Raw genomic sequence first — 57,671 nt, forward strand, 5'->3', positions numbered from 1 at the left:
TATATAACTGGGCAAGATGTAGGTACGACGTTAAGAGATATGGAAACCATCCGGTCGGAAACGCCTTATGTCGTTACACTTCCACGAGAATTTGGCGGTGCAGGAGAAATCTCGCCGTATACAGCACTGGGTGTTTACCAAGCAATAAAGGCTTGCTCTAAGGAGAAACTTGGAACGGATAGTCTTGAAGGTGTACGAATTGCGGTTCAAGGTGTTGGAAATGTTGGTTATCATCTGGTTAAATACCTTGCGCAAGAAGGAGCCGATATCACGATTGCAGATATTGATAATAAGAGGGTTAAGGAAGTAGCCGATGAGTTTGGAACTACTATAGAGTCAGTTGAGAGGATACATGCATTGGATGTAGATATTTATTCGCCTTGTGCACTTGGAAAGGTAATCAATGACCGTTCACTAGGTGAGTTAAAATGTTCGATTGTTGCTGGGTCTGCAAATAACCAGCTAGCGGAAGAAAAACATGGAAATTTCTTAGATGAATTAGGGATCCTTTATGCCCCTGATTATATTGCAAACGCTGGCGGAACGATTTTTGATACAGATCGAATCAAACCCGGTGGATTTAATGAACAAAGAGGGATCAATGCTGTCAAGCGAATCTATGAAACGATGACCGATTTAATTCATATTTCAAAAACAGAAAATATTCCAACCTATAAAGCTGCTGATTTATTTGCAGAAAGAAGGATTGAGAGTGTTGGAAAGGCTAAACAGTTACGGAAACAAGTTTCCATCTTTAATTAAAAAATAAACCTGGAGTGTGATCCAATTGCGTTTAAAAGATAAGGTTTGTATTGTAACAGGTTCAAGTATGGGAATTGGTGAAGCAATTGCCGAACGATTTGCGCAAGAAGGCGCCAAAGTTGTCGTGAATTCAAGAAGTCAAGAACGAGCAGACAAGACGGCTGCGGTACTTAAAGAAAAAGGATACGACGTATATGCTATCGCTGCAGATATGTCCAACAAGCAATCGGTGGTTGCACTGATGGATAAAACAGTTGAAAAGTACGGTGGGATTGATGTAGTCGTAAATAATGCAGGAGTCAATCGGATTGGTCCGTCTATTGAATTAAGTGAGGAAGATTGGCGGACTGTAATAGATACAAATCTGACGGGTACATTTTTCGGCTGTCAAGAAGCGGCTAAGTATATGCAAGGGAATGGTGGATCCATCATTAATATTACATCTGTTTATGGTCAAGTCTGCGTTTCTATGAGAGCGGCGTATAGTTCAACAAAGTTTGCTATGAATGGGTTAACGAAAGTCTTGGCTGTGGAATGGGCAGAAAAAAATATTCGTGTCAACGGTGTAGCTCCTGCCTATATTAAAACGCCTTTGGATGAAACCGATCAGGATGCTGGTGGGTATGGGGATGAAGATGTAATCAGACGAACACCATTAAATCGCTTTGGTACGACAAAAGAAGTGGCAGACGTTGTATTATTTCTAGCATCAGATGAATCAAGTTATGTCACAGGTTCCATTTACAATGTCGATGGCGGCTGGGTTGCGTACGGCGGCTGGTAGAAAAGGAGGAATTTGATGGGTGTCAAATTACTAGAAGAAAAGGGTTATTTTTTTGAAACATTAGCTGGAACGATCGGATCTGGTGAGGCGAAAATCGCTCGTTTTGTAACAGATGAACTTTCTCCTACTCTTGGTGGCGGAATGGTAAAGATGGAGAAGTGTAGCTTTCCCTGGACTGTCCGTTACGATGAGATATTGTATGTAACTGAAGGTGAATAATAATCGAATCAAATGGAGAAAACATGGTTGGAAAAGAAGGCGATTCATTTTTCATAGAAAAGGGGACACCAATTGTTTATGAGGCTGTATCCCAAGGCACCTTTCTATTTTCTTTATACCCAGCCAATTGGAACAAACTATAGTCAATTAAGATGAAACATCTGTTTTAAAATAAGATAGATGTTTCATCTAATACAAATGCCCCATTGTTAAAAACCTCAATGTTAGATGTTATAAAGCAAAAAGTGAATAATTCCAAAATTAATAATCTGATTATTATGAATATTAGAAGTGAAGAAGTACCTTCTTTTTAATCAAGAATCTTTTGAACGATGAAGAAAAATTGGAAAAGGGGCTGGCATAGTATGGATAAGATTGTTCTGGTTGAACTAATTATTTACTTTGTGGCAATGATAGGAATTGGAGTCTATTTTAGCCGCAAAGAGTTGGGATATAAAGATTACCACCTTGGGGGGGATAAAATTCCCGGTTGGGCCTTGGCTTTTTCGGAAAGATCCACAGAAGCGTCTGCCTGGTTACTGCTTGGAGCTACGGGGTTTGCTTTTTCGACTGGACTTTCTAGTGTATGGCTGTTTATCGGGATGTTAGTTGGAATTATAATTTCATGGTTATTTTTAGCAAAAAAATTTATGCAGGAGAGAATAAAATATAATGCGATGACTCTTCCAGACTATTTATCAGCTAGATTTCCAAAACACGCCAATATTATAAGAGGGATAGGGGCAATAATCATCATTCCTTTCTTTACTCTATATGTAGGGACCCAATTTGGCGGTACAGGTCAGACTTTGGAACAAACGATGGGGATTAAACCAATAGTGGGCATCCTTATTGTCGCAGTTGTTGTCGTCGTATATTCATGTCTAGGAGGGTTCTTATCGGTTGTATGGACGGATGCCATTCAAGCTATTTTAATGGTTGCCACTCTCGTTGTTTTGCCGATTGTTGCCTTGATTAAAATTGGTTCGTTAGATTTATCCATTACCGATGCACTTGTTCAAGCTGGAAATGGTGCGTCCTCTTGGACAGGTGGATTAACAGGGTTAGGAATAGGGCTTCTTATTTATACAAACTTATCATGGGCTCTCGGTTATTTGGGAGGGCAGCCACATATTAGTGCAAGATTTATGGCGTTAAGAAATGAAAAGGATGCGAAAATCGGTAGAAATGCTGCGATTATCTGGGGAGTTTTAGCTTATGGCGGAGCATTTTTAATTGGTATTACAGGGTTGACCTTGTACGGATCAGGTGGAGTTGAAAACGTTGAAATGATATTACCATTTATGCTGACTGAATTACTTCCTGGGTGGTTAGTTGGAATACTACTTGCAGGTATTCTTGCTGCCATCATGTCAACAGCCTCTTCTCAATTATTAGTCGTCTCCACCTCCATAAGTGAGGATATTTTACACAAGGTTATGGGGCTGAAATTAAATGAGAAACAATTAGTATTGATTTCGCGTATTTCAGTATCGGTTGTTGGTTTAATTGGTTTGGTCATCGGTCTCATGTCTAAATCGTTAATATATGTGGTAATTGGCTGGGCATGGGCAGGTGTAGGAAACAGTTTTGCCGCTGCCATTCTTTTAACATTCTTCTGGAAACGTATGTCCGGCGCAGGTGTTATTGCTGCACTTCTCACAGGCTTTATTGGTACCATTATTTGGATCAATACACCTCTTGAAGGAATAGTGACATCCCGTGGAGCGACATTAATCCTTGCATTAATAGGAGGAGTAATAGTTAGTTTGGCAATTCCCGAGAAAAAAGAAATTTCATCTGTAAAAAGTGAAGGAATTAATTTGACCTAATATTCATTGAGGTGTTTAAAGTGGCAGATGACAGTTCTGGTTTAGTAAAATACTATGCTTCAAGGAGCTTCTGGCTTGATAGCAGCGATGATGATTTAAGCCCTAGACCAAGTTTGAACGAGGAAATAACTGCTGATATTGCAATATTGGGAGCAGGATTCACAGGTTTATGGACTGCCTATTATTTATTACTTCAAGATCCGTCCTTAAATATAGTGATTATTGAGAAGCATATTACCGGTTTTGGTGCTTCTGGCAGAAATGCAGGCTGGTGTTCACCAAAATTTTCATTAACTCCTGAAGTAGCTATTGAACGGTATGGTGAGGCGGCTGCGAGAGAATTACTTTTAACAATGTATGCTTCTGTGAATGAAATGGAACGTGTTATTCAGGAAGAAAAGATGAAAGTAGATTGGAAAAAATCCGGATTTATGAAGGTGTCAATGGGAGAACATTTACTCTTTCAATTTGAAAATGAAATGAAAACGTTTCAGAAACTAGGTTTAGAGAAGTACTATCAACTTCTAAACAGAGGCGAAACAAAGGACCGAATAAATGCTAATGGACTTAAAGGCAGTATTCTCACTAAGGTATCAGCCGTTCTACATCCAGCAAAATTAGCTAGGCAATTGGCCAGAATACTAGAGGAAAGAGAGTAAAAATATATGAACAAACGGAGGTAGTAGACTTTAAAGAAGGTCACTCGTCAAATCCTCCGAAATTAATGACTAGGAGTGGGACTGTAACCGCTAATTTAGCAGTCGTTATTGCGGGAGAGGCATATCTTAGTCCAATGGCTCAATTTCGCCGCCATATTATTCCGATGTACTCCTCAATGGTAGTAACTGAACCATTATCCGAGGCACAATGGGCGTCCATTGGTTGGGAAAATCGGGAGGCTGTTGGGTCAAACACACTAGCTCAAGATTATCTTCAGCGAACTGCTGATGGCCGAATTTTATTTGGACTCGGTAATGCGGGCCGCTACCGTTATGCTTCAAAAATAAAAGATTCATTTGACACTCATGACTCCATCATTGGCTGGTTAAAGCAAAGGGTCATAAAATGGTTTCCTATGGTTTCTGTCAATCAGTTCACCCATGCATGGGGAGGACCGATTGGGGTAACAAGTGACTGGACTCCTAACTTTCAGTTTAATCAGCAAACCCGAGTGGCCAAAATTTTTGGATACTTTGGTCAAGGTGTTTCTACCGCTAATTTGGCTGGCCGGATTCTGACGGATCTTATTTTTGAGAAAAAATCTTCCCTTACTAACTTGCCAATGGTTCAACATTCTTCAGCAAAATGGGTCCCGGAGCCGTTGCGATGGGCGGGAGCCAGGTATGTTCAATCAGAAATTGGTCGACTTGATAAAAGATCGGAATTATATGGGATAGCACCGAAAGGAAATACCTTGGCAGAACGAATGATTCGTCATTAACGAAAAAAAATAATAGTAATAACACCAGTATAATGTCCTAAATAATGGTATGGCAAAAAGCAAGGAGTGGCATAAGGATGGAATTCTTTTTAAGTTGTTATGATAACGCGTTTCCTTGTGAAGTGACCCTAGATGAAGAAAATGGGAGGTATATGCTAAGGAAATCAGATTCAAGTGGAGAATATTTTAATAGTCCAACAGAGCTAGTGGATTGGATTAAGAATAATTGGACTGAGAGAGAATTCACCAATCCCAAGGAATTTATAGAAATGATAGCCTTGTTGGAAAAGTATGTATGTAAATCTCCTAATTATTATTAATATCTTACTGTTTTTGTAGGACAATGGTAAGGGCCTGACCCCGGTGATGTTTTTTAAAAGGGCAGGCTCTTTTCTGTGGAGAAATTTATAGGAGTGACACTACCCTATCCCAAAGAGAAATAGAGTCACTTTGGAGGGCATAATTCCTAGCAGAAAGGGGATGGTGCTGAAGGACAGTTTTTGAAACATTCATGATTACGATTGCATTTGCAAATCTGAACGTAGCCATTTTGTCATTTAACCAAAGAAAATATTCCACCCTTAAGTTTAGCAGCCCTGGGTGGATTATCCTTCCGCTTTATGCTGATTCCCTTGAAGGAGATCTGAATTGCATTGACAGTATCATGTTACTTCCACCAAATTTTGGATCAGTCCTCCGGTAAACTAAAGTTCAACGCCCGGGGACTGAAAGGTATTCGGAATTTGGTATATCTTTTTGCTGATTGCGAATTTAGTTGCTAGAAAAGAACGAACTATTTTCGTTTTTTTATTTCTTAGTTTTCTAATTCTTTCAAAAAAACAAAAAATAAAAGGAAGTTTTACATATTTAAAGAATTATATAGTGTAATCGATTCGATTAAGAATCATATATAAAATTTGATTTAAAAAGTAATCAACTCTTTTTATCTAAAAAAACACATTACTTCAATTCAATCAAACTAAGGGGGAGCATCAAATGACAATTGAATTACAAATGAGGATATTTCCATGATTGAGAACACGAAGCTTGATAGTGTGAACAAATCCGATATTGAAACCATCTTAGTTTCCATTTTTCAATCAAGTTACGATGGTATTTACGTTGCAGACAATGATGGTGTGGGAATTATGGTTAATTCCGCTTACTCAAGAATTACTGGTGTAAATAGCCAAGAGTTACTTGGAAAGAACATGATGACTGTGGTAAAGGAAGGGCTAGTTTCAGAATCTGTTACTATAAAGGTTTTAGAGGAAAAAACTGCTCAAACGATTATTCAAACGGTTAGAGGGAAGGAATTATTAGTAACGGGCAATCCTGTGTTTGACCATAACGGGAAAATTACCTATGTTGTAACAAACGTAAGGGATATATCTGATTTAAATTATATGAAAACTGAGCTGCTGCACTCAAAGAGATTGACGGAACAGTATATACATGAAATTGAAGAATTAAAAAAGCGAGAATTAATCCATTTGCAACTTGATGGAATTATCGGTCAAAGCCAAGAAATTATGAAGGTTTTTCATCTTGCAAGGAAGGTAGCTAAGGTTGATTCTACTGTCCTTATTTTAGGAGAGTCTGGAGTAGGGAAAGAAGTGATTGTTAATTATCTCCACCAAGAAAGTGATCGGGCGAGTGCACCTTTGATTAAAGTGAATTGCGGCGCAATACCAAAACACTTGCTGGAATCTGAATTATTTGGCTATGAAAAGGGCGCATTTACAGGGGCTGACAGTCAGGGAAAGCCCGGATTGTTTGAACAGGCGGACGGGGGGACGATATTTCTAGATGAAATTGGCGACATGCCAATGGATCTGCAAGTAAAATTATTAAGGGTTCTCCAAGAATTTGAAATCATGCGCGTTGGCGGAAGAAAAAGCTTTAAAATTGATGTAAGGGTCATTTCGGCGACAAATATGAATTTAGAGGAAATGGTAGAGAAAAATGATTTTAGAAGGGATCTTTATTACCGGCTGAATATAGTTCCTATAAAGGTCCCTCCCTTAAGAGAAAGGATAGCAGATATTGTTCCACTTGCCTTCTATTTTTTAAATAAAAACAATAAAAAGAATAAGTTAAATAAAAGGTTTCATCATGAAATCATTCTTTTTTTCGAAGAATATCGCTGGCCAGGAAATATTAGAGAGTTAGAAAATTTAATTGAAAGATTAGTAGTAACAACAGACAATGAGGAAATAAAGTTGCAGGATTTACCAGCTAATATGTTACTAGGAAAGGCTCGTAAAAAGACAGAAACGGGGAAATTAAAGGAAATTATTGCGAATGTTGAGCGAAAACTTATTAAAGAGCAAATGGAAAAATCAAAGACAACACGCCAAGCTGCAAAAGAATTAGGGATTAGCCAATCAGCCCTAGTAAAAAAAATGCAGAAATTAGGTTTTTGATGAAAAAAGGAATCAAAAGTCAACGTTCATTCGTTGGCTTTTTTCATTACACTATGGGAAAACGAATAATTATCAATATATTAATGGTGATAAAGGAAGAAATGTCTGTATTTTTGTAATAATATGTCGAATTATTATTTATTTTCATAAAATATGAAAAATTGGCACAACTATTGCATTATTTATAATAAATAATACGACAACAAATAAAAGAGGATGAAGGTGAATGAGAGGATGGATCTTCCAACATTTGATTTAAAAGGCAAGGTTGCCCTCGTTACAGGAGGAAGTAAAGGGATTGGATTTAGCATGGCTCAGGCATTAGGGCATTATGGAGCAACGCTTGTTATTTCCAGCCGAGGGGCTGAAGAAGGGGAAAAGGCTGTTTCACAGTTAAAGAAAGAGGATATCGAAGCAACCTATATTCCTTGTGATGTTACGAAAAAGGATCAGGTGGAACTGCTAGTCAGGCGAATTGTGGATCAATTCGGCTCGCTTGATATCTTAGTGAACAACGCAGGAATGAATATCCGTAAGCTGTTAGTTGAAGTAGAAGAAAGCGATTGGGATCAAGTTTTAACGGTCAATTTAAAAGGACTTTTTCTAGTGGGACAGGCTTGTGCCAAACAAATGATCAAACAAAATTATGGAAAAATCATCAACATCTCATCCATTTTAGGATCAATTGGAATGCCGTTCCAGACCTCATATGCGGCTAGTAAAGGAGGAATTAACCAAGTAACAAAAGTCTGGGCGGAAGAGTTAGCCCCCTATAATATCACCGTTAATGCCATTGGGCCAGGATACATAAAAACACCAATGACCAATGATTGGTTATCTGATCCTGAACGGGCTGAGAAAATAATCAATGCCAGCATGATTAAAAGAATCGGAGAAACTTCGGATCTTGTGGGACCTGTGGTTTTCTTTGCCTCTGATACATCAGCCTATGTTACCGGCCAGATATTAAATGTTGATGGCGGATGTACTGCTCGTTAAAGGAATGATTAGGAGGTTAGTAAATGAATATCACCAAGGAAGTCCACTTTAATCGTAAAGTAAAAGTCTTCGAGAATCGGCCTAAAAACCTGCACGCGATGTTGAAAGAGACTGCACAAAAATATTCATCACATGAGGTCCTTGTGATGAATGGAAATCGCTTAACGTATAAAGAAATGCACGAAAAAGTGGAGCAGATTGCCGGTAATTTACAGAATTCGCTATGTGTAAAAAAGGGAGATCGTGTTGCACTTATATTAGGAAATAGTATTGAATTTTGTTTACTCGTTTTTGCTTGTGCGAAATTAGGGGCTATTGTGGTGCCATTAAATACTAGACTAAGAGAAGATGAACTTTCTTTTATGATTCAACAATCTAACAGCCAGATCTTGTTTGTGGATGATGAATTTTTAGAGAAGGTCGAAAGCATGAGAGATCTTGATTCCATCATAAATGTTCAAACCTTTTTCTTAGTGGGGAATAGAACATCAAACCGAAAAGATTATTTGCCTTTTGAAATCTTAGAACAACCATCTTCAGTTGCGGATGTCCATGTAACGGAAGAGGATCCATTATTTATTATGTATACATCTGGAACAACTGGACTTCCAAAAGGTGCGATCGGCAGTCATTTTGGTGCGATACACAGTGCAATCAATTATGAATACGTGTTAAAGACAAATGACAAAGCAAGAACCCTAATCGCTGTTCCTCTCTTTCATGTTACAGGCTTAATTGGCCAGCTTTTTCACATGGTTAAGGTGGGGGGGACACTCGTTATTATGAGGAGGTTTAAGACAGAAGAATACATCCGATTAACAGTGGAAGAAAATGTATCCTTTTTGTTTAATGTTCCAACCATCTACAATATGATGATGGCACATTCAGATTTCTCATTATATAGCTATTCAAAAGTAAATTGTATCGCCTACGGTGGTGCTCCAATGTCGTCGGAAACGATTTATAAATTGAAAAAGTATTTTCCGAATTCGTACTTGCATAATGCATATGGAGCCACTGAGACCTCCTCTCCTGCAACCATTATGCCGCAAAACTTTAATGAGTCAAAGGTAGCTTCCGTTGGACTGCCTGTTCCTGTTGGCGAAATGAGAGTTGTAAATGATTTGGATGAACCATGTAAACCTGGCGAAGTGGGTGAATTATTAATTAAAGGGCCCATGATCGTTGAAGGCTATTGGAATAATGAGGCTGCGAACCAAACATCATTCCATAATGAATTTTGGCGCTCCGGCGACTTAGCCAAAATAGATGAAGATGGTTTTGTTTATATTGTCGATCGAAAAAAAGACTTAATTAATCGGGGCGGTGAAAAGATATTTTCCATTGAGGTCGAGAATGTTCTTTATAATCATCCAAAAGTTTATGAAGTGGCTGTCGTAGGAGTTCCAGATCCTCTCTTTGGGGAAATTGTCAAAGCGGTGATTGTCCCAAAGGCTGATGAAACCATTGAGAGCCAAGAAATAAAAGATTTTGTTGCGGAAAGATTAGCAAATTTTAAAGTTCCGAAAATAGTAGAATTTGTATCCGAACTGCCTCGTAATGCGGCGGGGAAAATAATAAAGAATGTGCTGAAGAATTTACAGCACAACTAATTTTTTTTACAAAAGAGAGGAAGGGATGAAATGTCTACAATTGTGAAAAAGGCTTGGGGCTATCGATATGCGGTTTTAATCATTCTTTGGTTAGTCTATATTATTAATTATTTTGACCGGATGGCGGTCTTAACCTTCCTGCCATTCATACAGAAGGATTTAAACTTAACCCCTGTGGAAGTAGGGCAGCTAGCATCTGTGTTTTTCTTTGCCTATGCTGCCGCGCAAATTAGCGCTGGTTTCCTGGCTGATAAATTTGGAGCCAAACGAGTCATGTATGTAGCCATTACAGTCTTTACCTTTGTTACCGCTATAACTGGAATGGTGAAAACCTTCGGACAGTTTTTGGCACTCCGAATTGGATTAGGGCTTGGAGAAGGACACCATTTTGCCCCGGCCATTCGGGCAATAAATAACTGGTTCCCTCATAAAGAAAGAGGAAGGGCCGTTTCGTTTTTCGCAACTTCATGGGCCGTTGCCCCAGCAATCGTGCCGGTTATCGTTACTAGTATCTCTGTTTATTTTTTCAGTGGTGATTGGAGACCGGTCTTCTATGTTCTTGCTATACCAGGAGTAATCGGAATTTTCTTACTATGGCGTTTTATATCAGATTCTCCAAAAGAAATGATTGCGAAAGGGAAATTGAGTAAAGATCAGGATATTGATGGGGATAATGGTGCTTCTGTTAGAACGATTTCGAAAGAAGAGAAAAGAAAAAGCTACGGGATTTTCCTCAAAGATGTTAATTTTTATGTTTTTACCTTGTGTCTATTTTGTCAATTAGCTGTTTATTGGGGAACAACGACCTGGTTAACTTCCTTTTTGGTTACCCAGCATGGGTTAAATCTTAAGGAAATGGGCTTGTTCGCATCTGCACCATATATCGTTGCTTTCTTCGCCATGATGCTTGGGGGATGGCTGATGGATAACGTTCTTCATCGAATGAAGCCTGTTGCTTTGATTGGGTATATCTGCAGTATTCCTGTGCTGTGGATGCTTGGTTCAGTAGAAAAAGGTAATACGGGTCTATTACTTACACTGCTATTGCTCGTTGGTTTCTTTGTTAACCTAAACTTTGGTTCCATTTATGCTTATCTGCCTAAATTATATCCAAAGGAGGTTGTTGGAAGTGCAACAGGATTAGCGAATGGCATCGGTCAAATGGGTGCATTTGTTTCTCCTCTAGTTGCAGGGTATTTAGTAAAAGTAGGGGCAAATGGAGCACAAGATTTTAGCAGAGTTTTCATCTTCTTTGCCTTAGTTTCCGCATTAGCGGCAGTTTGTTCTTTCATTTTGAAGGAAAAGAAGGTAACGAATGCCAGTTTAACATTGATTAACAATGAGAAGTCGATTAGTTAGGTTTTATTGAGAAATTTTACGATATGTTATGAGATTGATCAATTTAGGACGAAGTTCCTTATTAAAAAGGTGGGATATAGCATGCAGGTTTTGCCATCCATTTTTGAAACGATTAATGAAAAAGAGGCCATTCAATTTTTACAATCACTCATTCAAGTGAACAGTGTGAACCAACCCGGAAATGAAAAAAGAGTAGCTGAGGTGATTCAGGCATATTTAACACCATCCAATCTCCACGTAGCATTAGATGATCTTGGTAACAATCGGGCTAATCTATTTGTTACCTATCCATATGCTGAGACAGATGAAAAATATTTAATTTACAGCGGTCATTTAGATACCGTTCCAACGGGGAAGGTCGAATGGGAACATGATCCTTTTTCCGGGAAGGTAGTAGGAAATAAAGTATATGGGCGAGGAACGACCGACATGAAAAGTGGTGTCGCTGCAATGGTCCTTGCTCTGAAATATTTAGAACGTGCCGGAGTGAAACTAAAAGGAACGGTACAGTTTGTCGGGACCGCAGGTGAAGAGGTCGATGGATACGGTGCAAAAAAAGTCGTGGAAAAGGGGCAAATAGACAAGGCAACCGCATTGGTTGTTTCGGAACCTAGCGAAAACCAACTTTTCACTGCACATAAGGGATGTTTATGGCTAGAAATCACCACCAATGGAAAAACAGCCCATGGTTCAATGCCAGACCAGGGTATTAATGCTATTTTAACGATTAATGAGTTTATAAATACTCTCCAATCCTATCAATTTGTTTACACGCCACACCCCTTATTAGGTCATCCAACGATTAATATTGGGACAATTGAAGGCGGTGTAAAAACAAATGTTGTACCTGATCAATGTAAATTGACGTTAGACATACGAACAATTCCCGGACAGGATAAAGATAGAATTTTAAAAGATATCGAGAATATGATCCAAGAAATCTCAATACGGTCACAATCAACCTACCAAATCAAGGTCATAAATAGTATGGAATCCGTAGGCACCAATGAATCAGATGATTTTGTGATACTTGCTGTTAATACTGCTAAAAACCATTTAAACAAAAAGCTAATTCCTTCTGGTGTTAATTATTACACGGATGCATCTGTTTATTGCCCTCATTTGAAAATACCGACGATTATATTTGGCCCGGGAAATCCAAAACTTGCACACCAGCCAGACGAATATGTAGAAATTGATAAATTCATTGAATCTATACGTTATTTTATGGCCCTCGCGATTGATTATTTGGGTGAAAGCTAGAATTTGTTCGATAGGTAAATAGCTGCAGTGTGTCTGATTGATTAATAAACTTTTAAATTCATTAATGGAATATAAGATGAGATTACACTCATAAAACAATGCGTCTAAAAAATAGAGGAGGAAAATTACTATGATGACACAGGAAGAATATATTGAAAGTCTTCGCAATCAAAAGAAGGAAGTTTATTTTATGGGAGAAAGGGTTGAAAATGTAGTCGATCATCCGGCGATGAGGCCGCATATTAATGCAGCATCTGTCACCTATAAACTGGGTACAGAAGAGCAATATGAAGAACTTGGCAGTGCAACCTCACATTTGACAGGAAATAAAATAAACCGTTGGACACATATCCCGCAAAACCAAGAAGATCTCGTTAAGAAAGCGATGATGCTTCGGGTTGCGGGACAAATAACAGGAACCTGTTTTCAACGATGTGTTGGAATGGATGGCTTGATTACCCTATATTCAACAACATGGGAGATGGACCGGGATCTTGGTACGAATTATCATGAAAGATTTAAACGATTTTTAATTGATACACAAAATAATGACTTTATGACAGATGGAGCCATGACAGATCCAAAAGGAGACCGTTCGAAAAGACCGTCAGAACAACAAGACCCTGATCAGTATGTCAGGGTAGTAGAAGAAAGAGAAGATGGGATTGTTGTTCGCGGTGCAAAAATGCATCAAACCGGTGCCATAAATTCACATCAAATTTTAGTTATGCCGGGTGCTGCGATGACGCCAAACGATGCAGATTACGCCATTTCGTTCGCTGTTCCAGCCGATGAAGCAGGGATTGTCTATGTTTTTGGACGGCAAGTTAATGACAGCCGTAAATGGGAAGGAAAAATAGATCAAGGAAATGCCAAATATGGAGTGGTGGGCGGAGAAGCGCTGATTATTTTTGAAGATGTATTTGTACCATGGGAACGTGTATTTATGTATAAGGAAACTAAGTATACCGGAAAACTTGTTGATCGCTTCGCATCGTACCATCGTCAAAACTATGGTGCTTGTAAGGCCGGAAATCTTGATGTTCTGATTGGGGCAACAGCGTCACTTGCAGACATGCATGGAATCTCAAAGGCCAGTCATGTGAAGGAGAAACTTTCAGAAATGGCTCACTTAGTTGAAACCATGTATAGTGGAGCCCTCGCCTGTTCATTTAATTGTTCTACATCTGGATGTGGTACTGCTTTTGTTGATCCCGTGTTGGCAAATACATCTAAACTAAATACTGCTCGTTATTATCCGGAAGTAACAAAGCTTTCCCAAGATTTAGCAGGAGGGTTTGTTGCCACACTGCCTTCTGAAAAAGAGTTAGATAACCCAAGAATTGCTCCTTATATTTATAAATACTATCGGACAGGTGAAAATGTAGATCCAATTCAAAGAATTAAAATGGGACGCCTTATTGAAAATATGACCGGCTCGACTCCAATTATCGAGTGTATGCATGGTGCGGGATCGCCGCAGGCACAAAAAGTGGTCATCCAAAGATCAATTAATTGGGGAGAAAAGATTAAATATGCTTCGGAAATCGTCAAGGATTCAGAGGAACCAAGTGAAGTAACTAGCTAATCTACAAGTAACCATAAATTCTTTGCTGCCAAAGCAGATGCCCATTTGCGTCTCTGTATTGGGGAAGGCCAAGGAATTGCTATATTAGTTGAAGCATGTTAATATTCGTTAAAATTGAAATCAGGCACTATCCATTTACTGGATGGTGCCTGTGATTGCTTCAAATGATTTCCTCAAACTTTATCTATTAGGCAATAACTCTTAAATTCTAGTTTCTTTGTCGTTTCATGCTGAATCAATTCTCCGTGTTTCAAATCAATCCTTTTTGAAAATAAAGGTCCATCATATACAAAGGTATGATATTCACCTGATTCGCCCATTGGACAAATAGGTTTCTTTTGTACATCTTGCAAAAGTGAATCATCGATGATTCTCCCAAGCCACGTTTCATCTAATACATCTTCTCGCACACGAACAACTACTGCTTCATAGCCAGAATGGACAAAGTGTTCCAGGGCTTGTAAAGCAACTTCCTTTTTCATCCAAAGTGGGTATAAGGCATCGACTCCCGCAGTGGCGGCAACTTTTTCACCCCACTCCCTGTGCCCTTCCAAATAGAGATCTCCAAAAGCAATTCCTGTAATTTTAAGGTGATTTTTCAAGGAGTGTACTGTTTTGATAAATTGATCTGTGTAATTTTCGTATGTACATTCAATAAAATGAACGGGGATGGATAGTGATTCTCCTTGTAATGTAATCATTTCCGTACGTTCTCCATGACCAAATGTTCGACCGATTTCTTTTGGTACAGTGGTAACCAGGCATACGACATCATATCCTTGTTGAATAAGAGTGTCTAATGCAATACAACAATCTTTTCCGCCACTCCAGGATAAAGCAATTCGTTTTTTCAAGATTGATCATCCTTATAAAACATATTTTTACTGATTGGAATATTTTTATTTTATCATATCATTGATGGCAACAATGAATCATGAACAAATGGAGTAATCAGTTTGACTACTCCTTTAAGAAGTGAGTACCTGTGTCACAACCCGAGATTTGTAGAATTTTTGCCGAAACTAAATGAGTACCCGATTACAATGGGTCAGACCCACTGGCCTTGCATGACTTTAAAGTGATACATTTTTTTCGTAACCCACTACTTTACATAACCCTTGCAGGCATAATTTTAGAATGGTTGCTTTCCTCAATATATAATGGAAAGGTAGGGTATGATAGTTTATTGAAGGAGTTGTTTGTAGTGGCACAATCATTAAAAGGAAAAGTTGCGTTTGTAACTGGTGCTGGAAGAGGAATTGGCAAGGCGATTGCGATTGCATTAGCAAAGGAAGGGATAAATGTTGGTTTGCTTGCAAGAACAGAAGCTGCTTTAAAGGAAGTAGCAAGTGAAGTTGAAGGTTTCGGAGTTAAAGTAGCATATGCTGCAGTTGATGTTTCATCCTTAGAAAAGGTAGATCAAGCCATTGAAAAATTGACAAACTCGTTGGGTACGGCTGATATTCTTATAAATAATGCCGGAATTGGAAAATTTGCGACTCTTTTAGAAATGGATCCAGAGGAATGGAAGAAAATCATTGATGTCAATATAATGGGTACATATTATGTAACACGTGCTGTACTTCCACAGTTAATCGAAAAAAATGGCGGTGATATTATTAATATTTCATCGACCAATGGGTTGAACGGAGCTGCTACATCTAGTGCATATAGCGCATCTAAATTTGGAGTAATTGGTCTAACTGAATCATTAGCTCAAGAAGTCCGTAGAAACAATATCCGGGTGACGGCCCTAACTCCTAGCACGGTAGCTACAGAACTGGCTGTCAAAACCAATTTAATCGCAGAAAACGATGATGAAAAATATATGCAACCTGAAGATATTGCCGAATTTATCGTTTCTCAATTAAAATTACATCCACGAGTTTATATCAAAACTGCAAGCCTTTTAGCAACCAACCCATTCTAATTAAATTCGAAGTCAGTCTATGCTGACTTCGAATTTTTTTGTCTACGTTTGATAAATATTTTAGACTTGGATGATTTACTGCTGACTTAGCTCATCCCTTTAACTACCTTACCTACATAAAATTGGAAGTGAGCTTCACCTTTTTTATTTTGAAGTGTGTGCAATCCAACCACCGAAAAGTGTGGTTGAAAAAAATTGTGCAATATGCTCAAATCCAGTTTGCTGTAGAAGTTCTTCGATTTCGATGGCCGATATAAATGATAGTCCACGAACTGATTTTTCCATTTCCTCTACATCTTCTTTGGTTAAATTCGTTAAATCGAGCCATATTGATTTCCATAAATTCATCCGTTCATCGAATTCTGGTTTTGATTGATCACCATACATCGTGACAAGGACAAAAGGTGAACCCGGTTGTAATAGTTCTTTCACTGTTCTTAATAAACTGCGTTTTTCTTCCATCGTCTCAATAAAATGGAGAACAAGTAAGCATGTTGCACCATCGAATTTCTCATTAAATTGCAGTTGTTCAATTTTGCCGGTATGAATGGACACTCGTTCATGTACGCCCTCATTCTTTGCTTTTTGCAAAGCAACTTCTAGCATAGCTTCAGAGGGGTCGACACCTGTAAAGGTCCATGTGGGATTTGTTGTTCCAAATTTCACAAATTCATTTCCTCCTCCCGCACCCACGATTAATACGTTTGCTGAATCTTTAACATGGGCCCGAAGAAAGGACTGCACCATACGGAATAACGCATCATATGTGGGTAAAGCACGTCGAATCCCTTTATCGTATTCTCTAGCCATTTCCATATCAAATTCTAAATCGTCCTTCACTATTTTTCCCCCTTCGTACATTAACTTTCTGTCTATTATTATCTTATAGTTTAAGAAAACTTACAAACGTTCAAATATGTGCCAAGAAAATTGTGACACGGCACTACCCGAATTTCAGCGTGCCGAAAGTCGCTCTGGATGATTTAAATAAAATTACTTCCTTTTGTTTGAAGCTGCTGTTTGAATAACTTTCAAACTTTTCGAACATTCGTTGATTTTAATGCTTTAACCTGATAAAATTCTATTATTATTTTAAAACAGTAGTTACAATCGGAACTATTTAATTTTAGCAGAGTAATACCATCAGGAGGTTACCCGTATGACACATTACAAAGATTTAAATGTTCCCCAAAGGACTATTATGACGCCAGGTCCAGTTGAAGTAGATCCTCGAGTATTGAGAGCTATGGCGACTCCAATCTTAGGCCAATTCGATCCCGCATTTACAAATATCATGAATGAAACAATGGAGATGCTTCGGTCTCTTTTTCAAACAGACAACCATTGGGCATTTCCGATTGATGGAACTTCTAGATCAGGTATTGAGGCGGTGCTGTGCAGTATTATAGAGCCTGGAGATAAGGTATTGGTTCCTATTTTTGGTCGGTTCGGATACTTGTTAACTGAGATATGTCAGCGATATGGTGGAGAAGTTTCTACCATCGAAGTACCATGGGGAGAGGTTTTTGACCCAGAAGTAATCATTAAAAAGATTGACGAGATATCGCCTAAAATAGTCGCCATCGTCCATGCTGAAACATCTACAGGATGTATGCAGCCGCTAAAGGAAATTGGAGAGGCTTGCAGGAATAGAGATGTGCTTTTAGTTGTGGATGCTGTGGCATCTATAGGAGGGGTGGATCTAAAAGTTGACGAACTCAAGCTCGATGCTGTTATTGGCGGAACGCAAAAATGTTTGTCTATCCCCTCCGGATTGGCACCAATTACGTATAACCAACGAATTGAGGAAGTAATTTTAAAAAGAAAAAGTATTGAATTAGGATTACGAAATTTTCAAAGTGAGCCTTCCCATAATAGAATTATCAGCAATTATTTTGATTTAGCGCAGCTCCAAGATTATTGGAGTCCTGTCCGCCTGAACCATCATACAGAGGCAACTAGTATGCAATATGCGTTAAGAGAAGGGCTTCGCATCGTTTTAGAGGAAGGTCTTGATAATAGATTTGCTCGTCATAAGCTAAACGAACGAGCATTAGTTGCGGGTGTTAAAGCAATGGGATTACAGTTATTTGGTGATGAGAGGCATAAGCTTCCGGTCGTTACTTGCATTGTGGTTCCCGCAGGAATTAACGGTGATGAAGTACGGTCAATGCTGCTAGAAGATTTTGAAATCGAAATTGCTAGTTCCTTCGGTCCTCTCCATGGGAAAATCTGGAGGATTGGGACGATGGGATATAGCAGCCGTAAGAAAAATATCCTTCATGTACTTGCAGCATTAGAAGCTACACTTATTAGAAAAGGCTATAAAGTCAATAAAGGTGAAAGTGTTCAGGCAGCATTGAATGTATATGATGTGGATAAACAAAGAAATCAAAATGAAATCGTTGATGCTCAAAAAATATTGAATCAAAACCTTACACATACAAGCCACCCTAATAAGACTAACTCCATTCGATATGTAAGCCCCTTCTTAACAATCGGTGATAAAAAAACACCAAATACCATTGTAGGAACAAGAACATTCGGGGAATGGCCGACCCCTTTAGTGGGAATTGTTTATTGCTGGACCGAACATGCTATCAACCATGGTCGGTCTTTTTTAACGTTATAAACTCGGTGCCACTGTCACCACCCGGTATTGCCTTATTTAGATAGTAAACCTTGCTTCAGGAGGAGATTTGTAGGCCTTTTTTAAGTGACAATTTTGCTGTTACTAGTAACAGGATTCATAACTTATCTTCTAAAGTGACATAAAACAACAACATCTGGAAAAAATGTATATGATACGGTCATTAATAGAATGAGGTGACAGCATGAATCCCTACATCGAGGTCAGAAGTGTCTCTAAGATTTTTGGTAATAATTCGAAAGCAGCGATTGATCTATTGAAACAGGGTAAGACCAAAAAGGAAATTTTAAAAGCAACAGGACAGACAGTTGGGGTAAAAAATGTTTCCTTCGAAATTTATCCCGGTGAAATTTTTGTCATCATGGGTTTATCCGGAAGTGGGAAATCCACCTTAATCCGCATGTTTAACAGGCTGATTGAACCAACAATTGGAGAAATACTGATAGAGAATGAAGATATCGTGAAGATGAGGGAGTCAAGATTGAGGGAAGTCAGACAGAAAAAGATTAGTATGGTGTTTCAAAACTTTGCTTTGTTTCCTCATAAAACGATTGTGGAAAATACGGAATATGGGCTGGAAATTCAAAAAGTACCCGCTGAACAGCGCCGCAAAACAGCGCTTAGTGCGCTAGAGGTTGTCGGTTTAAAAGGTTACGAAAACCAGCTGCCTAAACAATTGAGCGGCGGCATGCAGCAACGGGTGGGACTGGCCAGGGCTCTTGCAAGTAACACGGCTGTCATCTTGATGGACGAGGCCTTCAGTGCACTTGATCCGCTAATTCGTAAAGATATGCAGGATGAATTGCTGGAAATCCAAGAAAAATACAAGAAAACGATTATCTTTATCACCCATGATTTAGATGAAGCACTGCGCATCGGCGACCGGATTGCGTTGATGAAGGATGGCAGTATCATTCAGCTGGGAACACCTGAACAAATTTTGATGAGTCCCGCCAATGAATTTGTCGAAAAGTTTGTGGAAGACGTTAATTTATCCAAAATATTAACAGCCTCCCATGTGATGAAACGAGCAGAAAAAATCGCTTTCGACCGTGGGCCGCGGGTAGCGTTGGAAATTATGCGGAAGCAGGGATACTCCAGCATCTTTGTTGTTGACCGCAATCGGAAACTTCTGGGTGCCATAACCGCTGAGCAGGCACGGCAGGCCATTGAGCAGAATCAAACCATTGCCGATGTCATGACCACCGATATTCCAACTGTCTCAGGTGAAACATTACTGACAGATCTAATGGATGTAATGGCTACATCCATTGTGCCCATCTCCGTTATCGATGAAGAAAACCGCTTACAAGGAATTGTCATTCGCGGCGCCGTTATCGGGGCTTTGGCAGGAAATAAAGATTCCTTGAACGATTTGGAGAGTGAATGAGATGAATATACCGAAAATCCCATTAGGAGATTGGGTAGACGCTCTGGTCAGGTGGGTCACCGTTGCCTTTTCCGGACTTTTTTCCTTGGTAACCACTGCCATCGAGTCCTTATTAGATATCATAGTAAATGTATTAAGTGCGGGTCCGCCCATCATCTTAATCATCGTCTTAACGCTTTTAGTCATCTATACCAGCAGATGGCCATTAGGAATTTTTACCTTCATCAGTTTGCTCTTGATTGATAATCTCGGCTATTGGGATTCCAGTATTCAAACCATTGCGATTGTTTTATTATCAGGATTACTTACCATCATCATTGGGATCCCAGTTGGAATCTGGTGTGCGCAACGAAAAACGGTGCATCGAATCGTAACGCCGATTTTGGACTTTATGCAGACCATGCCGGCATTTGTCTATTTAATTCCTTCTATATTATTTTTTGGAATCGGAGTGGTACCGGGAATTATTGCCTCGTTTATTTTTGCGATTGCGCCAACAATCCGAATGACGAATCTGGGCATTAAGGAAGTTCCGAAGGATTTAATTGAAGCAGCCGATGCCTTTGGTTCCAGCAACAGCCAAAAATTATTTAAGGTCCAATTACCAATCGCCACACCAACGATTATGGCAGGGGTCAACCAAAGTATTATGCTGGCCCTTTCGATGGTGGTGACGGCATCATTAGTCGGTGCACCGGGGCTTGGAGCAGATGTTTACCGGGCTGTCAGTCAAATTGACGTAGGACGAGGTTTCGAAGCGGGATTATCCATTGTGTTTATCGCCGTTATCCTCGACCGGATTTCGCAAAACTTACGGAATCCTGCTTATGGGAATTTTCTCAAGAAAAAAATTGTCTTTTCCATCTTAGCTGTTCTGGTTATCGTGACAGCAATTGTGACAGGAGTTACAAAAGAAACGGCTAAAAATAAGAACGACAACAGCATTGGTGCCCAAACGAATAATAAAATTATCGGGATTGAACCTGGTGCAGGAATTATGGCACAAGCGGATAAAGCTATCAAAGAATATCAGCTGAATAATTGGCAGATTGCCGAAGGTTCATCTGCTGCCATGACAGCTGAATTGAAGAAAGCTTATGACCATAAGAAACCCATCATTATTACTGGGTGGGCACCGCATTGGATGTTCTCGTCTTACGATCTTAAATTTCTAAAAGACCCAAAGAAATCCTTTGGTGAGGTTGAAGATATTCATACGATTGTAAGAAAAGGCCTAGAACAGGATGCGCCAGGTGCATTTACCATCCTTGATCAATTTACCTGGAAACCAGCTGATATTGAAAAAGTGATGGTGGATATTAAAGATAGGATGGACCCAGTTGAAGCAGCTGATAAGTGGATTAAGGCTAACGGGGACAAAGTGGCGCAATGGACAAAGGGTGCCGAGGCAGGCAATGGGAAAAAAATCAACCTTGTCTATGTCGCTTGGGATACTGAAATCGCAAGTACAAATGTCATCGCTAAGGTTCTAGAGCAGAATGGCTATGATGTGAAATTAAGCCAAGTGGAGGTGGGTCCTATGTTTGCCGGTGTGGCCAACGGGAGTGTAGACGGTATGGTGGCCGCCTGGCTGCCTAGTACCCATAACGAATTTTATAAGCAATATAAGAACGATCTTGTTGATTTAGGAACCAACCTCCATGGAACTAAGAATGGCTTGGTTGTACCAAAGTATATGGATATTAATTCCATTGGAGATTTGAAGTAAATTACTGGGATATCCATTCGTTCGGTGCCAGCTAACTTTTTAAATAAATTTAATTAAAGTTCTACCCTCTTGTACGGTAAAGCAAATTACGAACACTTTGGGGAACAACCTGAAATGTAAAAAACTTAGTCTATAGAACAGGGTTTACCATTTTTGGTAAACCTCTTTTTCTTTATCTGGAAAAGGATGAAAAAAAGAACTCAACCTCATTAGTTGGTACGGAGGGATTATCTTTTTATGTAAACAGGAGATTTTGTTCACTTTGAACCAAAATAAGTCCAATAAATTGTCCCTTGAAGAAAGATTTCAGGCTCATTAAAGAGAAATAGATGAGAAAAAATAAAAATCTCCCAATCGTTATGGAATTTCATATATAATAGAGAATTGATTGCATTGACATACAGGGGGTTTTGATTTGGCAATATTTTTTGGTTTGTTGGGATTTATCATTACTACATATTTTCTGGTATCCGGAATCAACGGGCTCAGAAAAAGAAATGGAAAAGCAAAGAAAAATTTTTTATGGATGGTAATTGGGCTGCTAATTTGGCTGTTTGCATTTGGAAACTCGGGTATAATGGTCTTGTTTGTCTTAGGATTTTTGGCTTTTATCTTTTTCCTCATTGCTGGAATTCTGGCTTTATTTAAAAGAAACGGAAAAGCGAAAAAGAGATTTCTTCTCATGCTCGGAGCAATGGTCATCTGGATAGGAAGCGCTGTAATGATTCCGAATGACAAGAAAGAGACTAATGTTCAGGCTTCAGAAGCAAAAGTAAAATCAAAGGAAGAAGCTAATAAAAAAGCAGCCGCGTTAGCACAAGCTAAAAAAGAAGCGGAATTAAAAGCAAAAGAAGATGCAGAACAAAAAGCAAAGCAGGAAGCGGAGGAAAAGACGAAACTAGAGGCAGAAGCTAAAGCCAAGGCCGAAGCGGAGCAAAATGCCAAGGTGGAAGTAGAGCAAAAAGCAAAAGCAGAGGCGGAGCAAAAAGCCAAGGCGGAGGCAGAGCAAAAAGCAAAAGCAGAGGCGGAGCAAAAAGCCAAGGCAGAGGCGGAGGCGAAAGCCCGGGCGGAAGCAGAAGCTAGGGCGAAAGCAGAAGAGGAAGCGCAAGCGAAAGCCCAGCAGCAGAAAGCAACCTCAACCACAACTTCTGAACAGACATCGTTTGCCAACTGCACCGAACTGAGAAAAGTGTATCCGAACGGGGTTCCTTCTACTCATCCTGCTTATACATCCAAAATGGACAGGGATAACGACGGTTATGCTTGTGAAAAAAACTGACAAGGACAGAAGGCGCAGATTTCAGTGCCTAGTCACCACTCAAGGTTTTTAGATTCCGGTCGAAATTAAAAGGAGTGTCGAGCATTTTCCCATTGGAAAATACTCGGCACTCCTTTTTGTAATCCATAATAATCTTTTTAGAGAAAAGGGTACCCCATGGTTAAAGATAAATATGGTAGTATTTAGTAATAGGTATATTTTTAATTAGAAAAAAGAATTAGCTTTATCAGAGAAAAATATCAACATGATCAAGAGGAATATAAACATTATCTAAATTTCAAACGGAGATTGACTTATACAGAAATTATTCTGAGTATTATGGCCTTGTATTTTATCTGCTTCGCAATATCTTAAATATATGATTGAAGGGAAGGGAAACAATGCTGCGAAATGTAATCGTTGTAACAGATGATGAAGAAAGTCTGAAAAATGCGATTAGAGAAATTTTACGGTCTAAACATAAAGGCCATGAAGTGGCCCTTGATTTGACGAGAATAAAAGACAAGCAAAGAAAAACGGAAGTCATGAAAAAATTAACAAGGTATTAAGTTTTTTACAATATAGGCGATAAAAGACGTGAGATGGCCTCTTTAAACTTGATAAACATGGAGCGCTCTTTATATTTTCCTATTGTAAGTTGAGAGCTATCATGACAATCTTGTAGGAACAAATCACTAAGCTGTTTAGCGACTTTTTCATCGTATATTACGGCATTGACCTCAAAATTTAAATGAAAGCTGCGTGTGTCGATGTTGGCAGTCCCAACAGAAGCCACTTCCTGATCTACTACAATCGTTTTTGCGTGGATGAATCCCTTCTCATACAAATAAATTTTTGCACCGTAATCGACCAGTTCACCAGTGTATGCCAAGGTTGCCCAATAAACAATGGGAAAATCCCCTTTACTAGGTATCATAATTCGTACATCAACACCTGAAAGCAAGGCAATTTTGCATGCATCCATAAAACTGGCATCAGGAACAAAATACGGGGATTGGATGTAAACGGTTCTTTTAGCCGTCATGATCAGTTTAATATACATATTTTTGATATGTTCCGTTTCAGAGTTTGGTCCGCTTGCAATGATTTGAACAGGACTATTCCCTTCTGGTTTTTTCATTGGTACAGCATAGGGCTCAAGGTTCAATTTATTCTTGGCAGCATAATTCCAGTCTAAAAGAAACCTTCCTTGTAATTGATTCACCGATTCCCCTTTAATTCTTAGATGGGTGTCGCGCCAGTAGCCGAATTTTTTATCCAAGCCCAAGTACTCATTTCCGATATTAAAGCCGCCGATATAGGCAATCTTTTGGTCGATGATACAAACTTTTCGGTGATTGCGGTTATTAATGCGGAAATTGATCAATTTTAGAAAAGATGGGAAAAAGGCTTCGACTTCACCGCCATAACGAATGAGTTCTTTAAAAAAACCGGAAGAAATCCTTTTAGAACCAATTTCGTCATAGAGAACCCGTACTTTTATACCTTCTTTCGCCTTTTTTGTCAGTTCATCGCGCAGCCTTTTTCCAAGGGAATCGCGCTGAATGATGTAATATTGCAGATGAATCTCTTCTTGCGCATTTTGAATATTTTCAAACAAAGCTTGAAATTTTTCATGACCATCACTGAAAATCTCAATTTCATTGTACATCGATAGTAATGCATTGGAGGAGTTCAAGTTCATCAAGAGCAAATGCGAATGTTTTGTAAGCAGCTTATGGTCGAAAAACCTCCTGTCTTGCAGCTGATGAATTTGTTCTTCTACAGTTGATTGAAGATAGTTTCTTTCTTCAGATGATAAACGGTAAAAATTCCTCTGTTTTAATTGCCTTCCCAGGAACAGATAAACCAAAAATCCCACGATTGGAATAAAGAATAGGACCATCAGCCAGGCCCAAGTAGAACCAATGTCTCTTCGTTCTATAAACACAACCACACCTGCCAGCACAATATTCCCGATGAGAACAATGGTTACAAGCAGTGTCGTTACATTTGTCACATCCATACGAAAAAATCTCCTTTTATTGCTACAAGTTTTCTAGTAAATCTTACCTGAATTGGGTGGACTTTAAAAGGAATATGACGATTACCAAGTTGTCCTGTTGTTGAAAAATTCACCTAAGACCTTTTCTAAAGATGAAGCGACGGGGAATGATATAATGGAGATGAGTCTTTTGATACATGATCTTGTATGAAAAAGTTGAAGTTTTAATGACTCGTAACAAGGAGGAATCTATATGAAACAAATGAAACCGCCGAAAAAACCACTGATATTCTATTATGGAGTAATATTGATTATTATTTTACTGTTAAATTCGTTTATTTTTCCCGCCATCTTTAATCACTCCGTCAAAGAAGTGGATTATGGAAAATTTTTAAACATGGTGGAGGAAGGCAAAGTAAAACAAGTAGAAATTGAAAATAACACAATTATGTTTAAGCCAACTGATACGAGTGAAGCTAAGCTTTACAAGACAGGAAAAATCGATGATCCGAAATTGGTTGATCGCTTGCATAAAGCGAATGTTAAATTTGCTAAGGTGATCCCAAAAGAAACATCCCCGCTGTTAAATTTCATTCTATCTTGGATTCTTCCACTGCTGATTTTCATAGCGATTGGTCAATGGCTGATGAAAAAGATGCAAAATAAGATGATGGGCGGCGGAGGTATGATGTCGTTGGGCAAAAGCAATGCCAAGGTTTATGTGGAAACCCAAACAGGTATTACCTTTAAAGATGTTGCCGGTCAAGATGAAGCAAAAGAAGCACTGCAGGAAATTGTCGACTTCCTTCATAACCCGAAAAAATATAAAGAAATCGGCGCAACTATTCCAAAAGGTGCCTTGTTAGTCGGCCCTCCAGGAACAGGGAAAACTCTTCTCGCAAAGGCAGTTGCGGGGGAATCAAAGGTTCCGTTCTTTTCCATGTCAGGTTCTGAATTTGTTGAGATGTTTGTCGGGATGGGTGCCGCAAGGGTAAGGGATCTATTTAAACAAGCGCAAGAAAAGGCACCTTGTATTGTTTTTATTGATGAGATTGATGCTATTGGTAAAAGCCGTAATTCCGGTATGCCTAGCGGAAATGATGAGCGGGAACAAACGTTAAATCAGCTTTTAACAGAAATGGATGGATTTGATGCCGATAAAGGTGTCGTTATTCTGGCAGCGACGAACCGGCCTGAAACACTTGATAAAGCACTATTAAGACCTGGCCGTTTCGACCGGCGAGTTCCGGTTGAATTACCTGACTTAGCAGGCCGTGAATCGATCTTGCGCGTTCATGCAGAAAAAGTAAAGCTAGCAGCTGATGTGAATTTTAATATGATTGCGCGAGCCACTTCAGGAGCATCAGGGGCTGATTTGGCGAATATTATTAACGAAGCGGCACTTAGGGCGGTTAGGATGGGCCGTAACAAAGTAATACAAAATGATTTGGAAGAGTCAGTTGAGGTCGTCATTGCCGGTTATCAACGAAAAAATGCAGTTATTTCCATGAAGGATAAATTAACAATTTCGTATCATGAAATTGGACACGCACTGGTAGCAGCGAAACAAAGTCACTCGGCGCCGGTTCATAAAATTACGATTATCCCCAGGACGTCTGGGGCTTTAGGTTATACGATGCAGGTCGATGAGCATGAAACGATTCTCATGACTAAAGAACAGGCATTAGATAAAATCACCACCTACATGGGAGGACGTGCCGCCGAAGAGGTTATTTTTAAAACGGTCACTTCAGGTGCCTCTAATGATATTGAACAAGCGACAAAAATTGCCAGAGCAATGGTCACACGGTTTGGGATGAGTGAAGAATTTGATATGATGGCGCTGGAAACGGTGAACAATCCGTATTTAGGCGGCGATACATCGCTGATGGTATCGGCAGAAACAGCCGCTAGAGTAGATGAGGAGATTCTCAAGATTATCAAATCTTGCCACCGGAGGGCGATTCAGATATTGGAGGAAAACAAAGATAAATTACACGAACTAACCAAGTACTTGTTAGAAAAAGAAACCATCAGCGGTGAGGAATTTATGGCGATATTAACCGGAAAACTGGAGTGAGTTCCTGTGGTCAAGCCCCTAATAAATGGACACAGAAATAATTCGACAAAAACTGAAATTTACCTTTGAATTTTGAAAGTTGCTACCGCGCTTCGCTTAGTGGCCTTCTCCTGGAAGAACATAATAAATTCTGTTCTTCCAGGAGAAGGAAAAGGTGGTAACTAAATTTATGAAAAAATCGTCAGGGAGTATGACCAAAAAAGAAAGGCGATTCAAATCTCTAGTAAAATCATTGAGCATGCAAAAGAATCAGAAATTAGTACGACATTAAGTGATGGGATCAATGAATTAATGGCGGTTGATGAGGATCAAATGGATGAGGATAACGGTGACATCACAGCTTCGTTGATTATGATAGCGATTCTTTTTCGACAGGCTTTAGAACTTAATGACGATAAATGGGTCCTGAATAGTTATAATAAAATAATTTTCAGTCTATTTCATTTACAAACCAAAAAGGGTATGCAATAATCTCTAGTAGAAAACAAAAAAATGAATATTAAACAAATAGGTTTCTTACTGTTCCTAGTGAATAGTAGGACTAAGAGGGAAGTTGGTGTAAATTCCAACACGGTCCCGCCACTGTAAGCGAGTAGGAAGGTTATAAAAAATCCACTGTGTGTGTATTGCATGGGAAGGAATAACCAACCGTTGATTCGTAAGTCAGGAAACCTGCCTATTATGTTGTTTAAGCTTCCTCGAGGAAAGGAATGTTTAAAGTGCAGGTAATCTCTTAATTATTGGTATTTTTAATATTTATATTAAAGATTGCATGTTTATACATACTATCTACTAGACAAGTATGATTACAATGCCTTTACTCGACGCTTTCCACAGGAATAGCGTTTTTTTGTGTTCAGAAAAGAGAAGGAGGAAAAGTAATGAAGGCGTTTTTTAAAAAATGGGGTTTATTGAGTGCAGTTTTTCTAGTAAGCATGGTGATAATTGTTGGTTGTGGTACACAGAAGAAGACCGCTCAAAGTGAAACGAATGAAGGGAAAGAGGTTTCTCAACAAGAAACAGGTAAGGAGAGCGGACAGTCATTCCCAATTACCCTCACAGATGATGCAGGCCGAGAGGTGACAATTGAGGAAAAACCGGAAACCATTGTTTCCATTCAGGCGAGTAGTACAGAGATTGCCTTTGCACTTGGATTAGGTGACAAGATTGTTGGTGTTTCAGATTACGATAATTATCCACCGGAAGCGTTGGAAAAAGAAAAGGTAGGGGCACAGGATATCAATATAGAGCGAGTTCTCACACTTCTTCCAGATATAGCCCTTGTAACTGATTTTCATTACAAAACACATCCAGACACACTGAAGCAGTTTGAAGAAGCTGGCATTAAGGTGATTGTGGTCGGAAGTGCTGCATCTTTTGATGACGTTTATCACAATATTGAAATGATTGGGTCAGCTACTGGAAGTGAGACAGAAGCAAACGAAATCATTTCTGATATGAAGAAGCGTTTTAGTGCAATCAAAGAAAAAGCAGCAGCGATTAAGGATAAAAAGAAAGTATGGGTAGAGGTCGCACCAGCACCGGATATTTTTACGACAGGAACAAATACATTTATGCATGAAATGCTCGAATCGATTCAAGCTACTAACGCTGCAGAGGAACATGAGGGCTGGGTAAAACTGACGGAGGAGGAGATTGTCAAATTAAATCCTGATGTCATCATTACCACATATGGATACTACGTAGAAAATCCAAAAGAACAAGTATTAGCTCGTAAAGGATGGGCAGAAGTGCCCGCTCTAAAAAATAAACAGGTGTTTGATGTGGATAACGATACCGTTACTAGACCAGGTCCTCGTTTAATTGAAGGAGTCGAAACACTTGCGGAACTTATCTACCCTGAAGTTTTTAAACAATAAAATAGGTTGGTTGTATCTTCTAAGTGGCGGGTTTGTACTTAGTACAGCCCTCCTTGGCTTATTCATAAGTAGTGTGCAAGTCCCAGTTTCTACTATATTACATATCATCATCGACAAATCCTTGAGCCTTGGCTGGCTTGAAGATATAGCGAAAAATGAAGAAATGATTATTTGGAATATCCGTTTGCCAAGAGTGCTGCTTGCTTTTTGTGTCGGTGCTTCCCTTGCTTTGGCCGGTGCTGCTTTTCAAGGACTTCTACGCAATCCGTTAGCAGACCCATATACCATCGGGGTGTCATCGGGTGCTTCTCTTGGTGCTGTTTTCGTTTTGTTTTTTCAAGTGACGATTGTTGGTCTAGGGAACTTTACCCTTCCTATTGTAGCGATTGTCAGTGGCTTTATTACGCTTCTTATTGTATTCGGCCTCGTACGCTTAAGCAGTAGAAGCTTAGCTATTGAAACCATCATTTTGGCTGGAATTATTGTCAGTGCCTTTATTGGAGCGATAGTGTCGTTGATTATTTCATTAAGTGATCGAGATTCGATGTCACAAATTATCTATTGGCTATATGGCAGTGTTGGGATGAGGGGATGGAGCCATGTTCAGCTGATTGTACCATTTATGCTCCTTGGTTCGATTATTATGTTCTTTCACTATCGGGAATTAAATGCGCTCGCACTGGGGGAGGATGCAGCCGATCATATCGGTGTGGATGTAAAAAAAGGGAAAACCTATATCTTAATTGGTGCCTCTTTATTAACTGGAGCAGCAGTAGCTGTATCAGGCTCGATTGGCTTTGTTGGGCTTGTTATTCCACATCTTGTCCGCCTGGTAACTGGCCCGAATCATCGCTATGTCCTTCCGTTATCGATGTTCGTTGGTGGAGGCTTTCTCATTTTAGCTGATTTAGTTTCGAGAACAATTATTGCTCCAAAGGAATTACCGATTGGCGTTATAACCGCATTAATCGGTGCACCAGTCTTTGCACTATTATTGATTAAAGAAAGAATTGGACGGAGGGGATAGTAGATGATCAAAGTTCAACGTTTGATGGGCGGATACACTTATCCTCCAATTATTAATGGTGTCGATGTTGAGATAGAACAAGGTGAATTTTTTGCCCTTCTTGGACCAAATGGAAGTGGAAAAACAACCCTTTTCAAGCTTATTACCGGGCAGTTACCGATTACTGAGGGGAGGATTTCTATTTCTGGTAAAGACATAGCCTCTCTGTCAAAGCTTGAGAAAGCAAAAAAAATCGCTGTACTTACACAGGAAGCCCACGTTTCATTTGATTACACCGTGGAAGAAATCGTTAGTCTCGGTCGCTATCCCCATCAAAAGGGGTTGCTAAAACAGCTTTCGAAAAAAGATTTAGACGTAATGGAAGAGGTGATGGAACTTACAAATATCCATCACTTTAAGACCACTCCCTTCCGAATGCTTAGCGGCGGCGAAAAGCAACGGGTGTTATTGGCGAAAGCATTAGCGCAAGAGCCTGAAATTTTATTATTAGATGAACCTACCAATCATTTAGATATCAAACATACCTTCCAAATGCTCGATTTACTTAAGGACCGACAGCAGCGAATGGGTTTAACAATCTTTGCTATCTTGCATGACTTAAATGTTGCATCGCTCTATGCCGATCGGATTGCCCTGCTTCATCATGGACGCCTTTTGGACGTAGGAGATGTAGACACGTTACGAAAAGCAGACCAATTAAAAAAGGTCTATGAGGTGGAGGTGACGCCTGGGTCCCATCCAACCCTTCCAAAGCCACAGCTTGTGATGACACCAAGCTATACCGATTCTAGTCGTCCTTTTTATTTTAAAAATTCCTATCGAATTAAACAGACAAAGAACTATTTCCATATTCAATTTGAGCAACCGTTACGAACCATATCTAATGGGGTAATCGGTGACGGAATCCAGTGGGTAAAGCATGTTTGTAATTTCCATGTGGATAGAAATTACAATGGATCAGAGCCAAAAAAGGATTTGCAATCCTGGATGACTGATTACTCCATTCCATATGTGCAAGCAGTTGGTATGATGACGGCTGTCATGCTTGAGGATGTCGTCATTGTTAAAAAGGAAATAGAAGGAATCCACATGCTAGCAATCGTAACAGCAGGGGTAGGAAATGCCGTTGATATAACAAAGAAGTCATTTTTGGGTGCCGTCCGAACAGTTGGCACGATTAACACGATGGTATTCATCGATGCTCATTTTACCGATGGTGCCCTTGTAAACGGGTATATGTCTGCTACTGAAGGAAAAGTAAAAGCCTTGAACGATCTTAAGATAGAAGATCCAGAATCTCATACATTGGCTACCGGAACATCCACAGATTCCCTCGTCCTAGGCCTAACACAGCAAGGAGAAAAAACACCATACGCTGGATCTGGAACCATAGTAGGAAGAGGAATTGGCCAAGTGGTCTATCAAGCAACACATGAAGCTCTCAAAAAATACTTAAAAAGGGTTCATGAAGAAGGGTATCGTACTACTTCTGAAAGGGTAGGTGTTTTGAGGTAAGCTATTATTTTTATAAAAAAGGTGGAGATGAGTGTGACAGAACGACGAATTGTAATCGCCGGTACGGGAAGCGGTGTCGGTAAGACAACCCTAACCATCGGATTAATGTCTGCCTTAAAAAAGTTGGGTCTTACCGTCCAAGGATTTAAATGCGGACCTGACTATATCGATCCTTCCTATCATTCGGCAGTAACCAATCGAGCTTCTCGTAATTTAGATAGCTGGATGCTCACGCATGACAGTGTTTTAGATATTTTCGCTCATGGAAGTCAAGGTGCAGACATTTCAATTATCGAAGGGGTGATGGGCTTTTTCGATGGAAAGAGTCCAGAAACCAATGAGGGAAGTACGGCTGAGATTAGTATAATAACCAAAAGCCCAGTTTTGCTTGTTGTCAATTGTGAAAGTATGGCTCGAAGTGCTGCAGCAATTGTGAAGGGATTTCAATTGTTTGACGAAGGACCCAATATTGTTGGTGTTATCGCAAATAAAGTGGGGAGCGAAGGTCACTTTCAGCTTGTAAAAAAAGCGATTGAACAGGAGTGCCATATTCCTGTTATCGGTTATTTGAAAAGGGAGCTTGATATCGAAATTCCTGAAAGACATCTTGGTCTCATTCCTTCGATTGAAAGAGGAGAACTGGATCCGTTTTTTGATCAATTAGGTGAATTGGTCCGTGGGACAATAAATATAGATAAACTCCTTGGGTTAGCGACAGCTGAACCATTAATGGTGAAAAATGAATCTTCATTTTTTAATACGAAGAAGGAAACTGTCGTGAAAATTGCCGTCGCAAAGGATCAGGCCTTTAATTTCTACTATCCTGAGAATCTAGAGATTCTAGAAGCAAATGGTGCTAAAATCGTTTATTTTTCGCCACTCGAAGATGAAGAAGTACCTGAAGATGCGGATGGACTTTATCTAGGCGGAGGCTTTCCGGAAGAGTTTGCCCAGGTTCTTGAAGGGAATTCACTAGCAAAGCGTTCCGTGAGGAGATTGATTGAAAGGGGAATTCCTACACTTGCAGAATGTGGAGGGTTCATGTACTTAACAGAATCGATTGAAACGACGGAAAAGAAAAAGTACAAAATGGTCGGTGTTATCCCTGGAAGCGTACAAATGCAAGCAAATTTGGCAGCATTAGGGTACAGAGAGATTACTGGTCAAAATGACAATTTTCTTCTCAACAGCCTAATCGCGAGAGGGCATGAATTTCATTACTCCTCTTTTCAATCGGCTGTAAAAGATGTCCCGTATGCCTATGAAACGAAAGGGATGCGAGGAGTAAGTAAAGAAGGCTATATCATTCACCAAGTCGTTGCCGGGTATACTCATTTTCACTTTGGCTCTTGTCCTAAGATGGTGGAGAATTGGATCGAAAAATGCGTAGAGTTTAAATTAATGAAGGGGGTTAACAAGATGAACCAACAGGTCTATTCCGTTCCAAAGGTAAATAAGGAAATCGGGAATCAAGTCTCTGACTATATCAATACATTAACAAAACCAGTAGGAAGTTTAGGAAGATTAGAAGAAATAGCAATTGAATTGGCTAAAATGAAAAATGAAGCATTCCCAAGCGTAACGCCTCCAGGTGTCCTTGTTTTTGCGGCAGATCATGGCATCACAGAAGAGGGTGTCTCTTCCTATCCGCAAGCCGTTACTGCGCAAATGGTTCTTAACTTTTTAAGTGGCGGGGCAGCGATAAATGTTTTTAGTAGACAGATAGGTGCCAGCCTTAACATCATCGACATTGGGGTTGCCCAAGATATTGAACATTCTAGTTTAATCAATCAAAAGGTTCGTTATGGTACGGCCAATTTTTATCGGGAGGATGCGATGACCCGTGAAGAGGCTGAAAACGCTATCGCAGTAGGCTATGAACAAGGCCAAGACATGATAAACAAAGGTGCTCAATGCTTGATCCTTGGAGAGATGGGGATCGGAAACACGTCAGCAAGTAGTGCGATCTTGGCTGTTCTAAGTAATAGCGACGTTGCTTCATTGGTTGGTACTGGAACGGGTATTTCACAAGAAACCTTGTTACATAAAGTTGCGATGATTCATGAGTCACTTCAAAAAAGAAACCCCAATCCAGAGGATCCAATCGATATTATTAGCAAGGTTGGGGGACTGGAGATTGCCGGGATGACAGGGGCCATGCTTGCTGCGACAAGCAATCAAGTACCGGTCCTTTTGGATGGATTTATTTGTACAATCGCAGGATTGCTTGCTAAAGAGATTTCTCCAAATAGCGCTGATTATATGATTGTGACGCACCAATCCGTTGAACCAGGACATCAATTGGCGATTTCATTATTAGGCAAGAAACCAATTCTTGATTTAGGACTCAGACTAGGTGAAGGTACGGGTGCCGCCATTGCCTATCCGCTTATTCAATCGGCTACATTGATGCTAAAAGAAATGGCCACATTTGATTCTGCCGGGGTATCAACGAAAAGGTAAACTACTTTTACAAAGGTTCTGTTATAGGACATTGTTGATTTAATAACTATGTTGATTGGAGCGGATATCAACTGACAGGTCTAACAGAGCCTTTACAAAACAGAGGAGGTCAATAATATGGAACAAGAAAATGTGAAGAAAAAAGGCTTAACACTAGTGTATACAGGTCATGGAAAAGGGAAAACAACATCTGCTTTAGGGTTAGCGCTAAGAGGTGTAGGCAGAGGGTTTAACGTAAGGATTTTTCAGTTTATTAAATCACCGCAGCGTTCCTATGGAGAACAAATTGCCTTGAAAAAGCTGGGTGTTGAGATGGTCCAGCTTGGCATTGGCTTTACATGGACGAAAACGCCTGAGGAGCATCGAGAAGCCTTGAGAATTGGCTGGCCAAAGGCAAAGGAAGCTGTCATGAGCGGAGAATACGATTTAGTCATTTTAGATGAACTTAACAATGCCTTATCGATAGACACCTTTCCCATTGACGATGTATTACCTTTAAATGAAGTCATAGAATTAATTAAAAATAAACCTGCGCATGTCCATCTCTGCATTACAGGAAGGGATGCGAAGCAGGAAATAAAAGAAATCGCTGATCTCGTTTCTGTGATTGAAGCGGAAAAGCATTACTACGATGAGGGGATACCTGCTGTAAAAGGAATCGAATTTTAAGGATGGCAGCAGTTTTGGTCTGCTGGTATCTAAGAGAAAAGTGAGGAGTTACTGTGTATGAAAAAGGCTTTTCCGCTAATGATTCAAGGTACCCATTCAGATGCTGGAAAGAGTGCCATTGTGACCGCATTATGCCGGATATTTGTTCAGGATGGTTTTAAAACTGCACCATTTAAATCACAAAATATGGCTTTAAATTCCTATATTACGGTAGATGGGAAGGAAATCGGTCGGGCACAAGGAGTTCAGGCGGAAGCTGCAGGTATTATTGCGACAACCGATATGAATCCCATATTAATAAAGCCAAGTGGAAACTACAACTCACAAATCATTGTTCACGGGAAGCCCTTTAAAAACATGAAGGCTGGGGAATATCGAGAGGATTTTTTTCAACAAGGCTTAAGGTTAATTAGTGAATCCTACGATAATTTATCTACAAGCTATGAGCGGATTGTTATTGAAGGAGCAGGCAGTCCTGCTGAGGTTAATTTAAATGATCGCGAGCTTGTTAATATGCGGGTAGCAAAAATTGCGAATGCACCGGTGATTCTCGTTGGGGATATTGAAAAGGGAGGCGTTTTTGCTAGTTTAGTAGGAACCTTACAACTTCTAGAACCGAAGGATCGACAAAGAGTCATCGGTGTCATCATCAATAAATTCAGAGGGGATGTATCCTTATTACAGCCAGGATTAACTTGGTTTGAGGAATATACCGGGGTTCCGATTCTAGGAGTTGTCCCTTATATCGATGATTTATTTATTGAAGCAGAGGATTCGGTTGTTTTAGACAGCTATACGTCAAAAATGGATCCTTCAAAGGACATAGATATAGCTGTCATCCGTCATCCAAGGATTTCTAATTTTACCGATATCGATCCTTTGTTTGAGGAAAAGGATTGTCATGTTCGTTTTGTTCGAAAAGTTGAAGAGGTAGGAAATCCTGATTTACTTATTTTACCTGGGAGTAAAAATACAATTGAGGATATGATGTTTTTACATAGTTCAGGTTTATCCAATCGGATCATGGATTTAGTTCAGAAGGATACGATGATTGTTGGTATTTGTGGTGGATACCAAATGTTAGGGACGAGCATTGAGGATCAGAAAGAAATTGAATCCTCCTGCTTGATGGCGGAGGGATTAGGACTGATTCCGATGAAAACCACGATGACTCCAACTAAGACAACGATTCACTCAGAAGGGTTGGCACGATTTGGAGAGGAACAGATTCCCGTAACGGGGTATGAGATTCATATGGGTGAGTCATTTTTCCAAGAGGAGTTCAGCCCTTTTATTCAGCTCTCGGATCGAAGCGAAGGAACGATTACAGTGGACAAGCAACTGATCGGCACTTATTTTCATGGTATCTTTCATAATGATCAATTCCGAGAGGTTGTTCTTAATGAGATTAGGTTAAAAAAAGGGTTAGAACCAATTTATCATCGCGCTTCGTTTGCCAAGAAAAGGGAAGACGGCTTTGATTTATTAGCACAAGTGGTACGAGAAAATATCAAGTTGGCTCGAATTTATCAATTAATGACAGATTTCCAGCAAGGACAGAACTAATGAGTTTTTTACAGGATCCAGTATTTATCTTAGTTGCTGCTATTCTAGTAGACTTGTGGATTGGAGATCCCCGACTGTTTCCACACCCTGTCATCCTAATGGGGAAACTAATCACATATTTAGAGAAAAGCTGGAATAACGGTGAAAATAGAAAAAGAAAAGGAATCGCTCTTACGATTACCGTCGTATTGATAGTATTTGTTATCACCCACGGTCTTCTCTTTCTCGCCTATCACTTGCATTGGGTTGTTGGTCTTTTGATTGAGATTTATCTAATTTCAACAACAATAGCGGCAAAAGGTCTTTCGTCTGCTGCTAAAAGTGTCCTGCATCCTTTGGAAAAAGGGAATTTAGTCGAAGCCAGGAGCAAGCTTAGTATGATTGTCGGGCGTGATACGGAGAGCTTATCAGAGAGTGAAATGATTAGAGGAACAGTGGAGACAGTGGCCGAAAATACAGTCGACGGCATAACCGCACCATTATTCTGGGCAATCATCGGTGGAGCACCGCTTGCGATGGCCTACAAAGCTATTAATACATTGGATTCCATGGTGGGATATAAAAATGACAGATATATGGAATTTGGGTGGGCCTCAGCAAAACTTGACGATCTAGTTAATTGGCTGCCTGCTAGAATCACTTCCTTTTCGATGTGGCTTGCGGCCTTTGTTATAAAAGGATCAAAAACGAGAAATGGCTGGAAAATCACACAGAGGGATGCTAGGAAACACCCAAGTCCAAATAGTGGCTGGTCAGAGGCGATGGTCGCCGGCTTAATCGGAATCCAGTTAGGTGGAATAAATTATTATCGCGGGAAAAAATCGGTAAGGGCAACAATGGGCGATCCATTAAGGGGGTTTTTGCTTTCTGATATCAGAAAAGCCATCGTATATATGCATGGGGGATGGATGGTATTTCTTGTTATCGGTGTATGTTTCCTCCTATTGGTTAGATAGTTAAAAATGAGGTGAAGTGATGAAGTGGCCCAACCATGGTGGCAAGTCAGAATCTATAAAGCAACTTTTAGATATTAATATAAATGAGGAATTACTCGATTTTAGTGCGAATTTAAACCCATTAGGTCCACCTTCCTGGTTAAAGGAGACCTTAACAAATCATTATGAGACCGTTACCTGTTATCCAGACCCATCATATTCCAAAAGCAGTGCAGCCGTTGCAAATCATGAAGAAATCGAACAAGACAGCATCCTTTTAACAAATGGAGGAGCAGAGGCTATTTTCTTGGTTGCAAAATTTTTCGAAAAAGGAAAATCCTTGATAGTGCAGCCCACCTTCGTGGAATATGAACGCGCCTGCAAGCACTACCATATCGAGGTGGAAGATGTTTTTTATGAGCAAACAAACGGATTTGCCTTACCGATGCCTTTTATTCGTGAAAAGCTAAAGGAAAAGGATGTTATTTTCCTTTGTCGCCCCAATAACCCGACAGGAACGGTTATCGCTGAAAAGGATTTGCAGCTTTTGCTAACGGAAGGTAAAAAAACAGGTACATATGTAGTGGTGGATGAAGCCTTTGTCGATTTTCTGCCAGCCTCCACTCCTAGTCTATCGAAATGGCTAGCTTCTTACCCAAATTTAATATTATTACGTTCGTTAACAAAAATGTATACAATCCCTGGGCTAAGAATAGGCTATCTGATGGCACATCCAAGCATCATTCGCGTTTTGAAAAATGAACAACTTCCATGGAGTATTAACTCGTTAGTGGACGCTGCTGTTCCAAAACTACTAGAAGATAAAAGCTTTGTCGAGGATACAAAAGCGTGGCTTCGTGAACAATCCAAGTACTTATCTGAGGCGTTACCACCAATGGATTTTTATCTTTCCCCAACCCAGGTAAACTTTTACCTTTTACAAGATAAGAAGCAGCCAAACCGAACAGAGGAGCTTTTTTATTTTTTGGTAAAACACGGAATCTTACCAAGACATACGGAAAATTTTAAAGGTCTAAAGGGGGAGTTCCTACGGTTTGCAATCAGGTCAAAGGAAGAGAATCAACGATTGGTAGCTATTCTCAAAAATTGGAGAGAGGAATCGTGATTATCTTTATATCTGGTGGTGCGAGGTCGGGTAAAAGTCATTTTTCAGAGCAAACGGCTCTTTCATTATATAACCAAGGCAACGAGGAAAATCAAAGAGGCTCTCTTTATTACATTGCTACTGCAAAAACAAGTGATGAAGAGATGGTCGAACGCATTCAAATACATCAGCAAGACAGAGGAAAGGAATGGAAAACAGTTGAAGAGTCCTTTGATCTTGAACGGATTCTTTCAACCTGCAAAAAAGAGGATGTTATTCTCATAGATTGTTTAACCATATGGTTAAGTAATGTCATGTTTGAGCGGGAATACAGTTTGGAAAAGGCAGAAATGACCGTCAACGGCTGGTTAAGCCTGGCACGTGAAAAGCAATTTCACTTGCTGATTGTTTCCAATGATGTGAATGAAGGGATTCCCTTTTCGGATAAAGTAATCCTTACATATATATATTCTTTACAGCGACTACACCAAACCATTGTCGAGCAATCAGAGCTAGTAGTAGGGGTTCAGGCAGGGATTCCAACTTATTGGAAGGGGGATAAGTGATGATGCAAATAGGCTTTGGCTTTATACTTGCTGTCCAATTTCTGACAAGGATCCCTATTCCCCTTCAAAGCCCTTGGAATAAAACGACAAGTAGATGGGCAATCAGAAGTTATCCGCTTGTCGGAGCGGTACTTGGCTCCATCCTCACCGCTATTGCATGGTCACTAGAATCCTATCTTCCTTTAGCTGTTATGACCTTCCTTATTCTTTCCTTATGGGTATGGTTAACAGGGGGGTTGCACTTAGATGGGTGGATGGATGTCGCAGATGCAGTAGGCTCGAATGCTCCCCTTGAAAGAAAGTGGGAGATTATGAAGGATTCCCATGTAGGAAGCTTTGGAATTATTGCCCTCCTGTTTTTACTAGCATGGAAAACGCTGTTGATTTATTTTTTGTTACAATCAGATATTCCTCTGTATTCGTTTATTTTCATTCTCGCTTTTTCCCGGTTAGGAGCGGTTGTTTTAATGATCAATTTACCTACCGCAAAGCAACAGGGCTTGGCATGGGAGTGGCGGAAGAATATAAATCAAAAGGATTGTTTGTTTGCCATCATTTCAGTAATTTTCCCATTATGCTTCTTACCTGCCCTCCTTTATTTACTGCCAGGATACATTGTGTTTATTGGATTATTTGGAGCGTGGGTAAAAAATCTATTTAAAGGAACAAATGGAGATTTATTAGGTACAGCAATAGAGGGAGGCGAGTTATGGGGACTTGCGATGACATGGATTTATTTCTCGTTCGTCACGGGATAACCGATTGGAATCGGGAGAAAAGGTATTTAGGACATACTGATCGAAGCATAATAAAAAGCGAACTCACTCAGCTTGAAATGCTTCAAAAAGAGTTGATGGAACAACGTTTTGACCATGCCTTTACAAGTGATTTACGTCGTTGTCAGGAAACCTTAGCGTTTTTAAACATTCCCGTACCCATTTCTGTCGATGCTAGATTACGAGAAGTGAACTTTGGCGACTGGGAGGGAAAAACGTACAACGAGTTAAAAGACGATAAAACGTATCAGGATTGGCTTGATAATTGGGAGCAAGGCTCGATACCCAATGGAGAGTCATCTGATGTATTCAAAAACAGAATAGATTCCTTTTTTCAGGACTTATTTAAACAGAGTTTGGAAACCACTCCCCATGGGAAAAAGCAATTTCTACTAATGACCCATGGTGGCGTTATCCGTTATCTTGTCTCGCGGTTTGTACCGTCGATGTCTTTTTGGGATCTATCCATATCCCATGGTCAGGGAATTCGACTAACCTTACAAAGGCAAAAGGAGGAATGGGTATGCAGCTCGTTATCGGCGGTGCCTTCTCAGGAAAAAGAAAAATAGTAAAGGATACGATAGGAACATGCAGCTGGGTGTCTGCCTATCAAGAAGATCGGATAGAAGATTGGGAAACCCGCTGGCTTCATGGGACAACATTAGTGATTGAGGGCTGGGAAAAATGGATTGCCGATGAGCTTACCACTAGTGAAAATAATGATGACATTCGAAGCGTATATAATGCTCTTTTTCAAACACTCTTCGAGGAGGAGCAAAGAAGAAAAAATAAAATTGTTCTAATTATGTTAGAAATGGGGAAAGGAATTGTCCCGCTTCAAAAGAAGGATAGAAGGCTAAGAGATATTGCAGGCTGGATTGCCCAGGATGCAGCACAGCTTTCAGATCAAGTAGACTACGTCTGGAATGGATTAGCACGTAGACTGAAATAATTTTTTCATTTAGATGAAAAAATAGGGAGGGTTATTGATGAAATTAATTTCCATTTGTCCAAGTAATACAGAATTAGTCGCTTACTTAGGTTTAACCTCTACGCTAATTGGTGTGGATGACTTCTCCGATTGGCCGGAGGATATTCAGGGATTACCAAGGCTCGGTCCTGATTTGAAAATTGATATGGACAAAGTTGAACAGCTGGAGCCTGACTTAGTGCTAGCCTCTCTTTCTGTACCTGGAATGGAGCGAAATATCGAAGAGCTAAAGAAGAGAAATATACCCTTTATCATCGTCCCAAATCCTAAGACCTTATCAGAGGTTGGAGAGAGCCTATTGGTTGTAGGCGAAGCGACGAATACCAATGAGAGAGCAAAGCTTTTATTCGAGAAATACAATCAACTGCTCGATACCTACCTTTCATTGTCCAAGAAAGTGGAAAAGCCGAAAACGATTTATTGGGAATGGTGGGCGAAACCTATTTTTACACCGGGAGCTACCAATTGGTTAACAGAAATTAGTGAGCTTGCAGGAGGGAAGAATGTTTTCCGAGATAAGACTCAAGCCAGTGTCCAAACAGATTGGGAGGAAGTTAAAAGAAGAAATCCTGATGTTATCTGCATTATATGGGTTGGTGTACAAACGGAAAAGGTTAATCCAAAAGTAATTCTAAAACGTCCAGATTCGAGGCAAATGGACGCTATTAAAAATAATCAGTTATATATATTAGAGGAATCCTTATTTTGCAGACCATCACCTAGATTATTACTTGGTTTAAATAAGATAGCATGTATCCTTCACCCTTCTATCTTTCCGCCGTTTGTTGAAAATCATGATCCTTTACTTGAAGAAGGCTGTAATTTATAGAACAGTTCCTGTGCCTAGTCTTTTGTTCGGGTAATTGCTACCGATTTTTGTCATTTCATAACCCTATAAAAAAACTCACCGATTGGCGGAGACAGGGAAGTAGATTAATACCCGTAATAAGTTGGTATTACAACATAGTCCCAAAACATAAACTCTTCTTAGAAACACAATCAATTTTTAGACATTAAGGAGAGGGGCTTATGAACTTCGAGATGCAAAAAGCAAATATGCTGGCTGAACATGTTAATGATTTTATTCAATATGTCCAAAGGGCTTATCAATCGGAAACCAACTTTTATACAAACAAAGATAAAATATATCAACTTAAACTCTGGATGGAAGAGTTTAAGTTTCAAATAATTGCCGACGAGCTCCTTAGAATAAATAAGTTTTCTTGGGATGAAAAGTACACCTATTATCTTGTTGACCAATTTCGACAAGGTATCACCATTATCGATGAATATGTAACCAATAACTACAACGAATTATTCCTCTTTACGGCCAGACTATATACCTTAAAGAACATTAGTCAATTATTGCGCAAGTGAGGCACAGAGTTATTAAACATAAATATATTATGTAAACTCAAAACAAGATGCTGAGCCCTTTTGCAGTATAGACCTACTTCAACGGTTTCTTGTTCCACTTAAAACAATGCTGCCAGGCAACACACAGTTTACGGTGGAACCCACTCGATTTTTGGATGGGAGAGCGTCAGTGATTGAAAGGTGCCACGATATAAAGATAATATGACTTGAATAAATTACAATATTTCTCACCAACTTAAGAATAAACAAATTTGTGAAGTGGGTGTGTGTAATAGATGTCGCGAAACGGTTATCGGTTATTCACAATAATTTCTTTAAACATGGTCTTTTTACTATTGTCATCCTGCAATCAAACACAAAGAAAAGAAGTTAGCCCAGAAAATAAAACTCCTCGTGAAGTTTTAGGTTTTTATACAGAGCAGGAAGGAAATTTTCCAAGTTCTCAACCTACAGTTAATTCGCAATTCACCAATTTAAGCAGCATTGCGCCATTTTGGTACAAGCTTGATGATAAGCGTCCAGGGAGTCTTATTGATTCAGTTTCAGCAGATCATAAGAGAATGGTTATCCAGAGAGCACATGATAAACATCTGAAGGTTTATCTAGTTGTTCACAACCTCTTTTATGAAACCATGGAGAAGGGCAAACAAGTGGCGAGTAATGTCATCAATAACGATCATAACCGCAATGTTTTCATTCAGAATTTACGAAATGAAATAAATCAGTTCAGTTATGACGGTGTAAATATAGACATAGAAAATTTGTATTTGACTGACCGAGATTCCTTTAGTTTGATGATAAAAAAATTGTGTGATGCGCTGCATCGTGATGGAAAAGTAGTTACGGTTTCAGTCCCGGCAAATACTGGCGATTCGCGTGCAAATCCGTGGTCACCGTGGTTTGATTACGCAAAGCTTGGTCTAGCTGCAGATGGGTTAATGATTATGACCTACGATGAACACAACGCAAATACAACACCCGGGTCAACGGCATCGGTGGATTGGACAGAAACAACAATTCGTTATGCTTTGAAAAAAGGAGTACCACCATCAAAAATTTTACTAGGTATCGCTGGTTATGGATGGGACTGGGACACAACAGCAAACAAAGGCTCCTATAGCTCCTATTCACTGTTAATGGGGAATAAAACCAAATATAAAGCTGAAGTTTTGTGGGACTCCCGTTCGCAAACACCTCATTTCGCTTATGTCGATGAACAAAACCATAGCCACCAGGCATGGTTTGAGAATAGTAAAAGTCTACGGTTTAAGCTAAACCTTGTGGAAAAATATAACTTACAAGGAATCGGGATTTGGCGACTCGGCTTAGAAGATCCTACATACTGGACGGTTATACCCGAGAAAATAAAAGTAAAAAAATGATGTTGAATGTTTTAGGTAGGAAAGAAAGGGTGGTTTTCTCCTTGGCAGAGGTAGCAAATACTACTAAGGATTGGAACATCAAAAATATTGTATGAGGAGAATGCTGAAGCACATAAATTAACGATTATGGATATAAATGGAGAATAGTGACAGGCACTACCCAAGCAGAGCGCTAGTTCAGGTTAACGGACGGTGCTTTTTTATTTTTTCAAACAAAAAGCACCGCAGATTGCTGACCCCATTTTGGATTCCCATCACGGAGTATTTTCTAAAATATTTCGGATTTTATCGGTATAGATTTTATCTAAATTCTTCTTGGTGTAGTTAAAGTTGGCCGTACTTGCCTTTTTGGGAATCCCCATTTGAACGAATTGTTTATCGAGTCTTTCAAGAATAAACCGGAGATCTTCGTCCTTCATCGTTCCGCCATCTTCAGCTAAATCGATTGTAGTACCGTCTTTTAATTCGATGATGTAATAGAAATCACCTTTTGAGTGCCCCAAATACTGTTTTTTTCCATACAAGCCCGTATTAATAGTTTTGATATCCTTGAAGCTGTAAATGTTTCCCTGTGGAGAGTGAAAGGAATAGTCAATAATTTTATCTTTTGTAATCACAGCAACGTTCGTGACGATCACATACAATAAAATGACGTTAAAGATGCTAAAGACAGGAAAAAAGATTTTTCGATGCCTTTTGAGAAAACGGATAGAGCTCTTTCTGAAATCTTTATTAAATAAACAGAAAAAAATAAACATGGGGTATAGTTCATAAATGAATATCAATTTTGCAGTAGGGAATTTGAAAATCCACAAGATATAATTATCGGGCACAATCAGCTTAACTTGAATAAATGAGATGAAAATAAAAAAAGCGAAAGTGAAAATTAGCACAGCTACAAGCGAGAGCAGCCATAAAATAATCGATAAAATTGTTTTCAAGATAGGCGCCCCAATCTGTTATAGATTACTTTAATAGTATAGAAGAAATGGGCCAATTATAAAAGAGACACTTTTTGCAAAATTATTGCCTTTCACTTAACGGAAATTAGAATTAGAGATTCTGTTGTCTAAACGGTATAATCAGGAATGGGAGTTGAGACAAATGAATAAAAAAGACATCGCTAATATCCGCAAGCAATTTAAGTTGGACAATCATCTTATGGATATTCGAGAGATTTTCAATGTTTATGTGAAGAAAGAATCCGGCGAAATTTATCATCAAGTTAGTCGGCCATTTCAATTGTTAGAGCAGGAAACACAAGAATTATTTTTAACAAACTTTAAAAAGGTTTTGACTGGCCATCTTGATGCCAAATTGTTTGAACTGAAATTTAGTCGGGATGTGGACTACAGTACACAAACAATCCTTTTTGAAGGAATACGAGCGGACTCGGAAGATTGGCAGGATAACATGCTGGAAATCGTCGGGAAAATGTTTGCCCATGCTGTTTACGAATTTGATACGGTGGTGACATTTATTCGGGGAGAATACCGGAAGCCGACCAGGAAAAGGAATCTGGAATCTGAAGAAGGCGGGGACGATGAGGTATATTCTAATCAGTTTATCCTTTGCAGTCTTAATAGAACCGATCTACCGAAAAAAGCTTTGCTGTTTGATTATATCGAAAAAGAATTCAAGTCCTATAACGTCGTTGACCCGATTATTAATTTAGACTCTCCTTTGTCAGGGTTTCTGTTCCCTGCTTTCAATGACAATGCTGCCGATGTAAACCATATTCTTTATTGTGCAGGGAAAGTGAATCAGCCGGATTTCACCTTTATTGAAAAGGTCCTTGATTGTGAAGACATTATGACTGCCCAAGACGATAAAGACTGTTTTGACTTTATTTTAAAAGAAGTAATCGGTGACGAAGTGGACTCCGCGGTCATTTCGAATGTATATGAGGAAATTGATCGAGTGATACAGGAGAATCAGGAAAAGGAAGAAAGTGAAACTCCAACTTTAGATCAGCGTGATATCGAACGCATTTTAACGGTCAGCGGCGTCGAAAACGTGGATACTGCCAAAGTGGAACATGCTTTCAAAAGTGTCGTAGCTGATGAAAAACATGAATTTAAAGCAAGCAGTTTAATTCCGAAAACGATCAAAATTAGTACCAAATTGGCAGATGTAACCATCAACCCGAAGGACCTGAAAAATGTAAAATACATCACATACGAAGGAAAACGGTGCCTATTGCTGGAGGTAGATGAAGAAGTCGTTGTCGAAGGATTTCGTCTGGAATCCAAGACCCTTTAAGGGGTTTCATAACATGTTTCTTGATAAGTGTCAGGCACCATGTGAAATTTTCACATGGTGCCTGACACCCTTACTCATGTTGTGAGCTTGGCAAAGTTGATTTCTGGATATTTATTTTGGTAGATTGCTTTTGCTAGGATAATTTGGGCGACTGCATAGGTGATGATGATGATTAGGTTTAGGATGCCGGGATTTCCTGTATATTGTAGGATGGCGATGTCGCTTGTTCCGACGAGATGTGTGCTTGTAAGATTAAAGATTAAATGGGCGAAAATACAAGGTAACAGTGATCCGCTTTTTAAGTAAATATATAAAAACACACAGCTCATCCCCATTAAAATTACATTATCGATAAGGGGAAATCCTCTGAAAATATGGAAAACCATAAATATAATACTTGTTACGATATATAATTTTGCCGGGCTTAAAAACTTTAGATTGGCTGCGAAATATCCTCTGAATAGTACTTCTTCATAAAAAGCCGCAATAAACCAAGAGATAAAAGTTAAGAACAAAAGGAAATAAAAACTACCCTTAGAAAATGCCGCTACATTCCATTCTGCTGAAACGACACCAACATGTGAAGAAATAAGAATATAAACAAAATACAGAGCAACCGTAATTGTTACTGAAAGAACTGAGAAAACTACGTCTGCTTTTTTCATCTTAAACCCTAAGGTACTTATGGGTCTTTTATCAATAAATTTGTAAAACATCAGTGTGGCTACCGCTGGAATGGCACTCACCACAATACCGATCAGAGCAAACATGGATAGATCCTGGGTCTCTATATACTTAAACAATCCTAATGGGAACAACAGTAAATAATTGAGCAAAAAATTGATCAGGCAAATCGTAACAATTCGTGTTAAGCCTACTTTCATTTTCATCATCCTTTTTCTATTTGTTTGTTTTGCATTGCTTACACTTACTTTATTTACTTAAAGTCATATTGGTAAGTTACCTTTAGCTAGAAATAAGTAACATCAAGTTATGCAAAAAATTCTTGAAGTAATATTTTGGAAATAAGATAATAAGAGAATAGGAAGTTATTAAAAGGATGTTGATGCAAGTGAAGGTACCTATCGAAAATAGAAAATGGAATTGGCTCGATACCTTTCTCTTTTTCGTGCGAACGTTTTGGATTTATTTTAATGCAAGTATGGTCATCGAAGTTAACACGGATGACACCAAAAAGTGGCTGTTTTTTCTGTGGTTTATTGCGATTTACCTTGTTCCCTACCTCTTTTACCGGCCTGGATTTATAAAATTTCCTTATTATCTTGTTGCCGAAGTCCTATTAACAGGAAGTTTGTTTCTGTTATTGATGAATCAGTTTGGTGAATCTGATATTTATGATTTTTTATACCTCCCGTTCATCACCATTGCCTATGCTTGCCAACGGAAACCGTTAGTGTGGATCGGCCCATTAATTGGGTTGGCGCTTTTCTTTTCCGGTGCATGGCAAGGGGGTCTATTCACATTTGAGAATAATATTTTCGGTGAATTTATTAATATTTGTATTTTCTACGGGTTCGGCTTTTCGTTAGGAAGAGTGACTGTGCTAAACAATAAAATGAAAGTGTTGATTGAGTCCATAAAAGAAAAAAATCGGACGCTCGAGCAGTACTCGAAAAGAATTGAGGAATTGACCATCATGGAGGAAAGAAATCGAGTTTCCCAGGATTTGCATGATACCGTTGGGCATATCTTCACATCCGTAATCACCAGTTTGGATGCCCTGCCCTATCTGATAAAAGCAAATAAAGTGGAAGTAGAAATGAGTATAATAGAAATTTCTGACATGGCGAGAAAGGGATTAGATGACGTAAGAAACACAATCCATCAATTATCACCGATGGAAGACCATCAACCCTTGTCGGTATCTTTCCATAGTGTTATCGATGATTTTAGGAAGCATACCGGGACAAAAGTTGATTTTACCATTGAAGGTGTCGAGCAGGGAATGGGAGAGAGGATTAAATTTACCTTGATCCGCTGTTTACAGGAGTCTCTAACGAATGCAAAGCGGCATGGAGAAGCGAGTCATGTTACCGCTAGGTTATTTTTTCAAGAGGAGTCGGTTATGTTTCAATTGCAGGATAATGGCATCGGTTCAAATGAGTTAACGCCAGGATTTGGGTTAGTTTCGATGAATGATCGATTATCTGCGCTTCATGGCACTTTCAAGATTCATTCCAAAGCGAATCAAGGAACCAAAATCACGTGTACCATCCCGTTGGTAAAGAAGGAGATTAGAACGATATGATAAAAATAATGATTGTGGAAGATCAGGAACTGATTCGAAAAAGTTTACGAATCGTCTTGGAAAGCATCGCTGACGTTAAAGTGATTAGCATGGCGGAAAATGGGGAGGAAGCCATTCATTTATGTGAAAGCCTGCTGCCTGATGTCATCTTAATGGATATTCAAATGCCGGTTATGGACGGTGTTCAGGCTACCGAAAAAATTAAAGAACGCTGGCCGGAAGTGAAGGTTATTATTCTCACCACCTTTCAAGATATTACCTTTGTCCGGAATGCTTTAAATGCCGGGGCGGAGGGCTATATCCTTAAGGCTGTCGATCCGCAGTTTTTAATAAAAGGCATTGAATTAGTCTACCATGGCGGTTCCCTTGTACCGCAGCAGCTTGCGAAGGAAGTTTTCCAAACGATGAGCGGGGAGTCTGCCATGCAGGATCACCACGAACTTTCTAGCAATAATCCTTATCAATTAAATGAACAGGAACGGAAGGTGTTAAAATATTTAGCACAGGGTTTAGCCAATAAAGCCATTGCAGAGATGATGTTTTTATCATTAGGTACGGTAAAGAATTACATCTCGAACATCTATTCAAAGTTAAATGTTAAAAATAGGTCATCGGCGATTATGAAAGCAATTGACGAAAGCTTAATATCGAAAAAATAAACCTTTCACTGCGAGAGGTTTATTTTTTATGACTAAATGTGACCGCATTAGTGACTTATGGAACCTTCTCGTTGTGACTTTTTATCTTTAAAGTTAAGGGTGTGATGAAGAGGGAAATGCTGGATGCTATGGCTGTCGAGCATTCAAGGAGGAATAGAAATGAAGTTATGAACAATTTGCAAAGGGTGGAATTATCAGCAGCTCAAGTTTAAGTTTTTTAGGAAAAAATTATAATTTAACTGAAGGAAGGTATAGGTAAATGAAAAAAATAATGATGTTCTCAATGATGATAGTGGCCTTTATGTTAACTGGATGCTCGGTAGATGTTGGTTTGGATACGTCCAAATCGGAGCAGTTTGCTGATAAAGCAGAAGAACTTGGCAATCAATTCGATTCGACGAAGGAAAAATTGAAACAACTTGAAAAGAAAGAAACCCTGACATCAAAAGACCAGGAGCTAATTGTAAAAGAAATTGATCGCGTTATGAAGTCCATCGACCAGTTTAAAGAAGAAGAAGCTCCATTTTTAGCAAAAAAGGTAAAGAAGGTAGTGGTAAAAAAGCTGAAAGAAATAGAAGAAGTACTTGAAGGAATCCATGAAAAAGCGGAAAAGGGAACCGCCAATCATGATGACGTGACAACCATCATAAATGCCCTTACAGATAATTTCGAATTTAACCTTTTCGGAAAGTAATCGAAAAGGGAAAGGTATGGCGTTTATTCAGCCATACCTTTTTAGATTAATTAAAGTGCACCTTCACTTTTCATATCAATATCTGAAAATAAGTATGATAATATTGCAGGGACTCTTTTTCTAAAAAATAGATAGGCATGTTCGGCATCTTCAATCAATTGAAAATGAAGATTTGCCTTTTTGTCGTTTAAAATGTCAACGACTCGGTTCGTTAGATCGAGGAATACCTTATTCATTTCATCATCTTCGCCGACTTCTTTTGTTCCAAAATCCATATAGAATTTCTCGATGGGGGACAGGTCGGAGGCCCTTAATAGATTCTCGATTTCCTCTTGGTTTCGATAAAAACCAGGCGAAATAGCTGCAATTCTTTTAAAAATAGACGGATAACGGCAGGCAGCATAAGTCGAAATGAGACCGCCTAATGAGATTCCAGCCATCGAAGTATGGTTCTTAAGCGTCCGATACTTCTGGTCTATAAATGGTTTCAGTTCATTTACCAGAAAATCTAGATAATCTTCACCCCTCCCGCCTGATGGACTGGCATAACCTAATATTTGTTTGCTGATTTCACCATTCACCCATGGGCAGTATTCGTTGACTCTTTCCTCTCCCTCGGGATTTTGGTCAATCCCCACGACGATGATTTCTAGACCGTTCTCATCTAGGTAGTCTTTCATCCCTAAGGATATTCCTTTAATTGCACCTTCATCTTCAAAAACATTTTGCCCGTCATGCATATAGAGGACGGGATATCGTTTAATTTCATTATTGTAGCTTTCCGGAAGGTATACGCTAATCATTCTTTCTTGCTTAAAAGCTGTCATATAAACAGGGAATTTTTCTAACATTCTTCCAACCTCATTTCAAATTTTCATTTCCTCTTCTCTCAGTAAATCTTCTCATCGATTATCTATTTTTTTACTTTTTCAATTTCTTTTATTATCAATTCAAAATCTAAATCGGCAATCGCTTCATCCAAAAGAATTCGGTTTTTAATATCACTTACTAATTTTAGTAAACGCTCACTAGCCTTTGATAAGTCTTCTTTTTTATGGAAGACTGAATATAACGTTAGATCACGAAGTTTGAAGAATAATGGTAATTGTTTAATCCAATAGGGATCAAGATAGTTCTCCTCGTAGTATCCTTTTAAAAATTGCCTAGCAAAGTTTTGGGCAAATTCAGATCGTTCTTCCTTACTATCAAAGGCCATTTTAAACCAAACGGCATAATAAATCGGAATCGCAATATCGCTTGCAAACCAATGATAGGAGCAATCATCAAAATCAAATACCTCAATTTTGCCATTTTCTACAAAGAAATTACCTGAATGAACATCAGAATGGATTAATCCGTAAGAGTCTGGGTTTTTTTCAAGTTCCTGAATTTGTTGAAGTAATGCTTTTCCTTTTTCGATTACCTCTTTATCATCACTTTGAACAAATTTTTCAATTAAATTTAAATCTTCTTCGTCCCATTCAGGTCGTTTGGTGATATGAACTGGTTTTTGATAGTTTTTTGTAGCATGATTCATTTCCCCAACTAACTTTCCCCATTGGTAAAACAAAGTATCATTAAAATCTTCTGTTCGTACATTTTTGCCATTTGCCTTTTTAAACAGGCAGGCAAAAAAGAATGTGTCTTCTGAAACTAGTTCTTCCACATAATTTCCATTAATAGAAGGAAGTGCACGGCACACATTTACCTTTTGATTAGATAAAAAATTTAGCCAATCCAACTCCGATTCAATTTGATTCTTTGATCGATGGGAGCTGTGAGTTAAACGTAAGACAAAAGGGATGCCATTTCGATAGACCTCAAATGCATAATTTTCGAAATCTCCAAGCTTTTTTGGTTCTTGTTCTGTTGCCGCAAATAATGATAAAGCCTTTTGAATAAGCTCTTCCGTTAATAATCTTGACACCGATTCTTCCAAGGTACAGCCCCCATCTCTTAACTATTGTAAGAAAATTCTATAAAAATAAAGAAGTATCGTCAACACTCCTTATTTGGTTTGGGAAAATAAATGTAAACCCTTCTTTAAACAAACAAAATAATCCACCCTTGATTCTTGATGGATTTTCCATTTTTATCGGTTTTGGATTTTCGTTTTTTTACCATCAAATCAAAAAAGGAAAACTGGAGAAGCTGCCTCGCCAAGATAACCCGGTCGCAGCGGCGCTGTTTAGGAAAATACGGTTTACCGAAAGGCAAAATGGGTAAATTAAATTAAATGGGAAAGGTGGTTTGAACATGTCAACAAGCTTTTATCCAAAAGAAAATGTACAACATTTTGCTCGAATAAAGGATCTGGCGCCAGAACAATTAAAAGCCTTTAATGACTTTGATGCGTCTGTTTTTAAAGAGGGTGCCTTATCAAAAAAAGAAAAGGAAATCATTGCTGTTGCGATTGCACATGTAACGGAATGTCCATATTGTATTGATGCGCATACCAAAGGGGCGAAAAGAGCAGGGGCAACATTAGAAGAGTTAGCCGAAGCTGTATTTGTTACGGCTGCTGTTGAAGCTGGCGGAGCAGTTACTCATAGTACACATGTACATAACGCAAAAAGCCAAGGAGCATCAGATGTGCTTTATGCTCGTTCTAATTTGAAAAATCTTGGCCTATTGGGGAAATTTGCCCCGGATGGTTTTAAAGGTTATCAAGCATTCAGTGCCGCTGCAACGAAAGAAGGGAAATTGAGCGCCAAGTTTAAAGAAATCATTGCCGTAGCTGTTGCCAATGCTACTCAATGTCCATATTGCATTGATGTACATTCGAAAAATGCAGAGCGACTTGAGGCAACGAGTGAGGAACTTGCTGAAGCTATCATGGTCACTGCTGCGCTTCGTGCAGGTGGTGCATATGCACATTTGGCAAATATGATTCAAAGTTACCAGGAATGAGGTTGATTTTATACTTTTTATTGGCAAGGCCCCAGCAGTAGTTGGGGTCTTTTTTAATGCCAGAGAAAAATTTACTAAAAATTAATATTGTTTTATGATTATTAATAGGTATTATTAAAAGGTAGCTATTTAATTAGGAGGAAAAATTTGATGAGCGAGCATATAATTGCATTTATAATGGGAATCGTAGAAGGGTTAACAGAATATCTCCCAATTTCATCAACAGGCCATCTTATTTTAACTGGTCATTTATTAGGATTTGAAGGGGATCGGGCGAAAACATTTGAAGTGGTCATTCAATTAGGTTCCATACTAGCCATTGTCGTGTTATATTGGAAAAGGTTTTTTTCACTATTAGATTTTAAGAGTCTAAATATAAAGAAAAACAATAGACAGAGACTTAATCTCCTTCATGTATTTTTAGGAATTCTACCAGCAGGTATTGTTGGCTTCGTATTGCACGATTTTATAAAAAATGTTCTGTTCTCTACCACAGTCGTTTTGGTAGCTTTAGTAGTCGGCGCTTTTTTATTGATTTATGCGGACAAAAAGAACACAACAGTTACGGCCAACACCCTTGACCAATTGTCTTATAAGCAAGCCTTATATATTGGTTTGTTTCAGTGCTTATCTGTCTGGCCAGGATTTTCAAGAGCTGGTTCCACCATATCCGGAGGATTATTAGTGGGGGCAAGCCAAAAAACGGCGGCGGAATTTTCCTTTATTCTGGCATTGCCCATCATGGTGGGGGCAACAGGTTTAGATGTAATTAAAAATATGGATGCCATCACTTCGGGAGACATTACAACATTTGTGATCGGATTTGTAACCGCCTTTGTTGTGGCATTGTTTGCATGTATCGGCTTCTTAAAATTGTTGGATAAAGTAAGACTTTCAACATTTGCTTATTACCGGATTATTCTTGCTATCGTATTTGCGTTTATTATCCTTTGATAAAAATGAAGTTAATCAAAAATAACACACCAAAAAAGTGTCAGGCACTATCCAAAAAATTGGATGGATCCTGGCGCTTTTTTTTTTCGACTAGCGAAGCACTAAGTTAATGAAGAAAATCAAAAAAGCATAGAATCCAAAAAAGAAAGCAAACTAAAATTGTGGTGCCGATAACAAAAAAAACTTTACTGATTTCATTATAGTGTTAGTTGACATCCTTGAAGGAAAAACTGTATTAAACTACATAAAACTACATAGGTGGTGAAAAAATGGCTAAAAAGAAAAATACCCAATATATGAAGAATAATAATGCGCTCCCAAAAGCAGATATTGAATTTGCGAGTGAAAATGGACTTGAACAAAAAGCGTTAAGAGCCTTAAAAAGTCACAATAAGTAAACAAAATGGGACTTTATACCTGTCCCATTTTGTTCTATTGATGAAAAATTTGATTAGAGTGCTATATGGGAATCAGGGTGCCTGACCTCCAGTGGGGTAAAGGGTTACTTCAATAGGGGTCAGGCACTTTTTTTTAAAAGCCCTTGAGGCAATCTAGACAGCCGATTGTTTATTTACAAAATTTATCACAAAGTAGGTTAATTACCATATGGCCTGTAATCTACTTCAACCTTATCTTTTTCCTGATAAGGGGCTAGCATAAAAGCTGCTTTAAAGACTGTATCGCCCTTATTAATTAAATAGTGGACTTTTTTTGGTTCAACGTGAACAAAATCTCCTTGTTTACATTGGAAAATCTCATTGTCAATATGAATTTCTAGGTCGCCCTCTAAAATAAAGAAGTTTTCTTCCATCATGTTATGATAATGGGCTGTAAAATCTTGTCCTGGTTGTAACTTAACGACACCAAAGTTCATTCTAGGTCCTTTCAAAAGATATTTAGGACCACTATCACCAAATCGGTATTCTCGCTCATTCTCGTTCAAAACTGTCATTTTGTCTGCCTCCTCTGTATACTTTATAAGCCTGGGGCGATCCACATATGGTCTGTAACTCCTTGATCGGCTAGATCTAATTGGACTTTGTAAATGGCTTCCCACTTTTTATATAACTCCTCATAAATGAAGCGATTCGATTCGTTTGGTTCGAAGGTTTTTTCAAATTTCACCACTTGATTGATGGCTTCATTAAAACTTCGATAAACACCAGCTCCTACACCTGCACAAATAGCAGCACCAAGGGCTGTCGATTCCTTTATAACTGGAATTTTTACCTGCTTATTAAGAACGTCAGCGACAATTTGGCACCATAAGTCACTTTTTGATGCCCCTCCTCCAAACACAATCAATTCCGGCGACGTGTTTGTAATGTTGGAAACAACTTCAATATTCCCCTTTGTGACAAAAGCGGCATTTTCCATAATGGCTCGATAAAAGGTTGCTTTATTAAATGAACTATCAAATTTAAAATCTATGAAACTTGGTGCTGCATGTTTCCATGAAAAGTAATTCATTTTATCGGAAAAAGTGCAGACCATCCCATTGCAGCCAGCTGGTACACTTTGGGCTCTTTTCTCCATTTGGGCATAAATGCTTTCTCCACTTTCTTTTTGAAGGAAGGCTTCTAGCTCACAAAAGGTATCTCTGAACCATCTCATGATTAATCCAGGAAAGAAGGCGATAGCTTCATATTGCCAAGTATTTGGGAGTGCATGGCAATTCACTCTTACTTTACAATCATCATTGATTTCTACCTGGTTCGTTGTATATTCATATTGCCAAAAACTCCCGCCTAAAACAGCCGCATCTCCTTCATTGATAACCCCCATACCAATGCAGCCAAGTTGAGCATCACCGCCCCCTGCAACAACTAAAGTTTGCGTGCTTAATCCAGTAAGTGAAGCAAACTCTTCGGTAACATGGCCAATAATGGATCCGCTTTCATTTACAATTGGAAAAATATCATTCCTAAGATTTACCTTCTCTGGAATACTTGAATCCCAAACTCTTTTCTTAATATCGAAAAGACCAGTCGTACAACCATTAGATGGTTCCACCGAAATCACATCTGTTAGGCGATATGTAATCCAGTCGTTCAGCATCGTCACATATTTTACTTTGTTGTATGTTTCGGGGATATTATTTTTCACCCAAAGGATTCTAGGAATAGCTCCTAATGAAAAGGTCTGTCCTGAAACATGATGAATATCTGCTTCGATTGTATTGCTTATGTTATAAAGGTTCGCGACTTCATCGTTTGATCTTGAATCCACGTTGGCACAAGCCCATAGCTCCTTCCCGTTTTCATCGTATAGGACAATGGCTTCACGCATACTGGTGGTTGAAATGGATACAATGGTTTCTGGATTAACCTTGCTCTTTGATAGGATTTCTTTAATGAGATTGCAGATAATCACAATGTTTTTATTTATATCAAAGTCCATGGAACCTGGATACCTTTTATCTTGATGATGGGTCCATTCTGATTGGGTAACAAAGAGTTCATTGCCAAATGTGTCAAACAAAATGACTCTGACACTGCCAGTTCCGGCATCAATCGCCATTAAATACTTTTCCATGCTATCAATCTTCCTTTCGATCATGATTAGGGATTAATGATCAGGACCATTTCATTCAATTAGACTTTTTGCAACGACTTCATCGGTAATTAATACATCGATATAGCCCCCTTTTAATGCGCCGATAATGGCCTCTCTTTTTTCTAACCCTCCAGCCACGGCAACAACATGGTTAAGGGATTTTAATAAATGGATATCGGTACTGACCAGTTGTTTATGCAATTGAAGATCTAAGACATTGCCATTTCTATCATAAAATTGGCTTAATAAATCTCCCGCTGCCCCCATTGATTTAAAGATTTCCATTTCACTCTTGTTTAAATATCCTTCCTTCACTATGGTGGCCCGTTCATTTACTGCTCCAATACCAATGATCGTGATCGTAGAGTAAGGAATCATTTCAAAGATTTTCATGATTGGTTTTTCATGAATCAACTGTTTAGCGAGATGTTCTGTAGATGCTAATAAGGGGGCCGGCATAATGTAATGGTTGTAATTGGGATTTGTGTAATAATCGGATGCCGATTCGATAGCCGTTGGAATGTAGAATTTTACCCCGCCGGATAAAGAGACGAATGTGACTTTATACTTTGTAGAGATAGTTAAATGTCCCAAGGTTCTTGAAACGGCTTGCCCATACCCAACATTTATCATGGTGTCGCTGGTAATTCTGTCTTCAATATAGTGGGCGGCGGCTTTTGTCAGACAATCTAACGGATTTTCGTTAGAGGCAGGAACAATATAAATATCTTGTAAATGATAGTGCTGCTTGATTTTATTTTGCAAATCGATGTCAACAAATTGATCCAGATTAATTTTAAATTGGATAATGTTATTGGCTCTCGCGATATCTAGGTATTTAATCACTTTCATTCTCGATAGATTTAAAGACCCTGCAATTTCATTTTGAGTCATTCCTTCAATGTAATACTTCCACGCGATTTTTATGATTAGGCTATTTTCATATGTCATGCTCTTCACTCTCTACAGTTTATTTTTAAAACAAAAATTTTATGTTAAAACAATTGTGTTGGGTTAGTCTAGCTGAAAATCAAAAGGAACAGAAAGTCACCCTTATACATTGTAATAAGACTGTAATGAAAATTATGCCTAGTTCATATAATCTACGAGGGAATATGTAGTAAGACATTGTGGGATATTTTTACATTTATGATCATTAAAAATATATATCGTTTACTAGCTAATAAAATGTTTGTTTGTTAATAAAAAGTATGAATCAGTAATAGAATGATAAAAAAGTAAGCGGTTGCATTTGTGGTGCCTAGGGAGGGGGGTATTATGGGAGCGCCAAAGAACTTAGTGAAAATGGAAAAGATCCGGAAGTCCTTTAACCGAAACACAGTTTTGGAAGGGATTTCACTAGACCTTAATGAGTCAGAAGTTATATCGATTATCGGCGGTAATGGTTCAGGGAAGAGCACCTTAATGAAAATCCTCACAGGGATCTACAAACCAGACGCAGGTGTTATTGAGATTAATGGTGAAAAGGCGGATCATTTGAACCCTTTTGCAGCACATGAAAGAGGCATTTATTTAGTGCCGCAGGAGCCGCTGTTATTTCCCAATATGACGGTTGAACAAAACCTAACGATTGGATTTGGTAAGGATAAAAATGAAGTGAGGGAAGAGTCTGTAAAGCTCATTAAAGAATTAGGCTGGAATATTGATTTGAATCGGTTCGCTGCTACATTAAGTATTGCTGAACAACAACAGCTTGAGATTATTAAAGGACTGTTAAGAAAATCAAAAGTGTTAATTCTGGATGAACCAACCTCTACATTAACATT

Annotated in this window: 52 protein-coding genes, 3 pseudogenes and 1 riboswitch (2 of these 56 cut by a window edge); of the genes and pseudogenes, 45 read left to right on the plus strand and 10 right to left on the minus strand. The window is 39.0% G+C overall.

The genetic code is table 11. The annotated features are described in order from the left end of the window. The 13 genes and pseudogenes from ACIQCO_RS08815 to ACIQCO_RS08875 all read left to right on the plus strand — a co-directional run. A protein-coding gene (locus ACIQCO_RS08815; RefSeq protein WP_400427519.1) for a Leu/Phe/Val dehydrogenase crosses the window boundary here: on the plus strand, positions 1–762 show its 3' portion. 333 nt of this gene lie to the left of the window's left edge; 762 of the gene's 1,095 nt are visible here — the last part of the coding sequence; the start codon falls outside the window, past its left edge; its stop codon occupies positions 760–762. 25 nt (positions 763–787) lie between these two features. Continuing rightward, complete coding sequence (locus tag ACIQCO_RS08820; protein ID WP_400427521.1) at positions 788–1,546, plus strand: SDR family NAD(P)-dependent oxidoreductase; 759 nt, start codon at positions 788–790, stop codon at positions 1,544–1,546. Between the two features lie 15 nt (positions 1,547–1,561). Beyond that, entirely contained in the window at positions 1,562–1,765 is a 204-nt protein-coding gene (locus tag ACIQCO_RS08825) for a hypothetical protein (protein ID WP_400427523.1), read from the plus strand. 2 nt (positions 1,766–1,767) lie between these two features. Continuing rightward, positions 1,768–1,908 carry a hypothetical protein gene (locus ACIQCO_RS08830; RefSeq protein ID WP_400427950.1) on the plus strand — a complete coding sequence of 47 codons (141 nt, stop codon included), beginning with the start codon at positions 1,768–1,770 and terminating at the stop codon, positions 1,906–1,908. A 222-nt stretch (positions 1,909–2,130) separates the two neighbouring features. Beyond that, positions 2,131–3,597 (plus strand): sodium/proline symporter, encoded by a 1,467-nt coding sequence (locus tag ACIQCO_RS08835; protein WP_400427524.1) that lies wholly within the window; start codon positions 2,131–2,133, stop codon positions 3,595–3,597. Between the two features lie 20 nt (positions 3,598–3,617). Next, positions 3,618–5,038: pseudogene (locus ACIQCO_RS08840) on the plus strand (NAD(P)/FAD-dependent oxidoreductase). A gap of 77 nt (positions 5,039–5,115) precedes the next feature. Further along, positions 5,116–5,358 (plus strand): hypothetical protein, encoded by a 243-nt coding sequence (locus tag ACIQCO_RS08845; protein ID WP_400427525.1) that lies wholly within the window; start codon positions 5,116–5,118, stop codon positions 5,356–5,358. Positions 5,359–6,066: 708 nt separating this feature from the next. After that, positions 6,067–7,464 carry a sigma-54 interaction domain-containing protein gene (locus ACIQCO_RS08850; protein ID WP_400427526.1) on the plus strand — a complete coding sequence of 466 codons (1,398 nt, stop codon included), beginning with the start codon at positions 6,067–6,069 and terminating at the stop codon, positions 7,462–7,464. A 234-nt stretch (positions 7,465–7,698) separates the two neighbouring features. Then, on the plus strand, positions 7,699–8,463 hold the full coding sequence (locus tag ACIQCO_RS08855; RefSeq protein WP_400427527.1) for an SDR family NAD(P)-dependent oxidoreductase: 765 nt from the start codon (positions 7,699–7,701) through the stop codon (positions 8,461–8,463). 23 nt (positions 8,464–8,486) lie between these two features. Further along, positions 8,487–10,076 (plus strand): class I adenylate-forming enzyme family protein, encoded by a 1,590-nt coding sequence (locus ACIQCO_RS08860; protein WP_400427528.1) that lies wholly within the window; start codon positions 8,487–8,489, stop codon positions 10,074–10,076. A gap of 30 nt (positions 10,077–10,106) precedes the next feature. Next, positions 10,107–11,435 (plus strand): MFS transporter, encoded by a 1,329-nt coding sequence (locus ACIQCO_RS08865; RefSeq protein WP_400427529.1) that lies wholly within the window; start codon positions 10,107–10,109, stop codon positions 11,433–11,435. 81 nt (positions 11,436–11,516) lie between these two features. Further along, positions 11,517–12,698, plus strand: a complete 1,182-nt coding sequence (locus ACIQCO_RS08870) for a M20 family metallopeptidase (RefSeq protein WP_400427530.1) — start codon at positions 11,517–11,519, stop codon at positions 12,696–12,698. 130 nt (positions 12,699–12,828) lie between these two features. Continuing rightward, a complete protein-coding gene (locus ACIQCO_RS08875; protein ID WP_400427531.1) occupies positions 12,829–14,286 on the plus strand; it encodes a 4-hydroxyphenylacetate 3-hydroxylase family protein in 1,458 nt (485 codons plus the stop codon). A gap of 173 nt (positions 14,287–14,459) precedes the next feature. Here the strand turns inward: ACIQCO_RS08875 and ACIQCO_RS08880 are convergent, their stop codons facing one another. Further along, entirely contained in the window at positions 14,460–15,140 is a 681-nt protein-coding gene (locus tag ACIQCO_RS08880) for a Dph6-related ATP pyrophosphatase (RefSeq protein WP_400427532.1), read from the minus strand. Positions 15,141–15,490: 350 nt separating this feature from the next. Here ACIQCO_RS08880 and ACIQCO_RS08885 point away from each other — a divergent pair, with 350 nt between their 5' ends. Then, positions 15,491–16,216: a 3-ketoacyl-ACP reductase gene (locus tag ACIQCO_RS08885; RefSeq protein ID WP_400427533.1), complete on the plus strand. Its 726-nt coding sequence runs from the start codon at positions 15,491–15,493 to the stop codon at positions 16,214–16,216. A 144-nt stretch (positions 16,217–16,360) separates the two neighbouring features. Here ACIQCO_RS08885 and ACIQCO_RS08890 read toward each other — a convergent pair whose 3' ends face one another. After that, complete coding sequence (locus ACIQCO_RS08890) at positions 16,361–17,056, minus strand: class I SAM-dependent methyltransferase (RefSeq protein WP_400427534.1); 696 nt, start codon at positions 17,054–17,056, stop codon at positions 16,361–16,363. Between the two features lie 319 nt (positions 17,057–17,375). Between ACIQCO_RS08890 and ACIQCO_RS08895 the strand changes: the two are divergent. From ACIQCO_RS08895 to ACIQCO_RS08915, 5 genes and pseudogenes are all read left to right on the plus strand, one after another. Then, positions 17,376–18,590 (plus strand): annotated as a pseudogene (locus ACIQCO_RS08895) (pyridoxal-phosphate-dependent aminotransferase family protein); the annotation flags it as partial. A 460-nt stretch (positions 18,591–19,050) separates the two neighbouring features. Next, complete coding sequence (locus ACIQCO_RS08900; protein WP_400427536.1) at positions 19,051–20,256, plus strand: quaternary amine ABC transporter ATP-binding protein; 1,206 nt, start codon at positions 19,051–19,053, stop codon at positions 20,254–20,256. 1 nt (position 20,257) lies between these two features. Beyond that, a complete protein-coding gene (locus ACIQCO_RS08905) occupies positions 20,258–21,985 on the plus strand; it encodes a glycine betaine ABC transporter substrate-binding protein (RefSeq protein ID WP_400427538.1) in 1,728 nt (575 codons plus the stop codon). A 415-nt stretch (positions 21,986–22,400) separates the two neighbouring features. Continuing rightward, positions 22,401–23,264 carry an excalibur calcium-binding domain-containing protein gene (locus ACIQCO_RS08910; RefSeq protein ID WP_400427541.1) on the plus strand — a complete coding sequence of 288 codons (864 nt, stop codon included), beginning with the start codon at positions 22,401–22,403 and terminating at the stop codon, positions 23,262–23,264. Between the two features lie 380 nt (positions 23,265–23,644). Continuing rightward, the gene (locus tag ACIQCO_RS08915) at positions 23,645–23,812 is read left to right on the plus strand and encodes a hypothetical protein (RefSeq protein WP_400427543.1); all 168 of its coding nucleotides are present in this window, start codon (positions 23,645–23,647) and stop codon (positions 23,810–23,812) included. 5 nt (positions 23,813–23,817) lie between these two features. On the opposite strand, the gene cls is transcribed toward ACIQCO_RS08915, so the two are convergent. Then, complete coding sequence (cls, locus tag ACIQCO_RS08920; protein ID WP_400427546.1) at positions 23,818–25,269, minus strand: cardiolipin synthase; 1,452 nt, start codon at positions 25,267–25,269, stop codon at positions 23,818–23,820. Between the two features lie 232 nt (positions 25,270–25,501). Between cls and ftsH the strand changes: the two genes are divergently transcribed. From ftsH to ACIQCO_RS09010, 18 genes and pseudogenes are all read left to right on the plus strand, one after another. Continuing rightward, positions 25,502–27,328, plus strand: coding sequence for an ATP-dependent zinc metalloprotease FtsH (gene ftsH / locus ACIQCO_RS08925; RefSeq protein ID WP_400427548.1), 1,827 nt, complete (start codon positions 25,502–25,504; stop codon positions 27,326–27,328). A 291-nt stretch (positions 27,329–27,619) separates the two neighbouring features. Continuing rightward, positions 27,620–27,799 carry a hypothetical protein gene (locus ACIQCO_RS08930; RefSeq protein ID WP_400427550.1) on the plus strand — a complete coding sequence of 60 codons (180 nt, stop codon included), beginning with the start codon at positions 27,620–27,622 and terminating at the stop codon, positions 27,797–27,799. A gap of 21 nt (positions 27,800–27,820) precedes the next feature. Next, a riboswitch (cobalamin riboswitch) is annotated at positions 27,821–28,022 on the plus strand. Positions 28,023–28,209: 187 nt separating this feature from the next. Continuing rightward, complete coding sequence (locus ACIQCO_RS08935) at positions 28,210–29,208, plus strand: ABC transporter substrate-binding protein (protein WP_400427552.1); 999 nt, start codon at positions 28,210–28,212, stop codon at positions 29,206–29,208. Continuing rightward, on the plus strand, positions 29,171–30,235 hold the full coding sequence (locus tag ACIQCO_RS08940) for a FecCD family ABC transporter permease (RefSeq protein ID WP_400427554.1): 1,065 nt from the start codon (positions 29,171–29,173) through the stop codon (positions 30,233–30,235). The genes ACIQCO_RS08935 and ACIQCO_RS08940 overlap by 38 nt, the downstream gene beginning before the upstream one ends. A 3-nt stretch (positions 30,236–30,238) precedes the next feature. Then, positions 30,239–31,750 carry an adenosylcobinamide amidohydrolase gene (locus tag ACIQCO_RS08945; RefSeq protein WP_400427555.1) on the plus strand — a complete coding sequence of 504 codons (1,512 nt, stop codon included), beginning with the start codon at positions 30,239–30,241 and terminating at the stop codon, positions 31,748–31,750. 33 nt (positions 31,751–31,783) lie between these two features. Beyond that, a pseudogene (locus ACIQCO_RS08950) lies at positions 31,784–33,148 on the plus strand (cobyrinic acid a,c-diamide synthase CobB); the annotation flags it as partial. A 21-nt stretch (positions 33,149–33,169) separates the two neighbouring features. Beyond that, the gene (gene cobT / locus ACIQCO_RS08955; protein ID WP_400427953.1) at positions 33,170–34,213 is read left to right on the plus strand and encodes a nicotinate-nucleotide--dimethylbenzimidazole phosphoribosyltransferase; all 1,044 of its coding nucleotides are present in this window, start codon (positions 33,170–33,172) and stop codon (positions 34,211–34,213) included. A gap of 117 nt (positions 34,214–34,330) precedes the next feature. Continuing rightward, the gene (locus ACIQCO_RS08960; RefSeq protein ID WP_400427557.1) at positions 34,331–34,882 is read left to right on the plus strand and encodes a cob(I)yrinic acid a,c-diamide adenosyltransferase; all 552 of its coding nucleotides are present in this window, start codon (positions 34,331–34,333) and stop codon (positions 34,880–34,882) included. A 57-nt stretch (positions 34,883–34,939) separates the two neighbouring features. After that, entirely contained in the window at positions 34,940–36,448 is a 1,509-nt protein-coding gene (locus ACIQCO_RS08965; protein WP_400427559.1) for a cobyric acid synthase, read from the plus strand. After that, complete coding sequence (gene cbiB / locus ACIQCO_RS08970) at positions 36,448–37,404, plus strand: adenosylcobinamide-phosphate synthase CbiB (RefSeq protein ID WP_400427561.1); 957 nt, start codon at positions 36,448–36,450, stop codon at positions 37,402–37,404. The genes ACIQCO_RS08965 and cbiB overlap by 1 nt, the downstream gene beginning before the upstream one ends. A 19-nt stretch (positions 37,405–37,423) precedes the next feature. Continuing rightward, complete coding sequence (gene cobD / locus ACIQCO_RS08975; protein ID WP_400427563.1) at positions 37,424–38,509, plus strand: threonine-phosphate decarboxylase CobD; 1,086 nt, start codon at positions 37,424–37,426, stop codon at positions 38,507–38,509. Next, complete coding sequence (locus ACIQCO_RS08980; RefSeq protein ID WP_400427565.1) at positions 38,506–39,054, plus strand: bifunctional adenosylcobinamide kinase/adenosylcobinamide-phosphate guanylyltransferase; 549 nt, start codon at positions 38,506–38,508, stop codon at positions 39,052–39,054. Before cobD ends, ACIQCO_RS08980 begins: the two co-directional genes overlap by 4 nt. After that, complete coding sequence (gene cobS / locus ACIQCO_RS08985; protein ID WP_400427568.1) at positions 39,054–39,812, plus strand: adenosylcobinamide-GDP ribazoletransferase; 759 nt, start codon at positions 39,054–39,056, stop codon at positions 39,810–39,812. Before ACIQCO_RS08980 ends, cobS begins: the two co-directional genes overlap by 1 nt. Continuing rightward, complete coding sequence (locus ACIQCO_RS08990; protein WP_400427569.1) at positions 39,764–40,399, plus strand: histidine phosphatase family protein; 636 nt, start codon at positions 39,764–39,766, stop codon at positions 40,397–40,399. The genes cobS and ACIQCO_RS08990 overlap by 49 nt, the downstream gene beginning before the upstream one ends. Next, the gene (locus tag ACIQCO_RS08995) at positions 40,354–40,782 is read left to right on the plus strand and encodes a bifunctional adenosylcobinamide kinase/adenosylcobinamide-phosphate guanylyltransferase (protein ID WP_400427571.1); all 429 of its coding nucleotides are present in this window, start codon (positions 40,354–40,356) and stop codon (positions 40,780–40,782) included. Before ACIQCO_RS08990 ends, ACIQCO_RS08995 begins: the two co-directional genes overlap by 46 nt. Positions 40,783–40,819: 37 nt before the next feature. Next, positions 40,820–41,650 carry a cobalamin-binding protein gene (locus ACIQCO_RS09000; RefSeq protein WP_400427574.1) on the plus strand — a complete coding sequence of 277 codons (831 nt, stop codon included), beginning with the start codon at positions 40,820–40,822 and terminating at the stop codon, positions 41,648–41,650. A 200-nt stretch (positions 41,651–41,850) separates the two neighbouring features. Continuing rightward, positions 41,851–42,198, plus strand: coding sequence for a hypothetical protein (locus ACIQCO_RS09005; RefSeq protein ID WP_400427577.1), 348 nt, complete (start codon positions 41,851–41,853; stop codon positions 42,196–42,198). A gap of 320 nt (positions 42,199–42,518) precedes the next feature. Then, entirely contained in the window at positions 42,519–43,580 is a 1,062-nt protein-coding gene (locus ACIQCO_RS09010; RefSeq protein WP_400427579.1) for a glycosyl hydrolase family 18 protein, read from the plus strand. Between the two features lie 254 nt (positions 43,581–43,834). On the opposite strand, the gene ACIQCO_RS09015 is transcribed toward ACIQCO_RS09010, so the two are convergent. Then, a complete protein-coding gene (locus ACIQCO_RS09015) occupies positions 43,835–44,521 on the minus strand; it encodes a hypothetical protein (protein WP_400427581.1) in 687 nt (228 codons plus the stop codon). Between the two features lie 163 nt (positions 44,522–44,684). Between ACIQCO_RS09015 and ACIQCO_RS09020 the strand changes: the two genes are divergently transcribed. Then, positions 44,685–45,842, plus strand: a complete 1,158-nt coding sequence (locus tag ACIQCO_RS09020; protein WP_400427583.1) for a DUF4317 domain-containing protein — start codon at positions 44,685–44,687, stop codon at positions 45,840–45,842. Between the two features lie 74 nt (positions 45,843–45,916). On the opposite strand, the gene ACIQCO_RS09025 is transcribed toward ACIQCO_RS09020, so the two are convergent. Next, positions 45,917–46,726: a CPBP family intramembrane glutamic endopeptidase gene (locus tag ACIQCO_RS09025; protein ID WP_400427586.1), complete on the minus strand. Its 810-nt coding sequence runs from the start codon at positions 46,724–46,726 to the stop codon at positions 45,917–45,919. 188 nt (positions 46,727–46,914) lie between these two features. On the opposite strand from ACIQCO_RS09025, the gene ACIQCO_RS09030 reads away from it, so the two are divergent. From ACIQCO_RS09030 to ACIQCO_RS09040, 3 genes are all read left to right on the plus strand, one after another. Then, a complete protein-coding gene (locus ACIQCO_RS09030) occupies positions 46,915–48,111 on the plus strand; it encodes a sensor histidine kinase (protein WP_400427587.1) in 1,197 nt (398 codons plus the stop codon). Next, positions 48,108–48,770 carry a response regulator gene (locus tag ACIQCO_RS09035; RefSeq protein WP_400427589.1) on the plus strand — a complete coding sequence of 221 codons (663 nt, stop codon included), beginning with the start codon at positions 48,108–48,110 and terminating at the stop codon, positions 48,768–48,770. Before ACIQCO_RS09030 ends, ACIQCO_RS09035 begins: the two co-directional genes overlap by 4 nt. Before the next feature lie 259 nt (positions 48,771–49,029). Continuing rightward, positions 49,030–49,464 carry a hypothetical protein gene (locus tag ACIQCO_RS09040; RefSeq protein WP_400427592.1) on the plus strand — a complete coding sequence of 145 codons (435 nt, stop codon included), beginning with the start codon at positions 49,030–49,032 and terminating at the stop codon, positions 49,462–49,464. Between the two features lie 50 nt (positions 49,465–49,514). Here the strand turns inward: ACIQCO_RS09040 and ACIQCO_RS09045 are convergent, their stop codons facing one another. Next, positions 49,515–50,315, minus strand: coding sequence for an alpha/beta hydrolase (locus tag ACIQCO_RS09045; protein WP_400427594.1), 801 nt, complete (start codon positions 50,313–50,315; stop codon positions 49,515–49,517). A 62-nt stretch (positions 50,316–50,377) separates the two neighbouring features. After that, positions 50,378–51,403, minus strand: coding sequence for a phosphotransferase enzyme family protein (locus tag ACIQCO_RS09050; protein WP_400427596.1), 1,026 nt, complete (start codon positions 51,401–51,403; stop codon positions 50,378–50,380). A 317-nt stretch (positions 51,404–51,720) separates the two neighbouring features. On the opposite strand from ACIQCO_RS09050, the gene ACIQCO_RS09055 reads away from it, so the two are divergent. The 3 genes from ACIQCO_RS09055 to ACIQCO_RS09065 all read left to right on the plus strand — a co-directional run bounded on the left by ACIQCO_RS09055 (position 51,721) and on the right by ACIQCO_RS09065 (position 53,726). Continuing rightward, positions 51,721–52,374 (plus strand): carboxymuconolactone decarboxylase family protein, encoded by a 654-nt coding sequence (locus ACIQCO_RS09055; protein ID WP_400427599.1) that lies wholly within the window; start codon positions 51,721–51,723, stop codon positions 52,372–52,374. Positions 52,375–52,524: 150 nt separating this feature from the next. After that, the gene (bacA, locus tag ACIQCO_RS09060; protein WP_400427601.1) at positions 52,525–53,328 is read left to right on the plus strand and encodes an undecaprenyl-diphosphate phosphatase; all 804 of its coding nucleotides are present in this window, start codon (positions 52,525–52,527) and stop codon (positions 53,326–53,328) included. Positions 53,329–53,597: 269 nt separating this feature from the next. After that, positions 53,598–53,726 carry a hypothetical protein gene (locus ACIQCO_RS09065; protein WP_400427602.1) on the plus strand — a complete coding sequence of 43 codons (129 nt, stop codon included), beginning with the start codon at positions 53,598–53,600 and terminating at the stop codon, positions 53,724–53,726. Between the two features lie 197 nt (positions 53,727–53,923). Here ACIQCO_RS09065 and ACIQCO_RS09070 read toward each other — a convergent pair whose 3' ends face one another. Genes ACIQCO_RS09070 through ACIQCO_RS09080 form a run of 3 tightly spaced genes read right to left on the minus strand, consistent with a single transcriptional unit; the run spans position 53,924 to position 56,835 of the window. Next, positions 53,924–54,280: a cupin domain-containing protein gene (locus tag ACIQCO_RS09070; RefSeq protein ID WP_400427604.1), complete on the minus strand. Its 357-nt coding sequence runs from the start codon at positions 54,278–54,280 to the stop codon at positions 53,924–53,926. Positions 54,281–54,303: 23 nt separating this feature from the next. After that, the gene (gene lsrK, locus ACIQCO_RS09075; protein ID WP_400427607.1) at positions 54,304–55,863 is read right to left on the minus strand and encodes an autoinducer-2 kinase; all 1,560 of its coding nucleotides are present in this window, start codon (positions 55,861–55,863) and stop codon (positions 54,304–54,306) included. Between the two features lie 51 nt (positions 55,864–55,914). Then, positions 55,915–56,835 carry a sugar-binding transcriptional regulator gene (locus ACIQCO_RS09080; protein ID WP_400427610.1) on the minus strand — a complete coding sequence of 307 codons (921 nt, stop codon included), beginning with the start codon at positions 56,833–56,835 and terminating at the stop codon, positions 55,915–55,917. 327 nt (positions 56,836–57,162) lie between these two features. Here ACIQCO_RS09080 and ACIQCO_RS09085 point away from each other — a divergent pair, with 327 nt between their 5' ends. Further along, positions 57,163–57,671 carry the 5' portion of a sugar ABC transporter ATP-binding protein gene (locus ACIQCO_RS09085; protein WP_400427612.1) on the plus strand. It continues 1,000 nt past the right edge of the window, so the window shows 509 of its 1,509 coding nt (coding positions 1–509); the start codon lies at positions 57,163–57,165; its stop codon lies beyond the right edge, outside the window.

This window comes from Neobacillus sp. NPDC093127, assembly GCF_044754175.1.
GTDB lineage: Bacteria > Bacillota > Bacilli > Bacillales > Cytobacillaceae > Neobacillus.

What these genes read in the sequence shown, in the direction of transcription:
- cobD (WP_400427563.1), top strand. Translation starts at nt 37,424, where the DNA reads ATGAAGTGGCCCAACCATGGTGGCAAGTCAGAATCTATAAAGCAACTT.
- ACIQCO_RS09005 (WP_400427577.1), top strand. Translation starts at nt 41,851, where the DNA reads ATGAACTTCGAGATGCAAAAAGCAAATATGCTGGCTGAACATGTTAAT.
- ACIQCO_RS08860 (WP_400427528.1), top strand. Translation starts at nt 8,487, where the DNA reads ATGAATATCACCAAGGAAGTCCACTTTAATCGTAAAGTAAAAGTCTTC.
- ACIQCO_RS09045 (WP_400427594.1), bottom strand. Translation starts at nt 50,315, where the DNA reads ATGTTAGAAAAATTCCCTGTTTATATGACAGCTTTTAAGCAAGAAAGA.
- ACIQCO_RS09070 (WP_400427604.1), bottom strand. Translation starts at nt 54,280, where the DNA reads ATGACAGTTTTGAACGAGAATGAGCGAGAATACCGATTTGGTGATAGT.
- ACIQCO_RS08930 (WP_400427550.1), top strand. Translation starts at nt 27,620, where the DNA reads ATGGCGGTTGATGAGGATCAAATGGATGAGGATAACGGTGACATCACA.
- ACIQCO_RS09065 (WP_400427602.1), top strand. Translation starts at nt 53,598, where the DNA reads ATGGCTAAAAAGAAAAATACCCAATATATGAAGAATAATAATGCGCTC.
- ACIQCO_RS08915 (WP_400427543.1), top strand. Translation starts at nt 23,645, where the DNA reads ATGCTGCGAAATGTAATCGTTGTAACAGATGATGAAGAAAGTCTGAAA.
- lsrK (WP_400427607.1), bottom strand. Translation starts at nt 55,863, where the DNA reads ATGGAAAAGTATTTAATGGCGATTGATGCCGGAACTGGCAGTGTCAGA.
- ACIQCO_RS09040 (WP_400427592.1), top strand. Translation starts at nt 49,030, where the DNA reads ATGAAAAAAATAATGATGTTCTCAATGATGATAGTGGCCTTTATGTTA.
- ACIQCO_RS08870 (WP_400427530.1), top strand. Translation starts at nt 11,517, where the DNA reads ATGCAGGTTTTGCCATCCATTTTTGAAACGATTAATGAAAAAGAGGCC.
- ACIQCO_RS09020 (WP_400427583.1), top strand. Translation starts at nt 44,685, where the DNA reads ATGAATAAAAAAGACATCGCTAATATCCGCAAGCAATTTAAGTTGGAC.
- ACIQCO_RS09000 (WP_400427574.1), top strand. Translation starts at nt 40,820, where the DNA reads ATGAAATTAATTTCCATTTGTCCAAGTAATACAGAATTAGTCGCTTAC.
- ACIQCO_RS08850 (WP_400427526.1), top strand. Translation starts at nt 6,067, where the DNA reads ATGATTGAGAACACGAAGCTTGATAGTGTGAACAAATCCGATATTGAA.
- ACIQCO_RS08960 (WP_400427557.1), top strand. Translation starts at nt 34,331, where the DNA reads ATGGAACAAGAAAATGTGAAGAAAAAAGGCTTAACACTAGTGTATACA.
- ACIQCO_RS08875 (WP_400427531.1), top strand. Translation starts at nt 12,829, where the DNA reads ATGATGACACAGGAAGAATATATTGAAAGTCTTCGCAATCAAAAGAAG.
- ACIQCO_RS08825 (WP_400427523.1), top strand. Translation starts at nt 1,562, where the DNA reads ATGGGTGTCAAATTACTAGAAGAAAAGGGTTATTTTTTTGAAACATTA.
- ACIQCO_RS08865 (WP_400427529.1), top strand. Translation starts at nt 10,107, where the DNA reads ATGTCTACAATTGTGAAAAAGGCTTGGGGCTATCGATATGCGGTTTTA.
- ftsH (WP_400427548.1), top strand. Translation starts at nt 25,502, where the DNA reads ATGAAACAAATGAAACCGCCGAAAAAACCACTGATATTCTATTATGGA.
- ACIQCO_RS09010 (WP_400427579.1), top strand. Translation starts at nt 42,519, where the DNA reads ATGGTCTTTTTACTATTGTCATCCTGCAATCAAACACAAAGAAAAGAA.
- ACIQCO_RS09025 (WP_400427586.1), bottom strand. Translation starts at nt 46,726, where the DNA reads ATGAAAGTAGGCTTAACACGAATTGTTACGATTTGCCTGATCAATTTT.
- ACIQCO_RS08945 (WP_400427555.1), top strand. Translation starts at nt 30,239, where the DNA reads ATGATCAAAGTTCAACGTTTGATGGGCGGATACACTTATCCTCCAATT.
- ACIQCO_RS08935 (WP_400427552.1), top strand. Translation starts at nt 28,210, where the DNA reads ATGAAGGCGTTTTTTAAAAAATGGGGTTTATTGAGTGCAGTTTTTCTA.
- ACIQCO_RS09055 (WP_400427599.1), top strand. Translation starts at nt 51,721, where the DNA reads ATGTCAACAAGCTTTTATCCAAAAGAAAATGTACAACATTTTGCTCGA.
- ACIQCO_RS08990 (WP_400427569.1), top strand. Translation starts at nt 39,764, where the DNA reads ATGGGGACTTGCGATGACATGGATTTATTTCTCGTTCGTCACGGGATA.
- ACIQCO_RS08900 (WP_400427536.1), top strand. Translation starts at nt 19,051, where the DNA reads ATGAATCCCTACATCGAGGTCAGAAGTGTCTCTAAGATTTTTGGTAAT.
- cobS (WP_400427568.1), top strand. Translation starts at nt 39,054, where the DNA reads ATGATGCAAATAGGCTTTGGCTTTATACTTGCTGTCCAATTTCTGACA.
- ACIQCO_RS08845 (WP_400427525.1), top strand. Translation starts at nt 5,116, where the DNA reads ATGGAATTCTTTTTAAGTTGTTATGATAACGCGTTTCCTTGTGAAGTG.
- cls (WP_400427546.1), bottom strand. Translation starts at nt 25,269, where the DNA reads ATGGATGTGACAAATGTAACGACACTGCTTGTAACCATTGTTCTCATC.
- ACIQCO_RS09035 (WP_400427589.1), top strand. Translation starts at nt 48,108, where the DNA reads ATGATAAAAATAATGATTGTGGAAGATCAGGAACTGATTCGAAAAAGT.
- ACIQCO_RS09080 (WP_400427610.1), bottom strand. Translation starts at nt 56,835, where the DNA reads ATGACATATGAAAATAGCCTAATCATAAAAATCGCGTGGAAGTATTAC.
- ACIQCO_RS08905 (WP_400427538.1), top strand. Translation starts at nt 20,258, where the DNA reads ATGAATATACCGAAAATCCCATTAGGAGATTGGGTAGACGCTCTGGTC.
- ACIQCO_RS08855 (WP_400427527.1), top strand. Translation starts at nt 7,699, where the DNA reads ATGGATCTTCCAACATTTGATTTAAAAGGCAAGGTTGCCCTCGTTACA.
- cobT (WP_400427953.1), top strand. Translation starts at nt 33,170, where the DNA reads ATGAACCAACAGGTCTATTCCGTTCCAAAGGTAAATAAGGAAATCGGG.
- ACIQCO_RS08995 (WP_400427571.1), top strand. Translation starts at nt 40,354, where the DNA reads ATGCAGCTCGTTATCGGCGGTGCCTTCTCAGGAAAAAGAAAAATAGTA.
- ACIQCO_RS08965 (WP_400427559.1), top strand. Translation starts at nt 34,940, where the DNA reads ATGAAAAAGGCTTTTCCGCTAATGATTCAAGGTACCCATTCAGATGCT.
- cbiB (WP_400427561.1), top strand. Translation starts at nt 36,448, where the DNA reads ATGAGTTTTTTACAGGATCCAGTATTTATCTTAGTTGCTGCTATTCTA.
- ACIQCO_RS08835 (WP_400427524.1), top strand. Translation starts at nt 2,131, where the DNA reads ATGGATAAGATTGTTCTGGTTGAACTAATTATTTACTTTGTGGCAATG.
- bacA (WP_400427601.1), top strand. Translation starts at nt 52,525, where the DNA reads ATGAGCGAGCATATAATTGCATTTATAATGGGAATCGTAGAAGGGTTA.